We start from the raw sequence: 53,145 nt of genomic DNA on the forward strand, positions 1-53,145 counted from the left end.
GGGAACAACACCTAAGTCTTCGGATATGGTCTAGGTTCTCTGAAAGTGCCACAGTGACGGAGCTGACTCGGAAACGTTTCAGGTGGAACGAGGTAAACCCCACGAGCGAGAAACCCAAATTATGGTAGGGGCACTCTCATGCAGGAATTTAACGAATTGAGAGACAGACTTAGTCTGTAGATAGATGATTACTACTCACTTGTACGAGGCGTAAGCCGTTTGAGTACGTGATAACAAAACATGGCTTATTGGGTTTTCTAATGGGTATACTTTGACTAAACAAGCTCTCCACTAACTTCGGAGAGCTTTTCTTAATAAATAAGCAAATTTATGAATGAATGTTAAAAAGGAAGGATGAGATGATGACGACTCATCGATTAGTAGCAACATCGGCAATGGGCTTAGAAGGCATTGTGGCAGATGAAGTAAAAAAATTAGGTTATGAAACGCAAACAGAAAACGGTAAAGTATATTTTGATGGCGATGAGCGAGCAATTGCACGTGCCAATATGTGGTTACGAGTTGCTGACCGCGTTAAAATTATCGCTGGAGATTTTAGAGCTACCACTTTCGATCAATTATTTGAACAAACTAAAGCGATTCCTTGGGAGAAATATTTATCCGTGGATGCTGCGTTTCCAGTTCAAGGTAAGTCTGTAAAATCAATATTATTCAGTGTGCCAGATTGCCAAGCGATTGTTAAAAAGGCAATTGCCGAACGATTAAAATTAGCACATAAAAGAATTGGTTTTTTAGATGAATCGGGTGCAACATTTAAGATTGAAGTGAGTATACTTAAAGATGTGGTGAAATTAAGCATTGATACAAGTGGTGTTGGTTTACATAAACGTGGATACCGCTTAAGTCAAGGTGAGGCTCCATTAAAAGAAACACTTGCTGCAGCACTTGTCTATGTTTCAAAATGGAACCCAAATCGTCCGTTTGTAGACCCATTCTGTGGGTCAGGAACAATCGCTATTGAAGCAGCGATGATCGGCCAAAACTTAGCTCCAGGGTATAATCGCAGTTTTATTAGTGAAGACTGGCCATGGATGTCAAAAAAAATCTGGGAAGAAGTGCGCTTAGAAGCTGAAGAAGCAGCAAACTATGACCAGCATTTAGACATCACAGGTTCTGATTTAGATCCTCGAATGATTGAAATTGCAAAAAATAATGCGATTGAAGCTGGTTTTGCTGATTTAATTCACTTTAAACAGCGTCAATTGAAAGATTTCACAACAACTTCAACCGACGGTGTAATGATTGGAAATCCACCTTATGGGGAACGTATCGGGGAAATAGAAGTCATCGAAGAGATGATTGATGATATGGGACGCATTATGGATACTCATCCAACGTGGTCTGTGTATATGTTGTCTTCAATGCCAGAGTTCGAAACGTTATACGGACGAAGAGCTACGAAAAAACGTAAACTATTTAATGGATTTATTGAAACTAATTATTATCAATATTGGGGTAGAAAATTACCTCGTGAATAGAACTTGAAACGGATAGGTCCACCTATCCGTTTTCTTATCGTTTGAAGGGAGAACACTATGAAACAAACTTTACCATTTGCACTTTCTAAAGACCGATCATTTTTCGAATCACTTGGTGATTGGATGGGTGATGTTTTATATGATGAGTTGCCTGAAAAAGGATTTGAATGTCGCGATGAGCAAATTTTCATGGCCTATCAAATTGAAAAATCGTTAAAAGATAAAAGCGTTCTTTTTGCAGAAGCTGGTGTAGGAACAGGGAAAACCATCGCTTATTTACTACCAGCTATTTCATATGCACGATATACTGGCAAGCCCGCTTTAATATCATGTGCAGATGAAACGTTGATTGATCAGCTCGTAAAAAAAGAGGGCGATATTCAAAAGCTGCAAGATACGCTTGGATGGAATATTGATGTTCGACTTGCAAAATCTCGTGATCAATATTTATGTTTAAAGAGACTCGAGCATGAGCAAAAAACAAATGATGAGGAATTCATTGAGCAAATTGAAGATGGAATTCCCGACTTTGTGTATGGGCACCAATCGTTGCAGGCAGTTTACCCATATGGCGAACGCAGTGCTTTCCCAGACGTAAGCGACGAAGATTGGCAAAAAGTGAATTATCATCCGATACAACAATGTGCTGTTTGTGATATTCGCAATCGTTGTGGTCAAACTATTCATCGCCAAAATTACCGTGAAGCAGGAGATTTAATTATTTGTTCTCATGACTTTTTAATGGAACATATTTGGACGAAAGAATCGCGTGTGCGTGAAGGGCAAATGCCTTTATTGCCAGATGTTTCGATGATTGTTTTAGATGAAGGACATTTATTAGAGTTTGCAGCACAGCGTGCATTGACGTATGAAGTGCAAAGCCAAACGCTTGTGTCATTAATTGATCGTGTGGCTACAGATGGAGTGCGTGAAAGAACATTACGTTTGCTTGAAAAGTTACAAGATACGCATGATGATTTCTTTAAAGAACTACTTGTTCACGCCTATGGAGAGGGTGAACGTCTTCATATTAATAAAACAGATCTTGTATTGCAAATAGGTAAAGAACTTGTCAAATTAGTAGAACAACTTCTAGAAGAATTTGTTTTTGAGTCTGAACTTTATACGATAGATGAATACGATCTTCGTATGGTTGAAGAGTATTTAGAACAATATGTATTTTCGATGCAATTATTTGTGCAAAACGGAGATGCAGTCGACTGGGTAGAAGAAAAAGACGGTCTTGAAACACTAGTTATTATGCCACGTCTTGTAACAGACATCTTAAATGAAAAACTATTTACAAGTAAACTACCAGTTGTTTTCTCTTCTGCAACATTGTCTATTAATAAAGACTTTACGTATATTTCGGATGCACTCGGCATTGATAAATATCACTCGTTCAGTGTTTCTTCACCATTCGATTATGCAGAAGTTATGAAAATTTATGGGTATTCTGTCGAAACTGCGACAAAATCTCAAAAAGCGAGAGAGCTTCTTGCTCAATCAGATGAGCCAACCTTAATATTGTTCAAGTCGAAGCAGGACATGGTGAGTTTCGAAAACTCCCTTACTGTTGAAGAACGACTTAACATGGCATGTGAAGGGGAACGAGAATTGTCATCCATTGTTCGTGATTTCCAAGCAGGCGAAATCTCTACGTTATGTTCTTACCATTTATGGGAAGGTCTCGATTTACCTGCAGAAGCATTAACACGTGTGATTATTTTTGATTTACCATTCCCACCACATGATCCATTGTTTGATGCAAAACGAAAATTCTCGAATGATCCATTTAATGAAGTCGATTTACCATTCATGTTACTTCGCCTTCAACAAGGGATTGGACGTCTGATTCGTACGTCAGCAGATCATGGTTCTATTCATTTACTGCTATCGGATGAGGAAAAACAATTAAGTGACTCATTTATACATGTGCTTCCTGTCGAAGTTATTTGGAGTTAATCAGAAAGGGACTGTCCTAAAAGTCATGACATATGACTAAGGGCAGTTCCTTTTTTATATTTAGAGAGTCAATTTCATAATTCATAAAACCGATGTAAACAAAAAGATTTTAAAACAGAGATTTTGTCGATTTCCGTTACGGTCGGACGCTTTCCGCGGGTGGTCCGTGTGCCTCCTCGTTCGCTACGCTCTCTGTGGGGTCACACCTGGACACACTTTCCCGCTGGAGTCGCCGACCTTCACTCCAATCAACAATAAGTACCATAATGTGCAGAACAGATAACTATTACTGGTTACAATGATCAAGTTTAGTTGAAAAAACTCATTTTTCTTAGCTTTTATTAAAGTGTAGGCTAAGTTCTATCGACAATTTAGTTAATCGTAAATTTACGATGGCCGCACGTTTCGAAAGTGCCGATATGTAAGTAAATCAAATAATTGTGGGCATCAAGATATCAGGCTTCACGATCATATCTCTTGCTAGACGCAAATAAGGGTTTTTACACTCATGTAAAAATCCTCAACATTGTTTATCTATTCATATGATTTCAGTATTTCCATACTATTCTTTTGAAACATCTCAGAAGATAAAAAAGACTTCACAATGGAAATGATATTATTCCTTTTAAAAACCGGATTAATTTTTAAAGCTTTTTGTTCCAAGGCAAGATTATTGCCGTCATAGCTTTGAATAAGTTTTGTAAATTCTCTCAAATCATTTTTTGACAAATCAAATGTGACTACAGTTTCGTGAATTGTAGGGTCTTGCATTTTCTCATCATTCAATAACCCAACAAGAGTCAACAAACTGATATTGTGAAACTTTATTTTCTCTATTTCGGCTAATAGCTGTTTATATTCATTGCTTTCCAAACATACCGCCCCTATCTTTTATAGCAAAAATAAATCTATAGCTCAAGTAATGTTTCTAGCATAAGTCGTTGGAATACCTGCAACAAGAAGTGATTGATAAATTTCACCATGAACTACAGAAACCACTGAAAAAATAAAAGAAACCATTTTGATATAAGATAAATCAAAATGGTTTCTTTACTAGTTGTCGGGTTACCTGTTTTTGTGGAAAAATGTATATTTTTCAGTAGTCCTTCTGTAATACGAAGCTTGCTGAAAAACTATTTTAACACCTTACATTTTTGCGTTTAAAACCAAGTGGGCCTCTATTTATATGTTTTTGAATACTTTCGGAAGCAAGAAGGATACTGTTTTTTTTGTTGTCCCGCCTAATTTCGACTGGTCCTACTGCCTTTGCTGTTTCAATTGCCTTATCATGGAGTGGCAAGTATGAAATTCCGACTGTGTAGATAAAATTATTCATAGCGGATTTGGTTCGATCTGGAGAATCGTGAATCGTCTTTTCTACCTGATCAAGCATACTACCAAGCTTGCTTGTGGTAAATTCAACATCCGGGCGACTACCCAAAAGCCAACAGTAACAGCTCCAGCCTGCTGACATTCTAAGTTCTTCACCGCTAGCAATCCATTTGTCGGCAACAGCTTGCGCAATCTCAGTTTCTGCCAAGGTGACTGAAACCACAAAATCCGAAAGCATATAAAAATATGCTGCATCCATCCAACGCTCAAAGTCCGACTCTGTCATTGTCGTTGTGTCCGCGATGATGCCGGCAAAATACATAGCATCATAGTTTCCCGTTGCGTAAAGTTGCTCGGCTAAAGGCTGATCAATCTTGATTTTCTTTGCAATCGGCTTCATTTTACCTGTAGCCACGCCAAAAAGCGGCTCGTGTGCACCATTACTCATACTTATCTTTTTAATCCGATCATTACTAAGCGCTTCCAATTCCTTCATAACCATTTCGAAATTCATCGTTTAGATTTACCCTCCTTATTAAACTCTAATTAAAGTCTCTTCATACTAAACTAAACTACTGGATTACTGCACAATCTTATAAATATATTAACATAAATATCCAACATCCATCGATATATGGACAATCTAAATAAATAATTTGGACCAGAATTTATAATAAATTCCCCCACTAAGGTGCACTGTAATAAATCGTGTATTTTTCGCTAACGCTTGATTCACGCCCTAACCATGCTAACTGTAAATTTTGTTCTTAAAAGACAACAGTCATAGCCTTTATATTTATCATAGTTTTCTGTCTTTATGCTAAAATGAAGGAGATGTTTGATAAGTATTGGGGGAATTGACATGGAAACGACAGAGAAATTTTTAGATTATGTTAAAAAGATGCAAGCTTACACGGAAGCAATTGGATTGATGTATTGGGATTTACGTACAGGAGCTCCGAAAAAAGGAGTCGATCAACGCTCACAAGTAATTGGTACTTTGTCATCTGAGGTATTTGGTATGCAAACTTCAGACGAGTTGGCGACAATGCTAGACGAGCTTGGCAAAAATTTAGATTCACTGGATTCAATTACAAGAAAAACTGTTGAAAAAGTTAAAAAAGAATACGATATGAGCAAGAAGATTCCCGCTGACGAGTATAAAGCTTACGTGATTTTGACTTCAAAAGGAGAATCTGTTTGGGAAGAAGCTAAAGAGAAGTCAGATTTCTCATTGTTTTACCCATACTTAAAAGAAATTGTTGAAACGAACAAACGATTTGTTACTTATTGGGGAGTGAAAGATAACAATCCATATAACACACTTCTTGATGAATATGAACCAGGAATGACGACTGAAATTTTGGATGAGGTATTCGGTGAATTGAGAAAGAAAATTGTACCTTTAGCGAAAAAAATTGCGGATTCGCCAAATCAACCTAAAACTGATTTCTTATTTAAACATTTCCCGAAAGACAAACAACAACAATTTAGCTACGATATTTTAAAACAGCTCGGCTATGATTTTGATGCGGGTCGTTTAGACGCTACTGTTCATCCATTCGCGACTGGATTAAATCGTGGGGATGTTCGAATTACAACGAAATATGATGAAAATGATTTTCGTACAGCGGTTTTTGGCACGATTCATGAATGTGGTCATGCCTTATACGAGCAAAATATTTCTGCCGATTTAGAAGGTCTGCCCCTATCAACGGGTACATCAATGGGTATCCATGAATCGCAGTCATTATTCTATGAAAACTTCGTAGGACGCAATGAGAATTTTTGGAAACATAATTACGAAACACTCCAAGGTTATGCACCTGAACAGTTCGGTGCTGTTTCTGCAGAAGATTTCTTAGCAGCAATTAATGAATCGAAATCATCACTTATTCGAATTGAAGCTGATGAATTAACGTATCCACTTCATATTATGATTCGGTATGAAATTGAAAAAGGCTTATTTAATGGGGATCTGAAAGTAGAAGATCTTCCACAAATTTGGAACGATAAATACGAAGAATATTTAGGTGTTCGACCTTCAAATGATGCTGAAGGAATTTTACAAGACGTTCACTGGGCAGGTGGAGCATTCGGATACTTCCCGTCATACGCACTTGGATTCTTATATGCGTCTCAACTAAAAGCTGCAATGTTAAAGGATCTTCCAAACTTTGACGAGCTATGTGCAAATGGAGATTTAGAACCGGTTAAAAATTGGTTGACGGACAAAGTTCACCGTCATGGCAGCATGAAGAAACCATTAGAAATCTTGACAGAAGCAACTGGCGAAGGATTGAATGCGACGCATTTAGTGGAGTATTTAGAAGAGAAGTACGGGCGTATATATCAATTAGATTAAAAAAGTATAATCTATTAAGTATCGAAGAAACAAAAACTTCATATGACCAAGACTAAAAATAAAAAACGCATAACCGAGAAATCGGTTATGCGTTTTTTAAATTTAATCATCTATTAACAGTGGCGTGACTTCAGTGGAAATAGGGTAGATAGATATCTATATACTTAACTGAATGGATAACAGAAGGAGGCCATCACGTGGCAGGTTATATTTTCGATCTCGATGGAACGATTTATCTTGGTGACAAACTAATTGATGGTGCCCTCGAGACATATGATTATTTAATTTCCAATGGACATAAAGTGGTATTCGTAACGAATAAACCGATTGATTCGCAGGAAGACTATCATCGCAAACTTACGAAATTTGGTTTTGATGTGACAGTCAATCAAATTGTTAATTCAAGTTATGCAACAGCTATTTATTTGACTAAGTATGCAACAGCAACTGATCAAGTGTATGTGGTCGGTGAGCAACCGCTAATTGAAGAGATGAATCAGGCAAATATTTCGATGACGAATAATCCACTCGACGCTGATTATGTTGTTGTCAGCTGGGACCGCCAATTTACTTACGATAAACTGAATAATATGTATCAGGCATGGAAGAATGGTGCGAAATTCGTTGCAACTAATCCAGACCGGACGTGTCCTGTTGATGGAGGTGAGGTGCCAGACTGTGGATCCATCATGGGTGCTTTCACCGCTGCTACTGGAAAGGAAATCACGGAAATCGGTGGCAAGCCTTCTCGACTGATGGCAGATCTCGTCCTTGAAGAAGTACTACAAATGCCCGCGAATGAATGCTTTATGATTGGAGATCGTTTAGAGACGGATATACTAATGGGTAACAACGCTAACCTGATTACGATTCTAGTGTTATCAGGTGTTACAACTGAAGAAATGGCAAAGGAATCAACCATTAAATCAAATTACACCTTGCCAAGCGTTAAAGAGTTACCAAGGTTTATTGAAAGCTTAGCCAGTCATTAATAACTTTCTTATACAATATTTACGACAAATAAGTAGCTAATTAAAAGAGGCGCGTAAAGTGACAAAATCACTTAACGTGTCTCTTTTTCTCTTTTGTCCAAAGTATTTAATTCTAAATAGTCAAATATCCTAATCTGTAATTATTGCTAAATTGGTTCAAAAGACATGCTGATTAAACAATCTATTTTAAATAATGCCAAAAAAGGTAAGTAAAAAGCGTTTAAAACTAATTTCAAAATAATGTTAAAACAATGTGATTAACTTGATGTTTTAGTTAATTAGATAACGAAAAATTGGAAAATAAATAAACTTATGTAGTATAAAAGTAACGTAACGATAAGGTTCTCTAAGAAGTCCAAAATGTTCATTTATCATTAATAAGAGGACTAATTACTTATTTTTTATTTTGGCGTTAAATTACCAAAATAGTATGTATATATTTAATTTTAAGTAAAAGTCAGTTACATCAAGGTTTTAATCGAGTTTAATATATTTAATAAAAACAAACACGATTCAATATACCTATTGTAAAAAAGTTTTGAATAGGAACTAAATATCAATTGTCAAAACTCTAAATATTTACGACATCATTTGACAGAAAAATCACTTTCAATTTTATATAGTTTTAGTAACAACTAGAGGTTCACGATTTACACCATTGAGACTGTTTACCTAAATTATTAGGGAAAGGGGGCAAGGGTGTTTTTATGTGTTCATTTTTAAGTAAAGGTAAAAGGCAATCCGCTTCACGAATGGTGAGAAATGGTAAAAATTAGAGGGGGAAAAGAAGATGACGAAGAAGTTTTATTCTAAGAAGTCATTCAGCATGGCTGTTTCTTTACTCATGACGTTGTCACTAATTGCACCTGGAGTAACAAGTTCAGAAACAACTAGTCAACTGCACCAACCGATTAATAACCCGAACTTAAGTGCAAAAGAGAAGATTAGCGATCGTCTGCTGGAGAATTTTAATGAAGATGAGAAAGTAACATTCTTAATTAAGTTCAAAGAGAAAGCGGATACGAAAAAAATTGCTGCATTGTCTAAAGAAAGCTCAGAAAAAGAGAATTTACCTTCAAAAAAATCATTATTAGTTAAACGTTCTGCAATTGTTTCTGAATTAAAAGCCATTTCGCTTCAGGAACAGCAAAATGTAAAACATTATCTCGAACAAGAAGTGGCTAAAGGCCATGTTGAGGATTTTAATTCGTATTATATTGTAAATGGAATAGCCGTTACAGCAACGAAAGAAGTTGCTGAAAAGGTAGCATCATTTGAGGAAGTTGAAAAAGTGCTTCCAAACGAAACTCGTCAACTATACACTACGAAAACGGAAGATGCTGTGGTACCTGAATCTGACATTGCCAATGTTGAATGGAATATTGAACGAGTCAATGCTCCTGATGTATGGGCGATGGGCATTGATGGGTCCGGTACTGTAGTTGCAAGCATTGATACGGGTGTTCAATGGGATCATCCGGCATTAAAAGAAAAGTACCGTGGTTATAATGCTTCAACAGGTCAAACTGATCATGACTTCAACTGGTTTGATGCTACTGCTGGACAAACTACACCATATGATGACTTAGGTCATGGTACGCACGTGACAGGAACAATGGTAGGTAGCGAAACAAACGGATCTAACCAGGTTGGAGTAGCTCCTGGGGCTAAATTCATTTCTGTTAAAGCATTTGCTGCAAATGGTGGTACAGATGTGGATCTATTAGAAGCTGCACAATGGATTTTAGCTCCAACAGATTCTGAAGGAAATGCACGTGTAGACATGGCACCAGATGTTGTCAACAACTCTTGGGGCGGGGGCCCGGGTCTTGACGAATGGTATCGTGATGTAGTAACCAACTGGCGCGCAGCAGATATTTTCCCTGAATTTTCAGCAGGGAACACAACTGCATCTAATCCCGGTGGTCCTGGTTCAGTTGCATCACCAGCAAACTACCCAGAATCTTTTGCAACTGGTGCAACTGACATTAACAATGCAGTAGCGAATTTCTCATTAAGAGGACCTTCACCTTATGCTGAAATTAAACCGGATATCTCGGCACCGGGTGTAAACATCCGTTCTTCTGTTCCAGGGGGTGGGTATGAAGGTGGATGGAATGGCACATCCATGTCAGGACCAGCTATATCAGCAGTAGCGGCAATGTTGCGCCAAGTAAACGCAGACTTGAGTGTTGATGAAATGGAACAGATTTTACTTGATACAGCAATCCCGTTAACTGACACGCAATATCCAGAAACACCGAATCACGGGTATGGATACGGTTTAGTTGATGCTTATGAAGCAGTATCTTCTATCATGAATGGTATTGGGAAAATTGGAGGACAAGTTACTAAACACGGGGAAGATGACGAAGCACCTGTCTTTGAACATAGTTCTCCTAGAGAAACGTATGATGGAATGGATTTAGATTTGACGATTTCAGTGACGGATAATGTCAGTGTAGCATCCGTCAAATTATCTTACCTTGTTGAAAATAGTGAATGGCAAACTGTAGAAGCATCTCGAAAGTCTGGGGACTACAAATCTGGGGAATACGCTGTAACTGTTCCTGGAGTATCGATAACAGGGGATTCTTTCACATACAAATGGCTAATCAATGATTTTGGAAACAACGAAGTCACTAGTGAAGAATATATTGTTGAAGTGAAGCCGGGTATTACGGTTGGATACTTTGAAGATTTCGAGAATATTGTAACAGGCTGGAGGTCATTCGGAGAAATGAACAGCTGGGAGTTGGGAGTTCCAACTTCTGGGCCAGGAAATGCGGCATCTGGTGAAAAAGTATATGCAACGAATTTAGATGGGACGTATGACAATCGTATGAACGCAACACTTGTGTTACCACCAGTTGATTTACCAGAAAGTGATTCGTATCTGCAGTTCAAACATTGGCATAGTTTTGAACAATCTTCATCTGGAAGAGCATGGGATTACGGTCATGTCTTTATTTCCACAGATCAACAAGAGTGGACACAATTACAAATGTTCCAAGGAGAGTCAGGGGCATGGTTAGATGGAGAAGTAAACTTGTCAGAGTATAATGGTCAACGTGTTTACTTAGCATTCCACGCATTCTCCGATGGAAGTGTGCTAAGAGATGGTTGGTATATTGATGATGTAGCATTAGCAGATGTTTCACAAACTGGTGATGCTGCAAATAATGATAAGGTAGAGGAAATTGACCTTGGCTTAATAAAAGACAAAGATGCATCGGAAGTAAAAGAAGCGATTGACCCAACGAAAATCAGACCTTTAATGCCACAAAAAGAAGACTTGTCAGAGTCACCAATCAATCCGACACTTTTGCCGTTAGGTGCTCAAGTCAGTGTGATCGAATCAGGGCGTTCTGTTTATACAAACCCTGCAGATGGCACATATTCAATAACGCATACACCTGGTACATTCACAGTAACAGCAGAAGCTTACGGTTATCACACTACTCAACAAACTGTGGATATTGTGGCTGATGAAACAGCACAAGCCGATTTCACATTGGAAGAAGTGGCACAAAATGTAGTAAGCGGAACCATTACTGATGAATCGACAGGCGAAGGAGTTGAAGGTGCTACTGTTCTTCTAGTTGAAGATGCCAATATCACCCCAGTAGTAACAGATCCATCAGGTAACTATTCAATCACCGCTTACGAAGGCGAATACACGCTAAAAGTAATTGCTCGTGGCTATCATAGCAAAGAAGCATCGGTCACAATTGGTGCAAATGCGCTTGAATTAAATCTTGCACTAGAGCCGTTCTACACATATCCGGGTGGAGAAATTGGCTATGATGACGGAACCCCTGAAAATGCACGTGCTTTCAATGCAGCAGGCAATGCTTGGGCAGTAAAAATGTCTCTTCCTGAAGGTAAAGACAATGGCATTGTTACTGATGGCGTTTTCCGCTTCTGGGATACTGAATGGCCAGTACCAGGTGGAACAGAATTTGCTGTAGAAGTATGGGATGCAAGTGGTACTGACGGTACACCTGGTAAAAACCTTACGGGTTCAATTAGTGCAACAGCATTACGAAATGGTGAATGGACAGTAGTCGACTTATCGGAACATAACATTGTTGTAAATGGTGACTTCTACATGGTCTACAGACAAACATCTGCGTATCCGAACACTGCAGGTCTTGCTACTGATGAAAATGGAATAAATGCTGAAAGAAGTTACCAATCTGTTTCAGGTGCATGGTCATCTGCACCTGCAGATGAAGGAAACTACATGATTCGTGCTCGTGTCAGTTATGAAGTGAGTACACCAGTCATTACGTCACCATCAGCGGACCTAGCAACCAATGAACCAGCAATTACTATAGAAGGAACTGCTTCACCAACTACAACTATTCAGTTGAAAAATAACGGTGAAGAAGTAGGGTCAGTATTAGTAGGAGATGATGGTAAGTTCGCCATCCCAACAGAATTAACTGAAGGGGCGAATGATTTTACAGCAGTTTCTATACTAGATGGTAGAGTTACAGGTGAATCTGCTCCTGTCTCAGTCATCTTGGACACAGTGAATCCGAGTCTAACAATCGATAGCCCGATTAATGGAGATAAAACAAATCGTGAAACGGTTACAGTGCAAGGTAGTGTCGACGATGCAAATCTTGAATCAGTTAAAGTAAACGGTCAAGATGCAGCAGTCATAGATGGTAAATATTCAAAACGCATTCTTTTAAATACAGGTGCAAATGAAATAACTGTTGTAGCAACAGATTTAGCCAAAAACAGTGTTTCGAAAACAGTGACAATAACTGCAAAATACGATGCACTAGTAATTGAAAATGTATTACCAAGTGAAGATGTTATCCTGAAATCAGGAAAAACTGTCAAAATTGAATTTGATAGTGAGCTTGGATTAAAATCAACTTTTGTCATCCACATGCCACTAACAGATTTCGGAGGACAAGTTCAAAATGCTACAGAGTTGCCAATGATGGAAGAATCGGACGGTCACTATGTTGGATATTGGACAGCTCCAAAAGGAACAGTAGCTAATGGTGCAGTGATTGAAGTGAAAGCAGTAGATAGCTTCAAAAATGAAACACGCCAAACAGCAGCAGGTAAACTGTATATCAATGTTAAGAGTAAGTAGGGGACTATGATTAAAAATACTAAAGAGATTATTACCATCTCTTTAGTATTTTTTTTGTACTATGAGCGTAAACACTATAGTGAGATCATAAAATAAAATTTAATAGGAAATTAAGTTTACGGATGGAACCCGATGCAACTGCAACTGATAGATGAGTCGAGCAGTAGGGTAACTTATTTATATTTCAGCAATTCATCCCAATGATTGCTTCTTTGGCTAGCTTTAGGGAATGGTTCTAGAACTCTTTCGGAAGTTTCAATTATCATTTCTTCAATGTAAATTAGTTGTTGTTTCAGTTCTAGTCTTTCCGCTTCATCCACGGATTGATCTGCTTTCAATTGTAATTTGGTTTTTTCATCCTCCATCATGTTCAATGTCTGTGTTTTGGATGATGCGAATTTCTCTTGAAGATCTTGTGCATTATCCGCGAAGACAATATTGTTCATTCCCACATAATAGGGTTTTTTTAAGCCCTTTTCTTCAACATGATAGGAAAGTCCGTCAGCGTTGCCAGATTCCATAATTGGATCCAATGTATCAACAGCTGAAACGAGATAAAAATTCTCGGTTTTCGTTCCTTCAACCACGAAATAGTAAACTAATAAAGTATCATCGACGTCATAAAATTTATCCTTCAATACGATGGTTCCTTCTAAGAAACTGGCTGGGAATTCCTGTTGGATGAAGTAATTCTTCAATGCTTTTGTCGCATCTGAAACACTAATCAAATTCGACTGTACACTTTCAGTTTGTATATCTTCTTTTAAACCTTGTTTAGAATTATTTTTAGGTTCTTCACAACTGACTAACAACAAAGATATAAAACACAGTTGAAAAAACTTCTTTTTGTACATAAGAACATCCTTCCGGAAAAATATTATCTCTAATACAGTAAAATTATTCTTTTACCAAAAGCTATGAGAATTATCATTTAGCTGATAAAATCAGTTCTCCGATGCTAATGATTATAATTAGCATATTGAAAATAATGGAATAAGAGAAGTATAATAAGAAAAAACACATTGGGGTGCAAATGTGAAAAATAATGTAGTGTCTTTATCAATATTTAGCTTAGCTGTGAGCATTATTATTAGCGGGTGGCCAATATCGCAGGGATTAAACAATGTAGAAGAAAAAAATCAAACTCAACAGCAGACAAAAGAAATTGCTCAAAATCAATTACTAACATCTTTGGAACTTGCGGATTACTTAGGGATAAGTATAGAAGAAATTCAAAAAATAGGTCCAATAGCAGGCTGGTGAAGGACAGCTTAGTAGCGAGTTACCATATATGAAAATTGGTAATAAATATTACTTTTCTAAAGTTGCTATCGACAAATGGTTGCTAACAACAGAGTCAGTAAACGTCGAATAATGCTAGAGGGTTATAGAGACCATAATGTTGATTTATTTAGGTAAATTAATAACGGACTATCTTAACTATCCTTACTAGGTCTCCTCTGTGCTTCTATAGGTTGAAAATTTGAGTCGATTAACGTTTTGACCGTAATGCATGTGAACACGAACGCAGTCTATTGGTTCAATTTGAGGTATCTCTAAGAAATATTCCAGCTGCCATTTCTGCGTTTTTTGAGCTTGAGGGCTCGTTGTCTTAGCTCAAGGTGGGTAAACGCGTATTGCTCTTTTACACCTACGTTTTAATAAGTAAAAGATTCTGTTATTACCTCTATCTAATTTACAGTAATTTCTAAATTTGCGCCAAGTAAATTTTATATAATTCTCTGAAGTCGTATCAGCATGACCTTGGCACAGCAAGTATTCAATATAAGACCAGCAAAAGCCTAAATTAATTCTAACCTGTTCTATTTTGAGGCACAAACATCAAAAATTTTATTAAAGAAACAACTGAGATCTATAACTAATGACGTTTCAAGTTGGTGTGCTTAGTTCAACAATCTTTCATGGGTTTTAACAACAGAATGTAAACTGAATTACAATATATTCTAATAACATCAGAACATTAAGCTGGAATGAGGTAAAATTGTTACCGTTTAATAAAATTAATGAATGAGGGGTGGATGGTTCTGAATAAAAAAACTTTCTTTCTTGCAATCTTTTTAATCTCAATGTTGTTGTTAATAGGATGTAACAAAAATGAGGTTATTGGGTTTGAAGAAACTGTTGAGACTGATATGAAACAACTTTCAAGGGTGGATGTTCAAAAAATAAATTCAGATGGTAGTTTCGGCGATGAAACAATTATTGGGGATAAAGATTCTGTGGATTTGCTTAGAAAAATATTTGTGCAAATTGAATGGGAACAAAATAAAAAAGTTACGATGCCTAGAACAGAAGATGTAAAAGCAAATTTATTTTTCAACTGGGATAAAAATATGCCAGAGAGAATCTTTGAATACTCCATTTGGTTTGAAACAGGAGGAAATGCAACAATTACTGTCCTAGATGAAAGTGTCTCTGGAAGACTAGATAAAGAAAACGCCCAAATTTTAGACGATTTGATTTTGATGTCACCTTTACCATTAACAGAAATCATCGTTGAAGAACCTTTAATTATCGGCCATATTGTAGAGGTTAATGAAGAAAAACAAGTAATTGCTATTGTAGAAAACATAACAAAAAAAGAAGCCATAAACTGGATAGACAGTCAAAGGCCTGATGTCCAATAGCTGTTTTCTAATGGAACAAAGTTTGATGGGAAATTGGAAAAAGGTAACAAGATAGCTGTTTGGAAGTCTGGAGATGGACCAGAGAAAACCGGAGATATTGCTAAACGCATCATACTCTTAGAAAATTAAAAAGGAAAACTCAAACTTATTAATCCAAAACAAGTTTGGTGTTTTTTATGTGTTACCCTTTAAAATAATATTATTCCAGTTACACACCTTATCAGCGATCCGTTGTGTAGGTGTTTTTTCTTGCGATTAGTAGAAAGCGTCTAACAAAAATTATATTTGTCCGATAGACAATCAACAGTTCGCTTTCCTCAAGCTTTCATTTCTAATGGATGAGTGAATGGATTGAAACTTGTGTGTTTCCTACTTTACTGGTCAATAAAATTAATTGGATATAAAAAAGATATGGTAAAATTCACTTATATAAATGGAGTTTTCCTTTTGCTTTGAAACTTAGAGTTCTAACTATGAACCGTTAATTAAAAAATGGTCAAGGCTTCACTGATTAATCTGTCTCAATAGGAGAACTTGTTTTTATCTGTAGTCTAAAAATAATGAAGTATAATCTTTTTCGATTCATTCAAAAAGGACACTTTTCAATGCATGAAATATACATAAAAGGACGTGAAGAAGATTAATACGGAATATGTAAATTGGAAAAAGAATATTATTATCTTTTTAAGTAGCCAGACGATATCACTTTTTGGCTCCTCACTGGTTCAATATGCGATTATGTGGCATATAACACTTACCACACAATCTGGAATGATGATGACGTTGTTTATATTATTTGGATTCATACCTACTTTTATATTATCGCCTTTTGCAGGAGTGTGGGCAGATCGATACAATCGAAAGGTACTCATTGTCTTATCGGATGGACTGATTGCGGTTGCAACTCTTGTAATGGCAATTGTCTTCTTAATGGGATATGAGGCTGTTTGGTTATTGTTTGTTATGGCAGCTATTAGGGCAATAGGAGCTGGTATTCAAGGTCCAGCCGTAGGGGCTATTTTGCCGCAAATTGTTCCAGAGGATAAACTGACAAAGGTAAGCGGAATAAACGGAAGTATACAGGCAATTATTATGTTCGTGTCTCCTATGGCGAGTGCGGCATTGCTGACAATGGCTTCATTAGAAATCATTTTCTTTATAGATGTAGTCACTGCAGCGATTGCAATTGTAACTTTGCTCATGTTCTTAAAAATACCGGTTCATGCAAAGGCATCCGAGGTACAAACGTCAAGCTATCTTGATGATTTCAAAGCAGGTTTAACCTATATTAATAATCATGCTTTTTTGAAAAAATTCTTTTTGTTTTTCGCGTTGTTTTTTGTGTTGATGGCACCGGCTGCATTTTTAACCCCATTACAAGTGGTTCGGAGTTTTGGTGATGAAGTATGGCGATTAACTGCAATTGAAATAGCCTTTTCAATTGGAATGATGGTAGGGGGAGGTATTATAGCTTCGTGGGGTGGCTTTTCAAACAAGGTGCATACGATGACACTTGCCACTATTATAATGGGAATTTGTACGATTGGATTAGGAATTATCCCACTATTTTGGGCTTATTTACTCTTCATGGCGATATTCGGAGTGTCAGTGCCAGTCTTCAATACTCCGTCGACGGTATTAATCCAAGAGCGAGTTGAGGGTGATTACTTAGGTAGAATATTTGGTGTGTTCGGGATGATTGCAACATCTATGATGCCGATCGGAATGCTCATTTTCGGGCCAATGGCAGATATCGTAAAAGTTGAGTGGATACTGTTGGGTACGGGAGTGCTTATGTTACTACTTGGACTGTTATTAGGAAGAAACAAAGTATTATTAAAAGCAGGTGAGCCTGAAGTTGTTCCAGAATCAACTGATTTAACTTTCTAATATATAAAAACGTCTTGAACCGGTTAAATCGCCGTTTCAAGGCATTTTTTTGTTAGGTTTTATTTAACTCGTTTTTGATTTCAATCGAATGTAACACGATAGAATTTCGTGAGCTTAAATTTTTTTTGAAAGTATGTATAAAAGGTAAATTAGATGTAAATAATATAAGGAAATAACCATTTTCTTTAGTATTGAATTAATAGTTATATTAATAGATTTGTCCTTAAAATATCCAATAGTAAACACAGTATATAAAATAAAATATGTAATAGGGTTATTTCTAAAGTTGCGATATGAAATAGAAAGGAAGAAGGGAGGAAATAACTCTAATGAAAACGTTTATAAACAAATTTGCGCAAGCGATTGGCATAGGTATTATTTTACTATTATTTAATCCTGAGCTAATAGTGCTAGGATCTAGTATTAGAGAGAATGCATACGAGTCAATTGTAGTCAGCCTATTAGTCATAATAATCGTTTTGATTTTAAGAAAACCCAAATCACGAGCATAATGATTGAAAATAATTATAAAAATCGTAAATCTACATTAAATAGTTCAGATATCTTTCATACAAGTAAACAACAATAATATTACTGAGTTCGGTTCACAATTTACTCAAGAGGTGTGATGTTAATGAAAAAGGCTTTATTTTTGGATCGTGACGGAGTAATAAATGAAGTACTAACGGATAGGGTGAAATTTGTAAATAAGCCACATGAGCTATACTTCTTGCCAGGTGTTTCAGAAGCAATTAAAAAGTTGAATCCTTTCTTTGATTTCATTTTTGTAGTAACCAATCAAGGTGGTGTTGGATTGGGATTCATGAAGGAAACTGAGCTCAATAAAATACATGACCATATGATTTCTGAATTAAAGAAGGAAGGGGCAATTATTCATGACGTGGCTTATTGCCCTCATAAACCAAAATCAGGCTGTGCCTGTCGCAAGCCAAACAGCAAATTAATTACAGATCTCAGTAAAAAGTATGATATTGATTTATTGCAATCCTACATGGTAGGAGACACCGATACAGATATAATTGCAGGGAAAAAGGCAGGTACAAAGGGAGTATTCTTGGGTAAGAGTGATCCGCTTGCAGATGCTGTTTTTTCTGACTTAATAAGTGCTGTGGATTGGATTATTGAAGATACAACGAAGAAGTAGAGGTGCATTTGGTATTCTCTTTTTATTGAAACATATAATTGGTTCCTCTTAAAATAACGGATGAAGCATAAGCTGCCTTTACAGGGTGGCTTTTACTTATGAGGTAAGAAAGTTGATTATTTCCTAATCTGGGTGTTATTTAAACCTAGGATGTTTACCGTGATCCAATTCAGTTGAGTAAGTGAATCGAGGATTTACAGTCGGATCATTAAGATCTCTTGTTCAACCAATGTGAAGTGAATTGTTGGGCAAATAAGGCATTCATATTTTATGAACCAAGTTACTATACTTTCTAATAGATAATTGGCGGACGGAACAGTCAATGGTAAGCTATCTTTTAAAGTGAAACGTTCAGTAAAAATAGTTTATTATTGATTTATAGAGGGGGAAGTGATTAAACATGAAGTACCAATTGCATTTCACCATTCCAGCATTCCCTGATACACTGCTTGAAAATTATGACTACTGGGTTCCATTAATGAAGTATTTCATTCAGAAATCGGATACCATCGAGATACATTGTTGGAATGAAGAAAAAGAAGTAATTCAGGAAACAATAGCTTTATTTCAAGACGATCCTGAGTTGCCAGAAGATATGGAAATAACCATTTTCCGCGGAAACTTGACGGAAGATATTTCACATCATCTTCTTTATAATCACATAGCTGAAATGGAGAATATCAAATGGTTCTCTATTTTCTTAAGTAAAGGTGATACTACGATGTTTCATTCCGAACATTGGGGAACAGAATTTTTTGCCCCTAGTCTTAGTGAAGAAGAAATATCGTTTATTACATCGGTTATGCCAAAGGATACAAATTTCAATCAGTACGAGTAGACTACCAGCTCTTTTTCCTTCAGCTTTAGGGGTTCGGTTTTTAGGAGAGATGAACATATCCCGAGAAATGGCGAAACAAACTATAATGGCTGACACTTAAAATTAAAAAATAAAGAATAGGACGTGATCCAGATGTTAAAAGAAAAACTGAAATCTGAATTTAAGTCTGCCATGCGAAATAAAGAGGTCTTGAAAAAAGGAATTTTGACCATGATCATCTCCAACATCACTACCGCTGAAAAGAACAAAGGAACGGAATTGACGGAAATTGAAGTGTTGGCTATCGTTCAAAGGGAACTCAAGCAAACAAAACAAGCGTTGGAGGAAGCTGAAAAAGCTGAACGCCAGGATAATATCGACTATGGAAAAGAAAAAATCGCCATCATAGAAAGCTACTTGCCTCAAATGATGACTGCTGACGAAATTCGTGCGTTGCTCGTTGAAAATGGTATCGGTTCTGGTACGAACATGGGTGAAGCCATGAAGGTCATCAAACCACTTGTAGCTGGTAAAGCAGACAATGCGTTGGTTTCAAAAACAGTCAAAGAAGTTATCGCTTAATCAAAAACAAAATGAAAAAATGAAGTGTGATGAAGGACGGGAAGAGAGAGACTCTTGAAAAATCGGGTTAATGTGTGAAGAAAGTGCGTCCAATTAATAAAGGAAAGATATCGTTCCACGATATCTTTCCTTTTTCTTTTGATTTTCTTTACTTTGACACCTTTAAAATTGTAATTCGCTTGAGATTTACTGCGAATATTGTTGTAGATCCTTTTTATTTGCAGACGAAATAGTCTTAAATATGATGCTACATCATATAATGAAAAAATATAACAACAATAATACAATGACATACAATAATATTTTATTGTAATACGATAAATTTAATGATAAAGTCAGATTAACAAGAAAAGTGAGGTGCTTTTTATGAAACGTGGTTCAACAATCTTTTTAAAATTAGCTGTTTTTTTAATTGGAAGTCCAGTTCTTGCTTTAGGTATATATGGATTGCCTTGGTTAGCTAATAATCCAGTAAATCCAGATTATGCCCATATCCTATATCCCATCGTAATAGGTATGTATGTATCAGTGATTCCGTTTTTCGTTGCATTGTATCAGGCGTTTAAGCTTTTAAGCTATATTGACAAGAATCAAGCTTTCTCGGAGCTGTCTGTAAAATCACTACAGATTATCAAATTCTGTGCAATGACAATTAGCGGGTTGTATGTGGTGATTTTGCCATTTGTTTTCCTCGCAGCAGATCTTGACGATGCACCAGGTCTCGTTATAGTCGGAATGGTTCCTGTTTTTGCTTCCTTGGTAATTGCAGTCTTTGCTGCTGTTCTTCAAAAACTTTTACAAGAAGCCATCGATATAAAATCAGAAAATGACTTAATAGTCTGAGGTGAAAACAATGGCAATAATAATCAATATTGATGTGATGTTGGCTAAAAGGAAAATGAGTGTGACAGAGCTTTCGGAGAGAGTTGGAATAACGATGGCTAATCTCTCTATTTTGAAAAACGGCAAGGCAAAAGCTATTCGATTATCAACTTTAGAGGCAATCTGTAAGGCTTTAGAATGTCAGCCTGGAGATGTTTTAGAATACAAAAGTGACAAAGACACTCTGGAATAATAAGAATATAAATCAAATTTGTTGAACTGCCATAAAATTAAAATCAAAGAAGATCAAATTAAAACTGAACCCTTAGGGTAAGGAAATTAAATGAAAAAATATGATGAAAATGCATCGTCAAGTTCTGCGAAGTAATCAATGTTTCTGAATAACAAAAACCCCTAATGAGAAAGCATTAGGGGTTACAAATGATATACGTGTTAAAAGAAAATGAACTTTATAAAAAATACAACTAGTTAATGTTTGGCTATACGCTGAATCAAGAAGGACTATCCTAATTCTAATTTCAATATCGATAGTCTTACTTTATTGTTTTTCTCTTTTCCATTTCTTTTTTCACCAATGGGAGAACCTTTTCTTTGACTGCCTTTTGTATTTTTGGATCACTTATTAATTTCTTGAGTTTATTAATCACTTTTATCCCTCCTATTTTTAAATTTGAATCTTAACTAATATGGAGTTTTTTAAAAAACTAATTTGTCTTTCATGGCTATTGTATATTAAATGCTGGATTAAGTCTTGTATGTTAACAAGTAACTCGTCTGGCATTGCAAGATATGGCCGTGTTTATTATTGTTATTTTCCGTTAGTGTAACGTCTGTGGGAGAAATACAGTGAATAGAGTACAGCAGAAAACTCTTTTTTTCAGCTGTTACTGAATACGTCGATTAGAAGGATTTTAGAGAACGTTATTCAAGGGAAAAACCCGTTAAGTATAAAATTATGACAAATTTATTTAACGCAATATACGACTGTTGTAAAATGATGTTCATCAATGGAAACGAAAAAAAATAAAAGGTAGTACAGAATTTTTTTACTATGTTAAATCTTTGGTAAAAACTCTAAAACTTTAATAAAGAGTACACCTTTAAGTCTTTATATTCTCCTTTAACATACATTACTTTTCTACTTATACCTTCAAAAGACATTCCTAACTTTTCCATAACTCGCTCTGAACCCTCATTTTCTAAGAAGCATCTTGCTTGAATACGAACTTAGTTCATACTTTCGAACCCAAAAGGGATGATTGCCTTTGCTGCTTCGGTAATTAAACCTTTGCCCCAGTATTCTTTAGATAGGACATATCCAATTTCAGCACTATTGTGTTTTGGCTGCCACCAAACAAAGTGAACTGTTCCAATAAATTCCCCATTTTCTTTTAGCTCAATCCCCCATCGAGCATCATATTGGGGTAAAAATGAATTTATAAATTCATTTGTATCTGATAATGAAGAATGAGTATCCCATGTTACATATTTCGTTACTTCTTCATTCGAGGCATATAAATACATATCTTTTGCATCATCTAATGTGATTTTTCTAAGGAGGAGACGTTCCGTTTCTATTTCAGGCACTTCACCAAATTTTTCTGTAATATTCATGAATTCATCACTTTACAAAATATTGTTATCTGATAATAATTCTATCATTTAAAAAATTAACCTGCCACGATACTTTAAGTGCATCTATTCACAATATTTACCTGATTTTAGCATGATACAATGACTGTGTTTTTCTACAATCTTGCCCTTCCCTGGAAATGAAGCTCTAGAAAACCTTCCCCGCAAGTTGGACAGGAACCTGGATGATCCGTCCACAAAACATCAATTCACTTACTCAAGTGGATTGTATAACGCATACACTCTAGTTGACATAACACCACAATTGAGAAGTATATAACTAGGTTTATTAAAAAAATACTAGGAGTATATGTTTCTTATTAAGTAAATCGATGGGTGGGGGATAGATCACACGGGATTCTTGAACCAGAGAGTGTTGTCACTCCCTACACTCTAATTTGCATCAATAGATTAGATATATAGGAGTGTGATTATTTACTAAACATCTTCATTGTTGTCGTTAAAATCGCTTTTCTATTTTTAATTGGCTTGGAGTTCTTCACAAATAACCCAGAATAGATAAGAGAAATACCAATCATCAAGATGATTCCAATGTATACAGACATCATCGTTGGGATTAAGAATGCACCTATAATAATGGTGGATCTCGCTATCAAGTCAGCTCCAGAGAATGACAAATTAGAAAACGCCGAGTAGGAACCTCTTTTATCTGCAGGCATCATATTCGCTTGCTCAGCATTTAGAATCGGTGAATAGATTAGTTCACCTATCGTCGCGATGAAACCAAAGATAACAAGCAAATACCACGAATTTGCAGAAGTAATGGTTACATAACCGATTCCATAAATAATGAGTCCAATTAGCATCATTTTTTGTTTACTAAATCGATCCGTAACTTTAGTAATAAAAAAGGTTAAGCATACGACGAGTAACATGTTTTCTATATTTAGAATACTTAGCATACGGACTCCAGCTATTTCAAAGTCACCAATAGTGACGGATTTAAATGTTTCTGCAAGTCGAACGCCTATATAACTATTTAAAGAAAATTCCGCAGCAACAATGAACATTGACCCTATAACAACCTTGACGAATGGTCGGTCTTGAAAAGCCACCTTATAATTTTGAATTAAATCTAAAAATACATTTTGGTGCTGTTTTTCTAAGCGATTAGTATGTTCATCTATCAGCCAGATGTGATAAGCAATCGGGAGAATAGCAGATGTGATTGTCAGTAGAATGAATAATTCAATTTGATGGTTTACGTATAATAAGCCACCTAATGCAGCACCAATGGCCATAGATAAATTCACCATCCAATAATCAATGGCATATACAGCCTTCCGATTCTCAGGTGTGGTGGAGTCAATAATAATGGCATGCATGGCAGGTCGACCTAAACTACTTGTAATGACAAACGCTACATAAGCAGTGGCAAACAGCCAAATCACATTATCTAAAGGAAGTAAGCTAATGGACATTAATAAAAACAACACTGCACTTAATGAAGAGGTTGTTACTAAAACACTTTTTCGTGGGAATCGATCGGATATATACCCACCAATTAGATTAGTAAAAAAACTAATGATTACGGTGAATACTAAAAACTGGCCAGCCCACAACTTACTCATTTCTTGAGCAAAGAATAATGCCATAAATGGCATCACTGCTGAAGCTACTGCCCGGTTAAAAAAAGATGTTATTAAACGAACCTTAATATTTTGTGGATAGTCTTTCCAATTCATGTTGCATACCTCCTCTGTCTTTTGTATATTAAACTAGACTCTAGTTCCTAAAAATAGACAATTAAACTATAAATGTCCACTTATGTATGAGGAGGGTATGATGGATCAGTATCTTTTAACATTATGGAACACAGTATCATCAGGTAACATTAAAAAAGAGCGAATTGCAGAAGTCCTTCATTTGAGTCCAAAACAAACAACTCGAAACATACAAAAATGGGGTACTCAAGGATGGCTAATCTTTACACCTGGTAAAGGACGTGGAAATGTTTCTAAGCTGCAATGGATGAAAGATGTAGAAGAAATATATGAAGAACAGCTAATGAAGATAATTGAGGATGAATCTATTGAAATAAGTAGTAAATATCTTTTATTCGACTGGTCAAAGGATAGTAAACTTCGTTTAATGAATAAGTTTCGATCAAAACTTGGTTATGTTCAAAAAGCTAATAAGATAGACAAATTAATTATTCCTAGACGTTACCCTTTATTGACCATGCACCCATTGAAGGCAGCAGAAATCCATAGCGCGAATATGGTTGTTAATGTATTTAATCGATTAGTTACAGTCGATGAAAAAGGTGTGATTTATCCAGAACTAGCACATAGTTGGGATGAATTCTCGACCAAGCTTAGACTTTACTTAAAAAAAGACGTTAAATTTCATGACGGCTCTATTTTAATTGCTGAAGATGTAGTGGATTGCTTAGAGAAACTGAGAAGAGATGTTCATTTTCAAGAACTATGGGAACCTGTAAAGGAAATAAAGGTTGTTGCACCTTTAATTCTTGATATTTATTTTCCGACCGGTTGTAGCTATTGTCTTCAAATGCTAGGAACGATTAATTCTAGTATATACAAAGAAAATAAAGGTCAAGTGTTTGGGACCGGTGCCTTTTATGCTGAAAATGCTCATGATTTAAAGACGACATTATTTGCTTTTAAAGATTATTTTCAAGAAAGACCGTTACTCGATGAAGTGGAATTTGTGCAAGTGCCTAAAGATTTTGATATCGTTTACCGATCTTCAACACAAGAGGAAGAAAATGATACAGTTGAAGTAGAAAGTGATTCAGGGTTTGGAGTCGTAATCATGAATACTTTCCGCAAGACTGATATTCAACGAAAAGAAGTGAGAGATTACTTGCATTACATTATTTCAAAGCATCGACATGATATTGCACGTGTACACTCTCGCGCAATGCCAAATTATAAAAGTTGTCTAATTGGTCAAGACCAAAGCTATACAGTTCCTAAAGTGAAGTGCCCTAATTTCACTGGAACCCTCATCTTAAAGCTCGTAAATTATACGGAACAAACAACCCATTGGCTTAAAGATATATTTGATGCTGAGGGAGTTCCCGTTGAAATTAAATGGATTTCATTTGAAGATACTGTAACTAATAGTAATGAGAATCAACAAGTAGACTTATTTATTCATGGAGAAGTTTTCGAAATGAATCAAAACTTTTCCTTTTATCATTTTTTAAAGAATGGATATTCTCCATTAGCCAATATCTTGAAAACAGATAACACATTGACTAAATATTTGAATGAGTACGCCCATACGCCATTTTCTGAATGGACAGCTTTAAATTTAAAAGTAGAGAAAGCTTTATTGGAATCCTCAACGATGATTCCGCTCTATTATGAAAAACGCCAAATCCCATTTTCAGTAGATTTGATGAACATTAGTATTAAGCATTTTGGATATGTCGACTTTTCAAAATTGTGGGTTAGACCACAGGTAGAATCGCTATACGTTTAAATGGCTATGCGGCACTGTCTATCTTTTTGAAGACCGGAAAAAAATAGCCTATTAAAAAACAGCAATTGACAGAATTGATTGGCTGTTTAGTGTCATTTGAATCATGGATCAAGTGAGTGATATAAAGCGGATTGTCATACCTAATGATATTTGAGGTGAATTCTTCCTGTTGGTTCTGTTAAAAGTTGATATAATCCTTTTTTGCTTTCATTCGAATGGAACACGTAATAGTATTTCTTTTACATTTACCTTTTACATTTGGGCTGGAATAAACAGGTATTAATGGAATGGTGTCTTTTTATTAAATGTAGCATATAAAAAGAACTCAATTCTGTTGCGAATCAAGCTCTATTTGTGTGAAGAACTATAGAATTTGTGTCAGATTTCGTCATGTGTTACTTTAGTGAATCGACTAAAGCAAAAGCTAATCACAACTTCCACCATCGCCACCACCGTCGCCACCGTCGCCACCGCTACCAGCGTCGCCACAGTCGCTACTTGCACTACCACCATAGTAACTCCATGCATGGTCTGTATCAGAAACATACTTTGGTCGTTTCTTTCCGTATCCCGATTTCTTCTTTTTGCGAGTCATATCAAACATTGTAGGTAACACAATGCCACTTAGCAAACCACCAAGTACAAAGCCAGTGGTTGTATAGTTATTTCCGACAATCAAGGCTATTGAAAAGCCAACCAATACTAATACAAGTACCAGAAAAAACAGTACATCGTACTTAAAACCTAACCTAAATAGTAATCTCACTACCTGGATATACTTTAAAGCGATTGTACATAAAATAAGAGTTACAAGAATAATTACCACATAATACATAATCTCATCACATCCTTCATTCACTTACGTTATTCAATGCTATTAGGTTTCAAAATTCTTGAAATTCTTGAAATTCATATTATTCATATAGACAGTCCAGTTAGTTTAATGCTAGATACCTTATTCTTCCTCATCCAACATTGACCATCCCTACCATACACAAAAACATATCTGTACAGATGGTTATTATCTTTGTCCAAATTCTCTTCATACGATATTCACTAAACTTCAATAATTTAACTGAGTGCTTACATCTATTTTGTTTATAAAAACCCTATCTTTAAAATACGGTTACTCTAAATAGGGAGCAAAATTTCTCTAAGCGTCGATTAAATGTAACCACCTGTTCATCTTCCGTTCACCTAAGAATTATAAACTGATGATATCAAGTAAAACGGAGGCGTAAAAGATGAATATTGCATGGAAAGAAATTAGAAAGAGTAAAACAAAATTTATTATTTTAGGATCAATCATATTTCTGGTTAGTTTTTTAACGTTTATCATTTCTGGATTAGCGAATGGGTTATCCCAAGATAATGCAGCTTTAATAAAAGATTTACCGGATGGTCATTTTTATATGAATGACGATGCGAATGAAACCTATAATCTTTCGAAAATAGATGAAAACACACAAGATAAAGTATTAAATGATCAGAAGGATGCAGCAGCACTTTCAATTCAGATGGGCTTTGTAAACGATGCAGACAATAAACAACATAGTGTTGCTTTTGTTACTTCGACTGATTCAAGGTTATTCGAAAAAGTCGGTGAAGGAGAAATCGTATTAGATCGTTCATTGGAAGAAGACGGTATACAAGTCGGTGATACAATAACGAACAATCAGTTCAGCGGTGAATTCATAGTGAAAGGTTTTGTAGATCAAAAGAAATATAGCCACGCACCTGTCGCTTATATCAATATGAAAAACTACAAAGAAATTTACGGAGTAGACGAAATGCAATTGGTATTCGTAGCTGGGCAAGAAAAAGGATCAGACATTGCGGGATTACAATCATTTTCAAGTAAAGAATTTCTCAAAACGATTCCAAGTTATAGCGCGGAACAGATGTCTCTTAATATGATCGTATGGTTTTTAGTCGTCATCAGTGGGATGTTGTTTGCAATCTTTTTCTATATGATGAACGTTCAAAAAATCGGATTATACGGGATTTTGAAAGCACTCGGTGTTAAAACAAGTCGATTATTCGGAATGATGTGGTCACAAATGCTTTTCATCACCTTAATCGCACTTACTTTATCAGTTGTATTGAGCCAAGGTTTCACCTTGATTGCGCCCGAAGGAATGCCTTTCAGTTTAACCCTTCAAACGACTGTTCAATTATCGATCATATTCGTGATCATTGGATTTATAGGCGCTACGCTTTCAGGCATCCAAATTAAAAAAGTCGAACCACTACAAGCAATTCAACAAGGAGAGGTTTAAGATGACAATCTTCACAATTGATGAAGTCAAAAAAACTTTTATAAATGGCGAAGTGAAAGAACAAGTATTAAAAGGGATCAACCTTTCTCTACAACAAGGTGAAATAACAGCGTTAGTTGGTGCCTCTGGTTCCGGTAAAAGTACGATTCTTACAATAGCTGCGGGTCTTCAACGCGCAACGGACGGGCAAGTTCTTTTCAATAAGAAAAACATGACTGACATGAGTCAGGAACAAATCCGAAAAATCCGGGCAAGTGAGTTCGGATTCGTCTTTCAATCCTCTCATCTCGTACCATTTCTTACGGTAGAAGAACAACTGATGCTGATGCTTGATGTTTCGGGAACAAAGATGAAAAAAAAGGAACAAAAAGTTGAAATTGCAAAAATACTCAAATTGATTGACATGGATCATCGTAGAGATGCCTACCCAGCTTCATTATCGGGAGGAGAAAAACAGCGTGTGGCGATTGCACGTGCAATCATCCACAAACCCAAAATGCTTTTTGCAGATGAACCCACTGCAAGTTTAGACTCAAAAAGATCGAAGGACGTAATGACGTTAATACGAGAATTGACTAAAACGTTGAGTATTACAACGTTGATGGTAACCCATGATGAAGAAATGCTTTCGTATGCTGATCATATCATTACAATGAAAGATGGACTGATATTATAAAGGAAGTTGCAATCTATGGGCATCTGGAGAAGACGTAAAAATATCAACTAAATATTTTTAAAATTGGCCGAGAGCATACAATTTTTTTGGTGGATAAATATTTTTAAAAAAGGGTGGCTTCGGCTACTCTTTTTTTTTTTTGACCTTCCGAGTCGTGGTGTTATGTCAACCTAGGGTGTAAACGTGATACATGCCGGTTAGCGATTAAATCCCCAGCCATTCTCTTCCTTAATAATATAAGTATGAAAATTCAAAACAGTTAATTATATGGTAAAATGTTCTAAATGAATTAAATTTTTAGGGGGTAAATGGTGAAAAGTTTTATTTTATTAATCACTTCTTTATTTATATTATCAAGTTGTTCAAATGAAAAAGTAAAAATAGATGAGACTGTAAAAGTAAATGAAGAAAATTGGGAAGAAAGTGCAACGTTGGTTAGAGAAATTGTTGTCACAGATGATGGGCAAATAGGTGATTTCATCTTTCATATTGGAGATAATGGAAGACTTGGTTTTGGGGAGTATGGACCATTCATTGCAAGTGAAACACAGAAGTATATGTGGCATTTTTGGGATAATAAAGCTTCTTTAACAAAACCATTTAAAGTAATCGGAGTAAGTAAGGAAACAGGAGAAGAAATAATCGTTTTTAAAAATCCAGCTAATAGTAATCTTTCACCTAAAACTGGACCGGACAATCCCCATCTTGTACCTTCATCAATGATGTTACCTACTCCAGGATTATGGCGGTTAGAAGTTTATTTTGGTGAAGAAATTTTTGGGAATGTTGTTGTTAATGTAGAAGACAAATAGAGAATCTTCAATCAATCAATTCCTCATCCGAGTTTTATGTCAACCTACGGATGCAATATGTCAGTTGCGTAATTGATCGAGGTTTTACGAACGGATCATCTAGTTTCTTTGTTCAACTCAAATGAAAATTCAAATCCAAGCTGCATACATTTTCTTTAACTGTGGTGCATTGCTGATTTTCGCTGCATTGGTGGCTAACGAGGCAGTTAATTTGAATAAGAGAATGAATACTTTACGGCGGCCTTTAGAACGTAAAATTGTTATATAAATTTGATTAGGAGTTGAGGAAATGATTCAAATTGATGAAAATTTTATATGTGAAAAATGTGGTCATACTAAAAGTAAGACTGGAAAAATTGGAAACTCAGGATACGATAAGGTGAAAAAGATAGGAAGTATTATGTCTTTTGGAACTGGAATGTTTATTTCGTGTTGTGCTTCATGTGGTAATGTATATTCACTAAAAATAGAGAGACCTGAAAAGCTCTAACATTTATTGTTTTTCCTTAAACTGATTTCAAATAATTGGTTTCATCATTTAATAAGTGCGATCGGATATGGTTTTTTAAGAAGTGTACAGATGTTTATTCAGGTATAGGAGCAAAGTAATTTAATAACATCTTAAGTTGACGCTTCTACAAGTAGTGGAAGCGTATTTTTTGTGGTTCCATAAAATTTTTACATATTTTGAAACGAAATGGGAATTTCATTCATCTAACCATTATAAAGGAAATGGAGGATACTCTATGTTCAATCAAAGTCGATTTAAAAAGGCTCAGCAAGGCAATCAAAAAGCCTTTCTTCAGTTAATTGAGTGTGATAAAGAAAAGCTCTACAAGATGGCCTACTTATATGTGAAGAACGAAAATGATGCATTAGATATTGTTCAAGAAACGATCACGAAAGCCTATGTCAATATGAAGACTGTAAAAGAAGAAAGGTATTTCAGTACATGGCTTACGAAAATTCTTATCAATACGGCACTAGATGTTTTGCGGAAAAACTCGAAAATCATCCTTCTTAAAGAAGAAATGGTGGAAACACTGACTACCAATGTGCGAATAGAAGAAAAAATGGATTTATTAGAAGCAATCGAACAGCTAGAAGAAAAGTATAAAACGGTCATTATTCTTCGCTATTACAGGGATTTACCTGTGCAACAAATAGCAGATTATTTAAACTGTCCAGAAGGCACGGTGAAGTCCAATTTGCACAGAGCAATTCAAAAATTGAAACAGTTTTATCAAGGGGGACAAGTGAATGAACAAGGATATTAAAAAATCAATTGATTCAATTCAAGTACCTTTTCAAAAGTTAGATGCAGCGATTGAGGAAGGGCTAAAGGCTAGCCAAAAACAAGGTACGCCTAAACGGAAAAAAGTAATGACGCTACTGCTTTCAAGTGTTGCCACATTTGGTTTAATCATTGGCTCAGGATTTATTTCGCCGACGATGGCTAGTGTCCTTGCAAAAGTACCAATACTCGAGTCAATTTTCACATCAGTCGGTGATAAAGGTTTGCAAGTCGCAATCAATGATGAAAATGCAATGTCGTTAAACGAAACATTAACGAGTAATGGGGTTTCATTAACCATTCAAGATGTATTATATGACGGTTCACGTCTTGCATTTTCATTTGTTCAAGATAAACAAGAAGATATTTATCCACTTCATATTGAAGTAAATGGGGAAGTAATTAACTTTTCGGAAAGTACAACAGGGGAGTATCTACCAAACGGGCAATATTCTGGACTCATTCAAGTTCATCCAACAGAGCCATTGCCTAATGAGTTTGATTTATCCGTTGGAATTCATCAAATTGGTAAAACAAAAGGAGATTGGCAATTTGAAACGAAAGTAATAAAAACAAATAATAATGGGATTAATTTAACAACAGGCCAAACAGCCAAATTAGATGGCCTTTTCTATGAAGTGATAAAATTTGAGAGTACAAATTCAGCTGTAAGTCTGCACATTTTATATAAAGGAACTGTTGAAGAAATGCTTAATGAACATCAGGTACTTCAGCTATACTTATTAGACCAAGAAGGAACTCTCATACCGATGATTAATGCTTCTGGTTCAGGAGATGCTGAGAGTATGCTTTACGAATATGTATTCGAACCAATTAGTGAGGAAGTAACTAATCTTACAATTAGTCCATTCTTTTTGCCAACACAAAAGGAGAGGAAAGAGATCACTGCTACTTTAGAAGGGAATCGTTTGCCTTTAACAATTTCACAAGGGAAAATGGGCGATATTGTAGTGACAAAAATCGAAGAAGAAAATGGGTGGAATGCACTTTACTTTGAATCAACAAGTTCATTCCCATTTGGCTCGAATTTTGAAATGAATCAATTATTTGTCGAAGATACCGAGGGGAATGATTTAATAGCAGAGAGAGGTTATCCTACGATGATTGGACAGAATAAATATAAATTATATTATAATAAACCAACTGTTAGTAGTGACATTATTTTGAAAACCAGAGAGCTGCCTTACATGGAATTGAATCCTGAAGCTCAAATCACAGTCGACGTTCCATGAAAAGGGTTCTAAAGGTAGATTATTAGGTTCAAAAACAAAATGAGAAAATGAAGTGAAAGACCCTGAAAAAATTGGGTTGAGGGGAGTAAGGCTTCCCATTAATAGAGGAGAGATGTCGTTCGGAAATTGAACGACATTTCTCCTCTTACTTTTGTTTGTCTTTCCTTCAATAATACTAAAATTGCCTCATCATTTGAAAAATGGCAAGGCAAAAGCCATACGATTATCAACTTTAGAGGCAATCTGTAAGGCTTTAGAATGTCAGCCTGGAGACGTTTTAGAATACAAAAGTGACGAAGACACTCTGGAATAATAAGATTTGAAAACAGTTGAAGAACAGGGCGCCTTTATAGGGCAGTCTGTTTCATGCGATACAATTCATCATACACATAATTAATATCAAAAATCTTTTAAGGAATAATATAAACTTTACCTAATCGAAAGGGAGTGGAGCGATAGAATCACCTGCAGGGTAAATAAAAGCCCATTTCTACCAGTCAGGTAGAAATGGGCTTGCTTTTTAAGTTATTTGCCAATCATTTCATTCACTTTATCTTGGTTGTTGTCGATCCATTCTTGTGCTACCTCTTCAGGTTCTTGTCCTTCTTCTATTTTGACGATCATTTCTTCAACTTCGTCCAAAGAAATATTCCAGTTGCTCAAAAACTCATAAGCTTCTGGTGCATTGTCTTTCAACTCGGAATTCGTAATGACTTGAACCGAAGATGTTTCAAAGAATCCTTTTTCATTCGTCAATACTTTCAAATCGAATTTATTGAACATCGTATGAGGTCTCCAGCCGTAAAAGACAACCGGTTTTTCCTTCAATTCAATTCATTTTTAAACGAAAAATCAGAAAGTCTGTCTGGTCCCAAGTCTTTTTTTATTCATATCTACAATTAACTAGGGCATGTTAAATAGTGCAATAGCTGTTCATATATAAATGTATACATCAGAAAAGAATACAAATGATACTAAATGTAGAGGTAAAGCACACCATTCATGTTATTTTCAAAAAGGAGAAAATATAGCTATGGATTTTAATTTAATTTGGCAAACAGTTCTAATTTTTGTGATAGGATCTATTCTTTTAAAAATTGGAGGAAGAAAATCTATCTCTCAAACGACTATTCCTCAAGTCGTTATTATGATAGCAATAGGTACATTACTTATTCAACCAGTCACCGGGAGGGGACTTTGGGCAACTTTTGGGGTGGCGTTATTATTAGTACTAAGCCTAACCCTTACGGAATACATCCAATTAAAATTTGATGTAACGGAGTCTCTTATTTCAGGTAAGGCTGTACCAATCATAGAAAACGGGACCATAAATGAAGCGAACTTAAAGAAACTACGGCTAACTGTAGATAAATTAGAAGCGCGTCTAAGACAATCGGGTATTGTTGCAATAAATGATGTTCAATTTGCTACACTAGAAACAAGTGGGCAAATAGGATATACGTTAAAAAAAGAAAAACAACCTGCAACAAAGGAAGATATTCAAAACCTCATTCAATTAATACAAAAAGGTCACTTACCTGATCTAAATAACAAAACATTAATCGAAGACAACATCTTCACTGAAACCGTCAATAAAAATTCACCTAATCACCTACAATGAAAACTATTTATTGTAGGTAAGGATGATTAATATGATAAAAATCAAGTGGAATCGACGTTCCTAAAAATTTAATTACCGCAATCTGCCATGAGGATATGTAATTTCCTTCATACAGTATTTTTTCATTGAGTTGTTATGCCTTTCCCTGCACTTTAATTCGAAATATATTGAATATTTAATTCATTTAATTTAGAATATCGTTATAAAGGAGGAATGTTTATGAATTATTTAAATTCCACGCAACCTATAGAAAATGTTTCGGTAGTAGTTGAATCTAGTACTGTCTGGGAAGTGATTCTTGGCATTACAGGATTTACTCATGCAAAACTAAGACATACTTTTGAGTTAGATGAATTGTGGAAATCACAACAGATTTCTATGCCTGAATTACTCATTAAGCATTTAGATGTGATAAAACAGACGAATTTCTGGTTTGGATTAATAATGCTTCAAGAAAAGTTTTCTGCAACTACTATTTTTAATTTTTCAAAATGCCTTTCTGAAATGAATAGTATAGATTTTTATGAAACTGTTTTACCTTATAAGGATCGTATTACCGAACCTGTTCGAAAAGAAATTGCAAATCAATACAAAGAAGGAGATTCTTTTGACACATATGCTTCTTACTTTCATGACCATGACTATTTAGAGGATTACGTTCGTAACCTTGGTTCTTATGAACACTCAGAAATCTGCGATTTATTCAACAGCATATTGGATGAGTGGCACAACTGGATAAAAAAGAATGTCCAATGGGAAAAGTGGACTCGAGCGCTTGATTTTGAGCAGAAAAAACACAATTCACTAGACAAGAATAAGCCAATAGAGCTAATCGAACTAATTACAGGGGGCGTAAAATATGTTCCCGAACCTTCCGTTTGGACGGTCAAATTGATTCCACAGGTAACATATCGTCCCTGGACCTTAGTAGTGCGAACGCCAGATACAAAACTATACTTTTATCCTTTAAAAGAGGAATACTTGATTGAAGCTGGTAGCCCTACAATGGAACTGATTCGTGGTCATAAGGCGCTAGGAGATGAAGTTCGGTTGAAAATACTTTATCAGTTAGTTAATAGGGCATCTTCACTGCAGGACTTGAGCACTCAATTTAATATATCTAAAACCACACTCCATCATCAGCTTTCTTTATTAAAAGCAGCAAAGTTTATACAAGTAGACAAAGGAGTATATTCTGCAAATCTAACACAGATTAATTCCTTTTCTGAACGTTTCGCCCAATACCTTGGAAACCCTAAATGAAGAAGTACTCTAAGTCATTTAAAGCACTTTGGTTAGGTGAAATTGTATCTGAGTTTGGAGGAGCAGCAGGGGGGATAATAAACGGGTTACTGCTCTATGAATTGACAGGCTCTAAGGAATGGATGGCTGCAATTTGGCTAGTTTACTTTATTCCTTCCTTGATACTACAAGGGATAAGTGCGCCTTTTCTTAACCACGTGGTGAAAGAGAAGATGCTTCGAAATATTCAGCTGATTCGTTGCTGTGCCTACCTTATTCCACTAGGAGGATATTTAATAGGATCAGAGTTTGGAATTATGTTGAGTTTAGTTTTACTTCAATGTGTTTTGGGTTTGATGCAACCCATTTTTGCCAGTCTTTCATTTTCACTTATACCTGAGATTTGCAAAGAGGATGAGCTTGTTGAAGCGAATGGATTATTAGACACCACACTTCGACTCATGATAATTATTGCTCCAGGTGTAACTTCATTATTATTGTTGGTTATCCCGATGCAATACATCTATGGAATATCTTCGTTGATGTTCTTGGCAAGTTTTTTTGCACTCTCGCGAATTCCGCGTTCCAGCCAAAAAAGGGTCGCAACTTGGACAAAAAAGTTTTGGTGGACAGAAATGAAAGAGGGCTATCGTACTTTTTTTAGATACCCCAATCTTTTACGACTTACAGTGCTTTCTTCGACAGTTCAATTTGCTGTAGGAGCAACAATTGTCTTAAGTGTTCCTTTTATATTAGGAGTACTTGATGGTCAACGTTGGCAATATGCCGTGTTCAAAGGTGCTTTCCCTATTGGATATATCATTGGGATGTTATTACTAACAAAAATACCGAAAACAGTTCAAACGATGTATCTTGGTTTATTGGGAGGCGGGCTATCATTTATTCTCTTGTTTTTTGTTCACTCTGTGCCCTTAGCATGGTTATGTGAACTAATTGGTGGTATGTTATTTCCGCTTTTTAATGCTCAGAGTGCAGCTATTTTTCAGCGGGAGGCCCCTCGAGAACGCTTGACACAACTTAGTTCAGTTCGTTTGTTTTTCTTCAGAGTTACAATGCCAATAGGGATCTTGTTTGCATCTTCAGCATTTTTCGAAATCAGTACACGTCTGACGTACTTGATAGTCGGAATGGTGATTGTTCTACCTGCTTTGTTTTATCTTTTTAAATCTATTTTACAACCGAACGGGTTGCTTGCAAATAAAGAGACAATTTAACAAAAAGCGTAGGTGCAGAGAGATTCCTGAACCTATGCTTTTTAAACTTTTCACATGCCTCTTAATGCAGTAGGATTTTTCTACAAGAAGGATGTTAGAAAGATTTATAGAATATTACCTACAACCAGATTACTTAATTAGAATTGATTTACTGAAAAATATATACTATAGGTTTTTTGAAAGGAATGATGGATATGTTTTCGTTAAAGGGGAAAATCGCTGTGGTAGCTGGTGGAACTCGGGGAGCTGGACGAGGTATTGCAGTTAAGTTAGGTGAAGCTGGAGCAATAGTTTATGTGACTGGTAGAACTACTATTAATAATCAGTCACCAATGGGGCGTAAGGAAACCATAGAGGAAACCGCAGAATTGGTAACTAAAGCAGGTGGAATTGGAATACCTGTAAAAGTAGACCATACTGTTGAATCAGAAGTCATCCGTTTATTTGATCAAGTCAAAAAGGAACAAGGGAGACTTGATATTCTAGTAAATGATGTTTGGGGTGGAGATCCTCTTACTGAATGGGGGAAACCAATAGGAGAGCACGATTTACATAAGGGACTTCAGATTCAAAAACAAGCTGTCCAGTCACATATAATTACTGCTCATTATAGTATCCCTTTGTTTAGAGAAAATAATGGTGGTTTAATATTTGAAATTACTGATGGGGTTGACTATAAACCTCGCGGTAACTTCTATTATAGCCTTGCAAAAATCTCCAATATACATATGGCACAAGCGATGGCAGAGGACTTAAAAGATTATAATATTATTTCAATTGCAGTTACACCAGGCTTTTTACGATCAGAAGCTATGCTTGAACAGTTTGGTGTTAAAGAAGAAAATTGGAAAGAGGGAGCTAAAGTTGATCCGCATTTTATTGCGTCTGAAAGCCCATATTACATTGGGGAAGCAATACAATGTCTCGCTTCGGATCCTAAAATAGCTGATAAAACTGGCGGGGTTTATAGCACGTGGGAACTTTCAGAGATATATGGGTTTAAAGATATCGATGGTACACAACCACACTGGGGAAATTACATTAATAATAATGTGAAAGTATAAATCTTAAAGTAAATCACAAAATAAATCTTCAGTTTTTGATGAACTAACGGGTTAGTTAAGTAGTAGAAGTTGAATGCTTCCACAACCTAATGTTAAATCATCACGTATGTTATACGCGAAGAAAGATAGATTTAATCTTAATCTTTGGGGGGAGAAGACATTGAGTAGAATAGAATTCATTCGAAATGAAGAGAAGAGATATCATGATGACTGCTACGAAAACAATAAATTATTTGAAGAAGGTTCTTGGTTGTATAAACCGGTAAAAACTATAACGAATTTATTACCTTTATTTGATAACAAAGAAAACTTAATTGTACTCGATTTAGGTTGTGGGGTTGGAAGAAATAGCATTCCAATAGCTGAAGCAATTAAGCAGAGAAATGGTAAAATTATTTGTGTTGATTTACTTGATTCAGCTTTAGATAATTTAAAACGATACAGTAAAGAATATAGGGTTGAAGAAGTAATACGAACCGAAAAAGCTGATATAGGAAACTATAAAATAAAGCCAAATGAGTTTGATTTCATAGTTACGGTATCAAGTTTAGAGCATGTTCAATCTGAGGCGATTTTTGAAGAGGTTGTACTACAAATGGCAGAAGGTACAAGAAGAAACGGAATAAATTGTATCATAGTGAATTCTGAAGTTGAAGAAGTAAATATAGAAACTAACGAGAAATTAGATGCATTAATAGAAGTGAACCTTTCAACAGAAGTGATAATGAAGAAACTAAATGGGATTTATAGAGGCTGGGAAATCATAAACTTATTAGTAAAACCTCTAGAATACAAGATTATTCGAAATGAATTACCAATTTTATTGAAAACCAACGCCATAACGTATGTTGTTCGGAAACGTGTCTAATAGTTCTTCAACTACTGAAGCTTTACTTCAAGAAGGAGTTAGGCTATTTTTAAAAAAGCTAAATTGGAAGTAGTCGAATAAGAATAACGTTATGCTCACAGGGAATTATCCAAAAAGAAAACTTAATTAGCCTAATGAATACTTCTTAATCGAGGTGTTATGTCAAGCTGTTTTTTATACTCTATACAATCCAAATGAGCAATCAAATCGTTTTTTTTGCGGATCGGATTAATCAATACATTTATGAAAGGCTTAGTCAAAGAATAAATCATCTTTCTTAATGCTTATGTGGTGAAATTTGATAAATTGGAACCTAAATGGCTAGATGGGCGAGACAACTTCAATCCATAAAACATCTCATAAAGAAAGTGTCAAACGATGGGTTAGACAAGGGAAATTGCGACCTGCACCAATACATCTTGAGTCGGTGTTGTCGAATAAAAAGGAATATGCTAATCCTGGCGTTTTATATCTACTTGATAAATGTAAATTCGATGGCCATATTTTAGATTTTGCACGCCAATATGGAGGAATCGATGAACAAATCACTATAAGTGCTTGATTTTTTGAAAAATTCTTATGATAAAGTAAAGTTGGAATTTGATACAAAGGGGAGTTTAATATGGACAAATACAAAATAATTTTATTTGATTTAGACGGAACGCTTTCAGACCCTAAAGTAGGTATAACAAAATCTGTTCAATATGCATTGCAGAAAATGCATATTATTGAACCTGATATTGATAAACTTGAATGTTTCATTGGTCCGCCACTTCAAGTTTCATTTGCTGAATTCTACAACTTCGATGAGGAACGTACACAAAAGGCAATAGATTTATATAGGGAGAGGTTTAAGGAAAAGGGAATGTTTGAGAATGAGTTATATTCCAATATTTCTTTCCTATTAAAGTCGCTAAAAGATCAAGGATTCACTTTAGTTGTTGCTACGTCAAAGCCTACTGTTTTCGCAGAGCAAATCCTAAAGTATTTTAATATTGACCAGTATTTCGAACTTATTGTAGGAAGTAATCTTGATGGAACAAGGGGGTCAAAAACTGAAATCATTCAATACATACTAGACAAATATAATGAACATAAATCTGGGGACTTTATTATGATTGGAGATAGAAAGCACGATATTATTGGAGCAAGTAATGCCGGAATTGACTCTATTGGAGTTACTTATGGATATGGTTCATTTGAAGAATTAAGTCATTCCAACCCTACGTATATTGTCAAAAGTGTTAATCAGTTAAAAGAAGTTCTAATGGGGGTAGTCAATTAAATTAAGTAATATTTCCTTCTTCCACTTACGGCACAGGTTATTTGAAGAGTAGTAACTATAATTGGGAAAAAACGATTTTAGGAGAGAGGATCTTTGATGGAAATCCGAAAGTATAGTTCTACAGACATAGTACAATTTACAGATTTAATGACAGATTTAGGCTATCCTTCATCTCTAGAAGAAATGAAGTTAAGAATGGAACGTATCGAATCAAATCCAAATTATTTTACATTCGTATCAATTCTGAATAAAACTGTTGTTGGGATGATCGGGATAACATTTCATAATACTTATACAAATAACAATGTAAAAACTCAAATAACATCACTTGTTACCAAGAAAGAATTTCGTGGGCAAGGGATAGCAAAAAAACTAGTTAAGTATGTAGAAGAATGGGCCAATAGCAAAGGGTCAGACTTTATATATCTATTAAGTGGGATTAGTGAACAGCGTACTACAGCACATGAATTATATAAGTATCTTGGATATGAAATAACTGGATATAGATTTGTAAAACGTTTATAGACAGTCAACTTATGAGTGAATAGAATCTAGATGTTATCTTCTTCGACTAACAGTAAAAGGCAGCCTGTTGTTTTATAAACTAGGTTGAAAAATTAATCAACTAAATAAAATCCTTGAATTTTTTGGTAATGATTGAGTAAAACATCGAGTTCTTGGCTGCATGATACTACACTAGAGTGCGTATAACCAAAACGCTTCGCTTTATGGTACATGACTTTCTTTTTCAATATTATTTGCGCTAATAAGAACGTTTTACTTTTCATGTTATATTTACTCCTCTTTCTCAAAACGAATATTGTTAGACCCAGAGAACATCTTATACAATTGGTTTTGTAAAAAAATGTCGCATTGTGTAAAAATGAAAAATATTTTTCATTTGTTAATAAAAATTTTCGAAAGCTTGCTATATTGCAATTACATAAGATTACTCAAATGGATTGCATAGAACATACACAACGGGTTGACGTAACGCATTTATTCAACTTCATAATCCAAAGAAAAGGACACCATAGAAAGTCAGCTTATTTAAACGAGTTAATTAATTTTTTCCTTCTAAATACAAAAATCACCAGAGCTCATTTAGGTAACTTTTATTGTTACATCAAAGGGATTAATATTCATGTTTTTGAAACAAGTGTATTTATTAAAACAAGCGACTACGAAGGGTATTGAATTTGAAGTTGATAAAGAATCGGAAGTGAAATCAGGTTACCAAATGATTTTGGAATGAAGATGGAATTTGGCAGGTAGCTTTTATGCCAATTCAATAAAAAATTAACCGAGAAATTATTAACTTGGGGATTAAATATAGTGAATCGCAATTTTATATATACCATGGGTTTAATGATTTTTTTAGATTGTGAATTTATTTGAGAAGGAGACAAAATGATAAAATTTTTAGGAACACCGGAGATAGAAACCGAACGATTAATCCTTAGAAGGATGAAATTGTCTGATACTCAAAAGATATTCGACCACTGGCTTTCCGACGAACGGGTATCTGATAATCGGGTCAGTAGGGAACACAAATCTGTTTTAGAGACAGTAGAGAGGGTTAATAAGATAGTCAATGATTATATCAATAAAGAGTTTTGTTGGTGGGCTATTGAGCTAAAAGCTGACGGTGAATTGATTGGTGAAATCGATTTATATGACTTCGACTATACTACCGAAAACTGTGAAGTAAGTTATTCGATTGGATATGAATGGTGGAACCAGGGGTATGGGACCGAAGCGTTACGATCAGTTGTGGAATTCGGTTTCCGACATATGAACATTCACAAAATCGTTGCAGCACATAACACAGACAACCCGGCTTCTGGGAAAGTGATAGGAAAAGCAGGAATGGTCCAAGAAGGAATCATGAGACATATGATTCGCAATTACAAGAATGAATACAAAGACTGTGCAGTATATGGAATACTTCAAGAGGATTATTTCAAAAACAATGAGAGTGCCCGAAACTATATACTCACATTAGTATAATAAAATACGGTAAGACTAGAGGAGAGTCCATATATGGATAGTATAATATTTGATTTAGACGCATAATCAAATTAAAAGACAATTAACACGGACAATCTAAACAGTTAACACTAGAAGCAGTGAAGAAAGACAAGAGCTTTTAACTAAAATCTTAATTTTATAACCGAGAATAGGAATGATGGAATCATGTATCTTGAAACTATCCCGTCGATAATCCTGCATGCGTCATAATGCACAGAGTATGGGGTTTGAAGGACGGGTAGGTTCTATAAAACAATGGCTGGAGCCATTACACTCTTTGCTGAAGTATTACAATAGTTAATTTAAAATTATCCAAAGATTTGTGCTCCAATACCATATAAATTTTTGTTTCTGATAGGCATTGTATCTGAATTAATTATCATTATTGGAGGTTGACCTACGTTTACAAAGCCACTGTCCCTTAAAAACTTCATAAACATTTCATTACTTATTGGAGTATCAATCCTTAACTTTCCTCTATGATTTAGTGCCAATTGATTTATTAGATAGGCAGCTGCATTGAAATTAGGGGCAACAATCGGTCCTAAAATTAAATTTTCCGGACCTAAGATAGAGAGACCATAACCAAGAATTCTTCCAATTTCATCTCTTAGGACAAGAGATTGGTGAGACTGGTTAATTCTGTTTACAAGGAATTTTCTCCTAGAATCCCCAAAAGCATTTTTATCTAATTCTACAACTTTATCAATATCTCCCACAGTGAAAACATCTTTCTTTAATCCTTCAGAAAGTAAATTGTTAGATGGTACATAGTTGTTACTGATGAATTTATGTACATAACCCACTTCTTTAAACCCCATTTTTTCATACAAAGGCTTTCCTTCGGGTGTAGCAATTAGCATGATAGATACTTTTTCCGGTACACGTTCAATACACGCTTGAGTAATTTCTTTTCCAAGACTTTGCCCTCTATATTGTTGATTTACAATTATCATCCCTATTGAAGCTAAATGTGTATCATAAGGAATTATTGCCCCACTTGATACAATTTGACCAAACTCATTTTTATGTCCTAAAATTTTACCCGAAGACATTACTGTTCTAATTTCATCACTATCATAATCCCAGCCAACTGATTGCGATAAAGATATTAATCCTTCAATATCATTCTCATCCAAAACATTTAATTTAAGGTTCTTATTAGTATCCATTGGTAACTCCTTGCTATCAATTGTTATAAGAGAGTTCTTATGTATTTTCTTTGAACAAATTAAAGTCTTGCACTTCTGAAGAGAACCTATTATTTAAGACAGTCTTTTGTTTATTATTTTCAAACCAGTTTCTTAACTCTTCAGCGTAAAATAGCCGCTCTTTCGGTGAACTTAAATTCCCGTCCATTTTATAAAGATGATCGTCTTTATAACGAGGATACACGTGAAGATGATAGTGCCAAACATCCTGACTGCCACCAGGCTCGTTGTGTTGTCGAGTAGAAATACCTTCACATTGGTAACACTCTTTTAAGGCAAAGGAAACCTTTAAAGACAATTGGTGAATTTTGGTAGCATATTCTATAGGCAAGTCAAAAATATTTTCGTAATGATGGTTTGGAATAATTATTACGTGTGCTTTATTATTTTCCCACCATAACGTGGATATTAACGCAGTTACATAATCGTCTTTATACACTATATCTTGTTGCTTAGATTGAACTAACTTGTTTTCATTATCCTCTACACCATTTACAACAAGACAAAAAGGGCACACATAGTCTGACGGCATGTGTTTATAAGGGTTCAAAGAAATTCACCTCCATTTTTTCCTTATTATACCTTGTAAATAATTTAATGTACTACACTTCCGCAAAACATTGAGTCACTTACTCTTCGGTATTGTATAGGTTGTTCAATAAAAACAGGTCTGAACTAGTACACGTGTTCATGGAACCCGTCGCCTCGCAAGTATACATTCATTACGAAATAAATTTACATTTCTGTAATTTTAGTCTACAATCATGTTAAGAAATATTAACCGGTTAAAAAGGTGGTTACACTATGGAGCAGAAGTCGATATTCATTATTGAGAATTATGAACAGTTAAAGGTGATTAGTGATCCTCTACGTACTAAGATGTTGATTTTTTTAGTCGAACAGCCTCATACAGGTCAAATGCTTGCTCAAGAGCTTAATTTATCTAGAGCCAAAATCCTTTATCATCTACGTGAACTGGAGAAACACAAGATTATTCAGCTCGTAAGAAAGGAAGAAAGAGGAGGAAATATATTAAAGTTCTATCAAGCTGTAGCAAGAGGTTTCATACCAGCAGATCACTTGCTAAATTATGTGGAATCTAAGGATACTACTAGACAATCATACTTAGAAGTGATTAATCGAGCTAAGACAAGGGTGTTAACAGCTCCTGATGAATCCTTTGAATTACATTCATCAAATGTAGAAGAGTGGCCCAAACTTTCAATTCAAACAGAATTTACAGTAAGTAAAGAAAAGTTCTTGGAATTCACTCGAAAATATAGAGAGCTTTTAGAAAAACTTGAAGAGAAAGATGATGAAAGAGAGAAGCAAAATTACTATTTAATGACGACTGCTTTTCAAATTGAAGAGCCTCTTTTTAAGAAAAAAGATTGAGTTCATTTAATCATAAGGGGAGATACTATTGAGTGGAGAACATACTTTAAAGTCGCCTACGAATGCAGCTTCAAGTCTGCTTAAAAATCGTGCTTTTGTTTTTTTATGGCTCTCGAGTACAGCTTCATTTTTGGCTTTATCTACGTATTTGTTCGCTGAGCAATGGTACATAATTACCGTCCTGAATAAAGAAGGCGCTCTTGGTATTGTCATGATGGTGACGATGATTCCACGAGTACTTTTCATGACTATTGGAGGGGTGTGGGCAGACCGGTATAAGAGATCTCGAATTATGCTAGTTTCTAGCCTTGTCAGATGTTTATTAGTTGTGATGATGACTCTATTTCTTCAAATGAGTCTCCTCGAATTATGGCCGCTGATTGGTTTCGCATTGCTGTTTGGGGTTGTAGATGCCTTCTTTTCTCCAGCAAACACATCATTACTTCCAACTTTGGTTTCAAAAGATGTACTGACAAGATCAAACTCATTTATTCAGAGTTCCAATCAAATTGCTATGTTTTCTGGTCCAATGATTGGTGGGTGGGTCCTTACTGTCGGGTCTTTTAGTCTTCTGTTTTCAATCATAGCTACCTTTTTGGTAATGACATTTGTTTTCTCATTCTTAATAAAAGAAGAGGAAAACGTAAATGCAATCTCACAAAAAAAGGTTTCCACCAAAGAAGAATTAAAAGAAGGATTCATCTATGTATGGAAGATGCCCTTTCTGAAAAACATGCTTCTGATTCTCATCATCATAAATTTTTTCTTTTTTGGTCCTCTCCTTATGGGCATACCTCTCATCGCTGATGGCGTGATTCATGGTGAAGCTTTAGATTTAAGCTATCTTCAGAGTTCCTACCAAGGGGGGATGCTTGCCGGGGCTCTCTTTGTCGGGATACTTAACCTAAGAAAAAAGAGGGGATTGATTATCCTAGTAATGATAACGGTCCTTGGAATCCTCTTATCCTTACTCGGACAAATCGGATTTCTTTGGCAAGGAATGGTCTTACTTTCAATGATGGGTGTACTTTCATCCATTATTAACGTTTCACTCATCTCAACTATCCAAGAGCAAAGTGAGGAAAATAAAATAGGGAGAGTGATGAGTCTAGTTAACGCTTCTTCTAATGGACTTGTGCCACTCTCCTACGCTTTTGTTTCATTGGCTCTCGTCCTAAATCTTACAATCTCAAACATTATGCTGTTATGTGGAAGCCTAATCGTAGTCGTTTCCATCATATACACACTGAATTCAAAGGTAATAAAAGAAGTTAATTGATAGTTTAAAGTCAATGCAACTACTTTGGTTTTACCAAATTAGTTGTAAATGAGGTGTTTTTATGATTTCCGATAAATTAATAGACAAGTATCAGGTCATTAATGTGTGGTCCTGTTTAAAAAAAGAAGAGACGATTGCAGCCGGATTCATTCGTGCCTTCCTTGGAGAATGTACGAGTGGTAAATGGTTGGTCGTCATCACAGATAGATCTTGGGAAGAGGCAGAAATCCTTCTATTAAATACAAGACCAACAGCAATGATAAAAATAAGAGAGCGAGGATTTTATACAAGAATAAGTAAAGTTTATTCTTGTAAGCAAAGAGTATCTGAATAATGGCGTTTGGCGTCAAGCGTTCCTTCACTAAACCAGGCAAGTACAATAAGTGCTTGATTTTTTTAAAGATTCTTATGATAAAGTTAAGTTGGAATTTGATACAAAGGGGAGATTAGTATGGACAAATACAAAATAATTTTATTCGATTTAGACGGAACGCTTTCAGACCCTAAAGTAGGTATAACAAAATCTGTTCAATATGCATTGAAGAAAATGCACATTATTGAGCCTGATATTGATAAACTTGAATGTTTCATTGGTCCGCCACTTCAAGTTTCATTTGCTGAATACTACAACTTTGATGTGGAACGTACACAAAAGGCAATAGATTTATATAGGGAGAGGTTTAAGTAAAAAAGAATGTTTGAGAATGAGTTATATTCCAATATTTCTTTGCTATTAAAATCGTTAAAAGATCATGGATTCACTTTAGTTGTTGCTACGTCAAAGCCTACTGTTTTTGCAGAGCAAATACTAAAGTATTTTAATATTGACCATTATTTCGAACTTATTATAGGAAGTAATCTTGATGGAACAAGAGGGTCAAAAACTGAAATTATTCAATACATACTAGACAAATATAATGAACATAAATCTGGTGATTTTATTATGATTGGAGATAGAAAGCACGATATTATTGGAGCAAGTAATACTGGAATTGACTCTATTGGAGTTACTTATGGATATGGTTCATTTGAAGAATTAAGTCATTCCAACCCTACATATATTGTCAAAAGTGTCGATCAGTTAAAAGAAGTTCTGATGGGTAGTCAAGTAAATTAAGTAATATTTCCATCTTCCACTAACGATTGCGTTAGTTAATTACAATTAATTAGCATGCAGTCAAGAACTCAATGTTCTACTTAATCAATACCAAAAAATCCAAGAGTCTTATAAACAGTTGACCAAGATTTCATAGGTCAATTCAAAACACACTACAATCAAATAGATTATAAGGAATCTATAAGTATAGACTTATAAGATTCTTTTTTTTGTAAAATAAGTTCTTCAATATAGAGTGGAGGATATCCAACACGACAATATTTGCCTTGTTGTTTTGTATGGTAAATCAGAAATAGGTTTTGACATGACCGAATTGTTTTATCCAGAAAACAGTTCTATCTCTCATTGAAGGAACGGCAGCGTCAAATGAATCAAAACCCTTTACGAGAAAGGATTAAGAAAATAGGTCGTCTTGTTGGTGTTTTTTAATTTTTGTAAAGAAGGTAAGATAGAAGTTTTCTTTTTGAGTAATGAATACGAATTGGTTTTTCGAGAGTATTCGACGGCAAATGGCGTGTTCCGATAAAATACTGTGTTCAAAAGAAAAATGAGAGTTTCGTTCACTATTTCCTACTTATTTTGTCAGGAAATAAATAATAACCTCATAAGGAAATAATGTCCTTAGAGGTTATTTTCATTGTCAATCTACTTCACAGACACGGTGGAAGGGAAGAATCTTAATTTACTAAATCCACTTTTTTATTCGATACTAATGATATGTTTCCTTTGGAAAGTTTCACTGTAATATCAGAGCTACGTGCAATATCATTATCATGTGTAACAACGATGATACACTTGTTTTCTTTATGGGCAAGGTCTTGAAAAATACGAACAATATCAGCTGCTGTATTTTCGTCTAAATTTCCTGTAGGCTCATCTGCTACAATCAAATCAGATTGACTGCACAAAGATCTGGCAATTGCGACACGTTGTTGTTGACCTCCACTTAGTGTCAAAACCCTCTGTCTTGCTTGCTTTTCATGAATATTGACACTTTCAAGCATTTTTAGAGCATATTCTTTTTTATTGAGTACTGTAGATCCGGTGATTTCCATCGCCGTTATAACATTTTGTAAAGCCGTCATGTATGGAAGCAAATTGTATGATTGAAAGACAATCGAAACATATTTTCTTCTGAAATTTGATAATCCTATTTTTTTAATATCTTTCCCCTCGTATAAAACTTGACCTTCTTTCGGTAGATCTAAGGCACTTGCAAGTGATAAAAATGTAGTTTTTCCTGAACCAGAAGGACCTGTGATTGTATAAAACTTACCTTTTTCAAAACCAACATTTATGTCTATTAAAATGTTTTGCTGCTTGTTTTCATGCGTATACCAATAACTCACATTTTTTAACTCTAGTAGTTGATTCATAATATCCCTCTTTCCTTAGTCTTGTTTTGACAGAATCATTTTTGGTTGTAAACGTAAAAGAGACAGTGATGGTAGTACGGTTGAAATTATTGCAATTAGGAAACTAATGATGGCTAGCATACCAATGTCCTCTGATGTAATTTCAATTAACAGTTCATCCACTGGTTCCACTTCCTGAAACGTTTGCCCTGCTATACCCATGCCACCTCTCATGGTAGGTCCTCTGAAGGATTCAGGGGTTTCGCTCGTTTCTTCACTCTCGAGTTGTTGCGTCAGTAGTTGATCTCCAACTTGACTCGCCACTAAGTTACCACCTGCGGCTGAAATTCCAAGTGCAACGAGGACAACCACCAATATTTCAACAATCAACTGACTAATAAGTTTCCATTTCTTTTCACCGAGTGCTAAGAGTACACCCATCTCAAACTTTCTTTCTCGGATGGACATCATGATAATTAAACCTGAATAATTGCTCCAGCAATTGATACCAAATAGACAACATTTTTGGAGAAGGAAGCAACATTGTCAATTGGACCAATCATTTGTTGATATAACGTATCATTAGCATCTAATTTGTATGTAGAAAAGTCGATTCCACTCTCATGATTAGCTTGATTGACAAATCGATTGATATTTTCTGGATCATTGATGTAATAAATTGCACGATCAATAGTTCCTGTAAAATCGGTCCCTCCTAATTCATTCACTGCTGTATAAGGCAAGTACAGCTTATTAAATGGATTCAAGGCTGCGATTGACATGCCACCCATATCGGTTGCGGTAGAAGTTGTTTCATAAATTCCCACGATTTCTAGTGATACAGACTGTTCTTCATCAGCTGATTGAACTTTTATGGTATCGCCAACCACCAATTCATTTTCTTCAGCTATTGTATTCTCGATCATCGTGACCTTTTGGTTTACATCATCCTCTGTTAAATGACGACCTTCAACGATGGAGGATTCTCCATCAATAAATTCTTGAATGGAATCCGTAAATAAGACACCTTCAAGACTTATATCTCCCATTGCAAAACCACCTCGTCCCTGACCCATGGGACTTTCTTCATTCTCTATAACCTCTTCGGACTCTTCTTCAATTGGCTCAAAGTCACTTGCTATCCCTGTCGTACTAGAATAGAAATTATAGCCCTTCACATCTTCATAACTAACTAATTCTTCGGCTGATTCTAAGGCTATCGGATCGCGTGTAATACGAACGCGTCCGCCTTCAGCTCTTTGAGTTTCCATCAATTTTTCTGTATCGAACTGGAGAGTCACATTCCCGCCTAGAGACTGCCTTGCTAGATCAGCGGATTTTTTTGCCGCTGTTTGAATAGTAAGACCCGTCAAAACCAATAAACAAATCACTGTAAAAATAAAAATCTGTAAAAAAGTCTTTCCTTTTCGTGCTTTGACACTCAAAACTGCATGTTTAATAAAATTCATTCTTTTTCCTCCCTTTCTTTGCACTTATGTAAATTTAACTTTCTATTATGTCAGTTAGATGTCAGAAACAAATAAAAATGAAAAGATTTCGATCATATCACTTGAGTTTCGTGAGAAGTGTTTGAATATTAAATTAATTATTTTTTGTGGATAAAAATCAAAAAAGTGAAACACTCGAATAGCGGTAATCCATTCCGTTTTGGATTAAATGAGTTACTACAATAGAAGAATGTTTATAATGTGTGCAATTAAAGAGAAGGTCTTCAGAGAAGTCGTTAAAATTGGAGAAGCTTGGACTATTAAAGTAGGAATTAAAAAACTAATTGGATATTTGGATCAAAAAAAGCCTAAAATCGGATTGGACTTTTTTAATATAAGTAGGGTTTATTGGTAGGAGTGTCGAAGTAGTCATTGAAATAAAATGACATTTTGAATAGTTAGGAGGGTATTAAAATGCTTGATTGTATGAAATGAAAAAATATTAGTCGATTTTTCGGTTTGCTGATTGTTGTATTAATAGGTACAAAAAATTTGAGTGATCTAGGAGAAATGATAATGATATTTTTATGTATGGGCTATTTCAACCCTAAAAAAATGGATTCACGCCCAAGGGCAGAGATTGAGGCAGTTATGAGCGAATGCCAGCCGCACGTTGAGAAATTTTATGAAAGCGGTAAGGTGCTGATTGATGCCGGTTTGGAGTCAGAGACCAAAACCTTGTGCCGTGTGAACGGTAAGGTAATCGTAACAGATGGTCCGTTTACAGAAACGAAAGAGCTGATCGGTAGCATATTCATTTTTGAAGCAGAGGGCATGGATGAGGCGATCCAGCTAGCCTCTCTTCATCCGACAACACAAGTGAACAGAGGAGAAGAGTTTGGCTGGCGCATCGAAATCCGTCCTGTTCATTACTTTAAGAATGATAAATGAGTACCATAAAAAGGGTATCACCTATTAATCATTAATGAAGTACCTCTTGAGGTAATACAGAGTCTATTAGGACATAAAAAAAGCGAAACAACAAAAATATACGTTCAATTTAGTGGGAAGCAAAGGCTAAATATATAGTAGATATTTTCTAAGGTGCTTTTCTAATAGACGTACTTTTATTATTGAATTTAAGGAGTGAGTTAATTGTTATATTTTAAAATAATTGTATTAAGCAAACGTAGCAGTATTGTTGAAGAAGGAAAAAGTGTTGAATATGGAAATAATAAACGAACTTAACTTTTTATCAAGGAGATGACTTTATGACGATTGGTATTAGTAAAGTGCAGGACGTTCTTGAAAATTACAAATTTGCCGTTTATGAAAAAGATGCTGAAAAATTCCTATCTACCTATGCTGCTGATGTACATATTTATGATTGCTGGGGAAACTGGGAATGTAAGGGTATCTCTTTATGGAGAGAAAATGTGATAGAGTGGTTTAATGGTTTGAGTGAAGACGGAAATTTACTAAAAGTAGATTTTAATGATTTAACTATTGAGGAAAATACTAATGTTGCATTCGTTCATTGTGCTGTTACGTTCGCTGCTTACAGAGAAAAATCTGGTGAGAAACTTCGTCAAATGACCAACCGTTTTACATTTGGCTTAAAAAAAGTAAATGAGTCTTGGCTCATAACACACGAACATTCATCATTGCCAATAGATATGCAAACTGGAAAAGGTATGTTTAATCTAAAATAATAGAGTTAGAGTTAGAGTTAGAGTTAGAGTTAGTAGGGGAAAAAATAAGTAATATGACTTTAGATATAATACCTCTATTTTATTCCACGATCGGGTGCATTTCTTCAAGAAGAAGAAGTGCTTTTTTTAATGAATCTATGAACAAACGTGCAGGATTTTAGGATAACGTGATAAAACAACCGATTGAAAAGGAAAGGAGGAATTTAACATGAGTGATCTGAAATTGATTGATACATACAAAAGTTTTTTACAAAAATATTCACTGGAGCAACTAAGGCATATACCTGAGCAAGGGGTCTGGTCTATCGGTCAAATGTATGACCATCTAATTGTTGTAGCTCATGAGTATCTGGATAGTGTTGAAGCTTGTGCGACAGCTGTTGGAGAGCAAAAGCAGGGAAAGACGGAGTTTGGAGAATATTTATTTAATATTGGTGGATTCCCTCCAATTAAAATCAAATTACCGGACGAACTTGATACACCGCCGGACAATACAAAAATTAAAGAGGACATTATGATGGAGCTCGATCAATTAATGAAAAGAATGAAAGAATTGAAAATAAAAGCAGATGATATAAATCCGAATTACAAAGATGAACATGGAGGCTTTGGCTGGCTGAATGCACAGGAGTGGTTTGCTCTTGTTGGAATGCATTTTCGTCATCATCTGCGTCAGAAGTATGAACTGGATCAAAAACTGTGGGTATAAACGAATATTTGGAAAACGGTATCCAGCCAATGCACTATGTCCAGGATTTCAAAGAGTGTATATTTAGTAGTATCGTAGATGAAATTTAATTGCTAGCTCTGGACAAGATAAAATGTTCTAATTTTAATCTTTCATTTGTTTACCTATGAAATACAAGATTTGATTTGCTCATATAGCATACTGACCAATTAAGTTATTGTCAGAAATCGTATAAATAGGTTGTGGAAGAGGAGGATTGCCCTAACCATTATACTTTATAGATTTGACGCTTACGTTCATATTGTGAATTGCGACACCAGTATCTGTACACCACTGGCCGAGTGACTTTCCACTCTCACGATATTCGTTGATCTTTTCTAACCAAACCTGTTCTTTTTCTTTTCTTTTCAAATGAAATCCCCCCAGATAAACAAACTCTGGGAGGAGTATCTCATGAATATTCTTCTATTAGAATGTGTGCACTATTTGACGCTTACGCTTCTATAAGTTTTTAAAAGCTGTGGGGTGGTGGTTAGCGACATTCGTAATGATACATAAATAATAATTGAGACACTTCGTCAGACTTATGTGTGTGCGATTACAGGTAAGATTTCAACAGAGCACGTTAAATTTTCTGAGGTTTAACTCTTTCGTTAAGGTCCAAGAACTCGTTAAACAATCTAAGTTCAGTAACATACAACACTAAGTATAGGTATACGAATAAAATCTAGGCCATAAGAAAAAGCCACCTTGTTAAGGCAGCCGGTTGTTCTACTAAAACGTTAGAAGAAGAAAACATCTCATTAAAACTACTTCATATTATCAATAAAATAAGTATCATATGATTCTTTCAATATGTAACCTAGCTTTTTGGCTAATTCAACTGATTCAGAATTCGATCCATCCCAACTAGGATACTTCCCTTTATCTAGACAATCTAATATCAAGGCAGATGCT

At 35.4% G+C, this 53,145-nt stretch carries 47 protein-coding genes, 1 other RNA gene and 4 pseudogenes; 38 read left to right on the plus strand and 14 right to left on the minus strand.

Annotation, left to right across the window (positions count from 1 at the left end):
- The 3 genes from rnpB to AC3EA5_RS06840 form a co-directional block, all read left to right on the plus strand.
- An RNA gene (gene rnpB / locus AC3EA5_RS06830) (RNase P RNA component class B) lies at positions 1–253 on the plus strand; the annotation flags it as partial.
- Between the two features lie 109 nt (positions 254–362).
- A complete protein-coding gene (locus tag AC3EA5_RS06835) occupies positions 363–1,499 on the plus strand; it encodes a THUMP domain-containing class I SAM-dependent RNA methyltransferase (RefSeq protein WP_488607693.1) in 1,137 nt (378 codons plus the stop codon).
- A 57-nt stretch (positions 1,500–1,556) separates the two neighbouring features.
- Entirely contained in the window at positions 1,557–3,464 is a 1,908-nt protein-coding gene (locus AC3EA5_RS06840; protein WP_488607650.1) for an ATP-dependent DNA helicase, read from the plus strand.
- Positions 3,465–3,998: 534 nt separating this feature from the next.
- Here AC3EA5_RS06840 and AC3EA5_RS06845 read toward each other — a convergent pair.
- Positions 3,999–4,337 carry a hypothetical protein gene (locus tag AC3EA5_RS06845; RefSeq protein ID WP_488607651.1) on the minus strand — a complete coding sequence of 113 codons (339 nt, stop codon included), beginning with the start codon at positions 4,335–4,337 and terminating at the stop codon, positions 3,999–4,001.
- A gap of 265 nt (positions 4,338–4,602) precedes the next feature.
- On the minus strand, positions 4,603–5,310 hold the full coding sequence (locus AC3EA5_RS06850; protein WP_488607652.1) for a DNA alkylation repair protein: 708 nt from the start codon (positions 5,308–5,310) through the stop codon (positions 4,603–4,605).
- A gap of 348 nt (positions 5,311–5,658) precedes the next feature.
- Here AC3EA5_RS06850 and AC3EA5_RS06855 point away from each other — a divergent pair, with 348 nt between their 5' ends.
- From AC3EA5_RS06855 to AC3EA5_RS06865, 3 genes are all read left to right on the plus strand, one after another.
- The gene (locus tag AC3EA5_RS06855) at positions 5,659–7,161 is read left to right on the plus strand and encodes a carboxypeptidase M32 (RefSeq protein ID WP_488607653.1); all 1,503 of its coding nucleotides are present in this window, start codon (positions 5,659–5,661) and stop codon (positions 7,159–7,161) included.
- A 197-nt stretch (positions 7,162–7,358) separates the two neighbouring features.
- Entirely contained in the window at positions 7,359–8,153 is a 795-nt protein-coding gene (locus AC3EA5_RS06860; protein ID WP_488607654.1) for an HAD-IIA family hydrolase, read from the plus strand.
- Between the two features lie 790 nt (positions 8,154–8,943).
- Positions 8,944–13,272: a S8 family serine peptidase gene (locus AC3EA5_RS06865; protein ID WP_488607655.1), complete on the plus strand. Its 4,329-nt coding sequence runs from the start codon at positions 8,944–8,946 to the stop codon at positions 13,270–13,272.
- A gap of 173 nt (positions 13,273–13,445) precedes the next feature.
- Here AC3EA5_RS06865 and AC3EA5_RS06870 read toward each other — a convergent pair whose 3' ends face one another.
- Complete coding sequence (locus AC3EA5_RS06870; protein WP_488607656.1) at positions 13,446–14,126, minus strand: hypothetical protein; 681 nt, start codon at positions 14,124–14,126, stop codon at positions 13,446–13,448.
- 181 nt (positions 14,127–14,307) lie between these two features.
- Here AC3EA5_RS06870 and AC3EA5_RS06875 point away from each other — a divergent pair, with 181 nt between their 5' ends.
- From AC3EA5_RS06875 to AC3EA5_RS06910, 8 genes are all read left to right on the plus strand, one after another.
- On the plus strand, positions 14,308–14,535 hold the full coding sequence (locus AC3EA5_RS06875) for a hypothetical protein (RefSeq protein ID WP_488607657.1): 228 nt from the start codon (positions 14,308–14,310) through the stop codon (positions 14,533–14,535).
- Positions 14,536–15,311: 776 nt separating this feature from the next.
- Positions 15,312–15,920 (plus strand): hypothetical protein, encoded by a 609-nt coding sequence (locus tag AC3EA5_RS06880; protein WP_488607658.1) that lies wholly within the window; start codon positions 15,312–15,314, stop codon positions 15,918–15,920.
- 639 nt (positions 15,921–16,559) lie between these two features.
- Complete coding sequence (locus AC3EA5_RS06885) at positions 16,560–17,810, plus strand: MFS transporter (RefSeq protein ID WP_488607694.1); 1,251 nt, start codon at positions 16,560–16,562, stop codon at positions 17,808–17,810.
- Between the two features lie 634 nt (positions 17,811–18,444).
- The gene (locus AC3EA5_RS06890) at positions 18,445–18,975 is read left to right on the plus strand and encodes a D-glycero-alpha-D-manno-heptose-1,7-bisphosphate 7-phosphatase (RefSeq protein ID WP_488607659.1); all 531 of its coding nucleotides are present in this window, start codon (positions 18,445–18,447) and stop codon (positions 18,973–18,975) included.
- Between the two features lie 400 nt (positions 18,976–19,375).
- A complete protein-coding gene (locus tag AC3EA5_RS06895; RefSeq protein ID WP_488607660.1) occupies positions 19,376–19,813 on the plus strand; it encodes a hypothetical protein in 438 nt (145 codons plus the stop codon).
- 132 nt (positions 19,814–19,945) lie between these two features.
- On the plus strand, positions 19,946–20,374 hold the full coding sequence (locus AC3EA5_RS06900; RefSeq protein WP_488607661.1) for a GatB/YqeY domain-containing protein: 429 nt from the start codon (positions 19,946–19,948) through the stop codon (positions 20,372–20,374).
- A gap of 366 nt (positions 20,375–20,740) precedes the next feature.
- Positions 20,741–21,217 carry a DUF2975 domain-containing protein gene (locus AC3EA5_RS06905; RefSeq protein WP_488607662.1) on the plus strand — a complete coding sequence of 159 codons (477 nt, stop codon included), beginning with the start codon at positions 20,741–20,743 and terminating at the stop codon, positions 21,215–21,217.
- A gap of 10 nt (positions 21,218–21,227) precedes the next feature.
- Positions 21,228–21,449 (plus strand): helix-turn-helix domain-containing protein, encoded by a 222-nt coding sequence (locus tag AC3EA5_RS06910; protein WP_488607663.1) that lies wholly within the window; start codon positions 21,228–21,230, stop codon positions 21,447–21,449.
- A gap of 842 nt (positions 21,450–22,291) precedes the next feature.
- On the opposite strand, the pseudogene AC3EA5_RS06915 reads toward AC3EA5_RS06910, so the two are convergent.
- Positions 22,292–22,831 (minus strand): annotated as a pseudogene (locus tag AC3EA5_RS06915) (GNAT family N-acetyltransferase).
- Positions 22,832–23,280: 449 nt separating this feature from the next.
- Positions 23,281–24,555 carry an MDR family MFS transporter gene (locus AC3EA5_RS06920; protein ID WP_488607664.1) on the minus strand — a complete coding sequence of 425 codons (1,275 nt, stop codon included), beginning with the start codon at positions 24,553–24,555 and terminating at the stop codon, positions 23,281–23,283.
- Between the two features lie 100 nt (positions 24,556–24,655).
- On the opposite strand from AC3EA5_RS06920, the gene AC3EA5_RS06925 reads away from it, so the two are divergent.
- Positions 24,656–26,323 (plus strand): ABC transporter substrate-binding protein, encoded by a 1,668-nt coding sequence (locus AC3EA5_RS06925; RefSeq protein WP_488607665.1) that lies wholly within the window; start codon positions 24,656–24,658, stop codon positions 26,321–26,323.
- Positions 26,324–26,747: 424 nt separating this feature from the next.
- Here AC3EA5_RS06925 and AC3EA5_RS06930 read toward each other — a convergent pair whose 3' ends face one another.
- The gene (locus AC3EA5_RS06930) at positions 26,748–27,158 is read right to left on the minus strand and encodes a hypothetical protein (RefSeq protein WP_488607666.1); all 411 of its coding nucleotides are present in this window, start codon (positions 27,156–27,158) and stop codon (positions 26,748–26,750) included.
- Positions 27,159–27,567: 409 nt separating this feature from the next.
- On the opposite strand from AC3EA5_RS06930, the gene AC3EA5_RS06935 reads away from it, so the two are divergent.
- The 7 genes and pseudogenes from AC3EA5_RS06935 to AC3EA5_RS06965 form a co-directional block, all read left to right on the plus strand.
- A complete protein-coding gene (locus tag AC3EA5_RS06935) occupies positions 27,568–28,602 on the plus strand; it encodes an FtsX-like permease family protein (RefSeq protein WP_488607667.1) in 1,035 nt (344 codons plus the stop codon).
- A 1-nt stretch (position 28,603) separates the two neighbouring features.
- On the plus strand, positions 28,604–29,278 hold the full coding sequence (locus AC3EA5_RS06940; protein ID WP_488607668.1) for an ABC transporter ATP-binding protein: 675 nt from the start codon (positions 28,604–28,606) through the stop codon (positions 29,276–29,278).
- A 308-nt stretch (positions 29,279–29,586) separates the two neighbouring features.
- A complete protein-coding gene (locus AC3EA5_RS06945; protein WP_488607669.1) occupies positions 29,587–30,090 on the plus strand; it encodes a DUF4871 domain-containing protein in 504 nt (167 codons plus the stop codon).
- A gap of 289 nt (positions 30,091–30,379) precedes the next feature.
- Positions 30,380–30,580 carry a hypothetical protein gene (locus tag AC3EA5_RS06950; protein WP_488607670.1) on the plus strand — a complete coding sequence of 67 codons (201 nt, stop codon included), beginning with the start codon at positions 30,380–30,382 and terminating at the stop codon, positions 30,578–30,580.
- A gap of 256 nt (positions 30,581–30,836) precedes the next feature.
- On the plus strand, positions 30,837–31,367 hold the full coding sequence (locus AC3EA5_RS06955; protein WP_488607671.1) for a sigma-70 family RNA polymerase sigma factor: 531 nt from the start codon (positions 30,837–30,839) through the stop codon (positions 31,365–31,367).
- The gene (locus tag AC3EA5_RS06960) at positions 31,351–32,637 is read left to right on the plus strand and encodes a DUF4179 domain-containing protein (RefSeq protein WP_488607672.1); all 1,287 of its coding nucleotides are present in this window, start codon (positions 31,351–31,353) and stop codon (positions 32,635–32,637) included. Before AC3EA5_RS06955 ends, AC3EA5_RS06960 begins: the two co-directional genes overlap by 17 nt.
- A 193-nt stretch (positions 32,638–32,830) precedes the next feature.
- Positions 32,831–32,950, plus strand: a pseudogene (locus AC3EA5_RS06965) (helix-turn-helix domain-containing protein); the annotation flags it as partial.
- A gap of 212 nt (positions 32,951–33,162) precedes the next feature.
- Here the strand turns inward: AC3EA5_RS06965 and AC3EA5_RS06970 are convergent.
- On the minus strand, positions 33,163–33,465 hold the full coding sequence (locus tag AC3EA5_RS06970) for a glycine betaine ABC transporter substrate-binding protein (protein ID WP_488607673.1): 303 nt from the start codon (positions 33,463–33,465) through the stop codon (positions 33,163–33,165).
- Positions 33,466–33,670: 205 nt separating this feature from the next.
- Between AC3EA5_RS06970 and AC3EA5_RS06975 the strand changes: the two genes are divergently transcribed.
- The 8 genes from AC3EA5_RS06975 (at position 33,671) to AC3EA5_RS07010 (ending at position 40,477) form a co-directional block, all read left to right on the plus strand.
- Positions 33,671–34,258 carry a DUF421 domain-containing protein gene (locus AC3EA5_RS06975; protein ID WP_488607674.1) on the plus strand — a complete coding sequence of 196 codons (588 nt, stop codon included), beginning with the start codon at positions 33,671–33,673 and terminating at the stop codon, positions 34,256–34,258.
- Between the two features lie 219 nt (positions 34,259–34,477).
- Positions 34,478–35,521 (plus strand): ArsR/SmtB family transcription factor, encoded by a 1,044-nt coding sequence (locus tag AC3EA5_RS06980; RefSeq protein WP_488607675.1) that lies wholly within the window; start codon positions 34,478–34,480, stop codon positions 35,519–35,521.
- Positions 35,518–36,735, plus strand: coding sequence for an MFS transporter (locus tag AC3EA5_RS06985; protein WP_488607676.1), 1,218 nt, complete (start codon positions 35,518–35,520; stop codon positions 36,733–36,735). The genes AC3EA5_RS06980 and AC3EA5_RS06985 overlap by 4 nt, the downstream gene beginning before the upstream one ends.
- Positions 36,736–36,929: 194 nt before the next feature.
- Positions 36,930–37,799, plus strand: coding sequence for an SDR family oxidoreductase (locus AC3EA5_RS06990; protein ID WP_488607677.1), 870 nt, complete (start codon positions 36,930–36,932; stop codon positions 37,797–37,799).
- Between the two features lie 160 nt (positions 37,800–37,959).
- Positions 37,960–38,667 (plus strand): class I SAM-dependent methyltransferase, encoded by a 708-nt coding sequence (locus tag AC3EA5_RS06995; RefSeq protein ID WP_488607678.1) that lies wholly within the window; start codon positions 37,960–37,962, stop codon positions 38,665–38,667.
- 325 nt (positions 38,668–38,992) lie between these two features.
- Positions 38,993–39,229: a hypothetical protein gene (locus tag AC3EA5_RS07000; protein ID WP_488607679.1), complete on the plus strand. Its 237-nt coding sequence runs from the start codon at positions 38,993–38,995 to the stop codon at positions 39,227–39,229.
- Positions 39,230–39,289: 60 nt separating this feature from the next.
- Complete coding sequence (locus AC3EA5_RS07005; RefSeq protein ID WP_488607680.1) at positions 39,290–39,952, plus strand: HAD family hydrolase; 663 nt, start codon at positions 39,290–39,292, stop codon at positions 39,950–39,952.
- A gap of 96 nt (positions 39,953–40,048) precedes the next feature.
- Complete coding sequence (locus tag AC3EA5_RS07010) at positions 40,049–40,477, plus strand: GNAT family N-acetyltransferase (protein ID WP_488607695.1); 429 nt, start codon at positions 40,049–40,051, stop codon at positions 40,475–40,477.
- A gap of 92 nt (positions 40,478–40,569) precedes the next feature.
- On the opposite strand, the gene AC3EA5_RS07015 is transcribed toward AC3EA5_RS07010, so the two are convergent.
- Positions 40,570–40,740 (minus strand): Spo0E family sporulation regulatory protein-aspartic acid phosphatase, encoded by a 171-nt coding sequence (locus AC3EA5_RS07015; protein ID WP_488607681.1) that lies wholly within the window; start codon positions 40,738–40,740, stop codon positions 40,570–40,572.
- Positions 40,741–41,362: 622 nt separating this feature from the next.
- Here AC3EA5_RS07015 and AC3EA5_RS07020 point away from each other — a divergent pair.
- The gene (locus AC3EA5_RS07020; RefSeq protein WP_488607682.1) at positions 41,363–41,962 is read left to right on the plus strand and encodes a GNAT family N-acetyltransferase; all 600 of its coding nucleotides are present in this window, start codon (positions 41,363–41,365) and stop codon (positions 41,960–41,962) included.
- Between the two features lie 329 nt (positions 41,963–42,291).
- On the opposite strand, the gene AC3EA5_RS07025 is transcribed toward AC3EA5_RS07020, so the two are convergent.
- Positions 42,292–43,155, minus strand: a complete 864-nt coding sequence (locus AC3EA5_RS07025; RefSeq protein ID WP_488607683.1) for a GNAT family N-acetyltransferase — start codon at positions 43,153–43,155, stop codon at positions 42,292–42,294.
- A 37-nt stretch (positions 43,156–43,192) separates the two neighbouring features.
- Positions 43,193–43,744: an HIT family protein gene (locus tag AC3EA5_RS07030; protein WP_488607684.1), complete on the minus strand. Its 552-nt coding sequence runs from the start codon at positions 43,742–43,744 to the stop codon at positions 43,193–43,195.
- A gap of 254 nt (positions 43,745–43,998) precedes the next feature.
- Between AC3EA5_RS07030 and AC3EA5_RS07035 the strand changes: the two genes are divergently transcribed.
- From AC3EA5_RS07035 to AC3EA5_RS07050, 4 genes and pseudogenes are all read left to right on the plus strand, one after another.
- Positions 43,999–44,589 (plus strand): ArsR/SmtB family transcription factor, encoded by a 591-nt coding sequence (locus AC3EA5_RS07035; RefSeq protein WP_488607685.1) that lies wholly within the window; start codon positions 43,999–44,001, stop codon positions 44,587–44,589.
- Positions 44,590–44,617: 28 nt separating this feature from the next.
- Positions 44,618–45,868, plus strand: a complete 1,251-nt coding sequence (locus AC3EA5_RS07040; RefSeq protein ID WP_488607686.1) for an MFS transporter — start codon at positions 44,618–44,620, stop codon at positions 45,866–45,868.
- A 61-nt stretch (positions 45,869–45,929) separates the two neighbouring features.
- On the plus strand, positions 45,930–46,202 hold the full coding sequence (locus AC3EA5_RS07045; protein ID WP_488607687.1) for a hypothetical protein: 273 nt from the start codon (positions 45,930–45,932) through the stop codon (positions 46,200–46,202).
- Between the two features lie 117 nt (positions 46,203–46,319).
- Positions 46,320–46,985 (plus strand): annotated as a pseudogene (locus AC3EA5_RS07050) (HAD family hydrolase).
- A 677-nt stretch (positions 46,986–47,662) separates the two neighbouring features.
- On the opposite strand, the gene AC3EA5_RS07055 reads toward AC3EA5_RS07050, so the two are convergent.
- A complete protein-coding gene (locus AC3EA5_RS07055; protein ID WP_488607688.1) occupies positions 47,663–48,361 on the minus strand; it encodes an ABC transporter ATP-binding protein in 699 nt (232 codons plus the stop codon).
- Positions 48,362–48,376: 15 nt separating this feature from the next.
- Positions 48,377–49,809: pseudogene (locus tag AC3EA5_RS07060) on the minus strand (ABC transporter permease).
- Positions 49,810–50,364: 555 nt separating this feature from the next.
- Here AC3EA5_RS07060 and AC3EA5_RS07065 point away from each other — a divergent pair.
- From AC3EA5_RS07065 to AC3EA5_RS07075, 3 genes are all read left to right on the plus strand, one after another.
- Positions 50,365–50,739 (plus strand): YciI family protein, encoded by a 375-nt coding sequence (locus AC3EA5_RS07065; protein WP_488607689.1) that lies wholly within the window; start codon positions 50,365–50,367, stop codon positions 50,737–50,739.
- Between the two features lie 320 nt (positions 50,740–51,059).
- On the plus strand, positions 51,060–51,500 hold the full coding sequence (locus tag AC3EA5_RS07070) for a YybH family protein (RefSeq protein WP_488607690.1): 441 nt from the start codon (positions 51,060–51,062) through the stop codon (positions 51,498–51,500).
- A gap of 208 nt (positions 51,501–51,708) precedes the next feature.
- Positions 51,709–52,209 (plus strand): DinB family protein, encoded by a 501-nt coding sequence (locus AC3EA5_RS07075; RefSeq protein WP_488607691.1) that lies wholly within the window; start codon positions 51,709–51,711, stop codon positions 52,207–52,209.
- 240 nt (positions 52,210–52,449) lie between these two features.
- Here the strand turns inward: AC3EA5_RS07075 and AC3EA5_RS07080 are convergent, their stop codons facing one another.
- Positions 52,450–52,599 (minus strand): hypothetical protein, encoded by a 150-nt coding sequence (locus AC3EA5_RS07080; RefSeq protein ID WP_488607692.1) that lies wholly within the window; start codon positions 52,597–52,599, stop codon positions 52,450–52,452.
- A 398-nt stretch (positions 52,600–52,997) separates the two neighbouring features.
- Positions 52,998–53,145: GNAT family N-acetyltransferase (locus AC3EA5_RS07085; protein WP_488607696.1), on the minus strand; the 148-nt coding region annotated here is incomplete at its 5' end.

This window comes from Paenisporosarcina sp., assembly GCF_057785155.1.

Coding starts and splice junctions, on each gene's coding strand:
- AC3EA5_RS07070 (WP_488607690.1), top strand. CDS start 51,060: ATGACGATTGGTATTAGTAAAGTGCAGGACGTTCTTGAAAATTACAAA.
- AC3EA5_RS07055 (WP_488607688.1), bottom strand. CDS start 48,361: ATGAATCAACTACTAGAGTTAAAAAATGTGAGTTATTGGTATACGCAT.
- AC3EA5_RS07045 (WP_488607687.1), top strand. CDS start 45,930: ATGATTTCCGATAAATTAATAGACAAGTATCAGGTCATTAATGTGTGG.
- AC3EA5_RS07000 (WP_488607679.1), top strand. CDS start 38,993: ATGGGCGAGACAACTTCAATCCATAAAACATCTCATAAAGAAAGTGTC.
- AC3EA5_RS06930 (WP_488607666.1), bottom strand. CDS start 27,158: ATGTATTATGTGGTAATTATTCTTGTAACTCTTATTTTATGTACAATC.
- AC3EA5_RS06990 (WP_488607677.1), top strand. CDS start 36,930: ATGTTTTCGTTAAAGGGGAAAATCGCTGTGGTAGCTGGTGGAACTCGG.
- AC3EA5_RS06910 (WP_488607663.1), top strand. CDS start 21,228: ATGGCAATAATAATCAATATTGATGTGATGTTGGCTAAAAGGAAAATG.
- AC3EA5_RS06980 (WP_488607675.1), top strand. CDS start 34,478: ATGAATTATTTAAATTCCACGCAACCTATAGAAAATGTTTCGGTAGTA.
- AC3EA5_RS06865 (WP_488607655.1), top strand. CDS start 8,944: ATGACGAAGAAGTTTTATTCTAAGAAGTCATTCAGCATGGCTGTTTCT.
- AC3EA5_RS06900 (WP_488607661.1), top strand. CDS start 19,946: ATGTTAAAAGAAAAACTGAAATCTGAATTTAAGTCTGCCATGCGAAAT.
- AC3EA5_RS07075 (WP_488607691.1), top strand. CDS start 51,709: ATGAGTGATCTGAAATTGATTGATACATACAAAAGTTTTTTACAAAAA.
- AC3EA5_RS07065 (WP_488607689.1), top strand. CDS start 50,365: ATGATATTTTTATGTATGGGCTATTTCAACCCTAAAAAAATGGATTCA.
- AC3EA5_RS06905 (WP_488607662.1), top strand. CDS start 20,741: ATGAAACGTGGTTCAACAATCTTTTTAAAATTAGCTGTTTTTTTAATT.
- AC3EA5_RS06925 (WP_488607665.1), top strand. CDS start 24,656: ATGGATCAGTATCTTTTAACATTATGGAACACAGTATCATCAGGTAAC.
- AC3EA5_RS06950 (WP_488607670.1), top strand. CDS start 30,380: ATGATTCAAATTGATGAAAATTTTATATGTGAAAAATGTGGTCATACT.
- AC3EA5_RS06920 (WP_488607664.1), bottom strand. CDS start 24,555: ATGAATTGGAAAGACTATCCACAAAATATTAAGGTTCGTTTAATAACA.
- AC3EA5_RS06960 (WP_488607672.1), top strand. CDS start 31,351: ATGAACAAGGATATTAAAAAATCAATTGATTCAATTCAAGTACCTTTT.
- AC3EA5_RS07010 (WP_488607695.1), top strand. CDS start 40,049: ATGGAAATCCGAAAGTATAGTTCTACAGACATAGTACAATTTACAGAT.
- AC3EA5_RS06855 (WP_488607653.1), top strand. CDS start 5,659: ATGGAAACGACAGAGAAATTTTTAGATTATGTTAAAAAGATGCAAGCT.
- AC3EA5_RS06955 (WP_488607671.1), top strand. CDS start 30,837: ATGTTCAATCAAAGTCGATTTAAAAAGGCTCAGCAAGGCAATCAAAAA.
- AC3EA5_RS06945 (WP_488607669.1), top strand. CDS start 29,587: ATGGTGAAAAGTTTTATTTTATTAATCACTTCTTTATTTATATTATCA.
- AC3EA5_RS07020 (WP_488607682.1), top strand. CDS start 41,363: ATGATAAAATTTTTAGGAACACCGGAGATAGAAACCGAACGATTAATC.
- AC3EA5_RS07005 (WP_488607680.1), top strand. CDS start 39,290: ATGGACAAATACAAAATAATTTTATTTGATTTAGACGGAACGCTTTCA.
- AC3EA5_RS06940 (WP_488607668.1), top strand. CDS start 28,604: ATGACAATCTTCACAATTGATGAAGTCAAAAAAACTTTTATAAATGGC.
- AC3EA5_RS06880 (WP_488607658.1), top strand. CDS start 15,312: ATGGTTCTGAATAAAAAAACTTTCTTTCTTGCAATCTTTTTAATCTCA.
- AC3EA5_RS07015 (WP_488607681.1), bottom strand. CDS start 40,740: ATGAAAAGTAAAACGTTCTTATTAGCGCAAATAATATTGAAAAAGAAA.
- AC3EA5_RS07025 (WP_488607683.1), bottom strand. CDS start 43,155: ATGGATACTAATAAGAACCTTAAATTAAATGTTTTGGATGAGAATGAT.
- AC3EA5_RS07035 (WP_488607685.1), top strand. CDS start 43,999: ATGGAGCAGAAGTCGATATTCATTATTGAGAATTATGAACAGTTAAAG.
- AC3EA5_RS06895 (WP_488607660.1), top strand. CDS start 19,376: ATGAAGTACCAATTGCATTTCACCATTCCAGCATTCCCTGATACACTG.
- AC3EA5_RS06975 (WP_488607674.1), top strand. CDS start 33,671: ATGGATTTTAATTTAATTTGGCAAACAGTTCTAATTTTTGTGATAGGA.
- AC3EA5_RS06835 (WP_488607693.1), top strand. CDS start 363: ATGACGACTCATCGATTAGTAGCAACATCGGCAATGGGCTTAGAAGGC.
- AC3EA5_RS06935 (WP_488607667.1), top strand. CDS start 27,568: ATGAATATTGCATGGAAAGAAATTAGAAAGAGTAAAACAAAATTTATT.
- AC3EA5_RS06870 (WP_488607656.1), bottom strand. CDS start 14,126: ATGTACAAAAAGAAGTTTTTTCAACTGTGTTTTATATCTTTGTTGTTA.
- AC3EA5_RS06850 (WP_488607652.1), bottom strand. CDS start 5,310: ATGAATTTCGAAATGGTTATGAAGGAATTGGAAGCGCTTAGTAATGAT.
- AC3EA5_RS06890 (WP_488607659.1), top strand. CDS start 18,445: ATGAAAAAGGCTTTATTTTTGGATCGTGACGGAGTAATAAATGAAGTA.
- AC3EA5_RS06840 (WP_488607650.1), top strand. CDS start 1,557: ATGAAACAAACTTTACCATTTGCACTTTCTAAAGACCGATCATTTTTC.
- AC3EA5_RS06985 (WP_488607676.1), top strand. CDS start 35,518: ATGAAGAAGTACTCTAAGTCATTTAAAGCACTTTGGTTAGGTGAAATT.